At 42.5% G+C, this 57,671-nt stretch carries 50 protein-coding genes (2 of these 50 cut by a window edge); 28 read left to right on the forward strand and 22 right to left on the reverse strand.

Annotation, left to right across the window (positions count from 1 at the left end; all coding sequences use genetic code 11):
- Together lpxG and WC222_07145 are read right to left on the reverse strand one after the other, a co-directional pair.
- Positions 1–166, reverse strand: the beginning of a protein-coding gene (gene lpxG / locus WC222_07140; GenBank protein ID MFA6916154.1) for a UDP-2,3-diacylglucosamine diphosphatase LpxG. It extends 806 nt beyond the left edge of the window; only the first 166 of its 972 coding nucleotides appear in the window; its start codon is at positions 164–166; its stop codon lies off the left edge, out of view.
- A gap of 137 nt (positions 167–303) precedes the next feature.
- The gene (locus WC222_07145; GenBank protein ID MFA6916155.1) at positions 304–594 is read right to left on the reverse strand and encodes an SWIB/MDM2 domain-containing protein; all 291 of its coding nucleotides are present in this window, start codon (positions 592–594) and stop codon (positions 304–306) included.
- A gap of 523 nt (positions 595–1,117) precedes the next feature.
- Between WC222_07145 and WC222_07150 the strand changes: the two genes are divergently transcribed.
- Positions 1,118–3,268, forward strand: a complete 2,151-nt coding sequence (locus WC222_07150; protein ID MFA6916156.1) for a UTP--glucose-1-phosphate uridylyltransferase — start codon at positions 1,118–1,120, stop codon at positions 3,266–3,268.
- Positions 3,269–3,323: 55 nt separating this feature from the next.
- On the opposite strand, the gene WC222_07155 is transcribed toward WC222_07150, so the two are convergent.
- Together WC222_07155 and WC222_07160 are read right to left on the reverse strand one after the other, a co-directional pair.
- Positions 3,324–3,887, reverse strand: coding sequence for a hypothetical protein (locus WC222_07155; GenBank protein MFA6916157.1), 564 nt, complete (start codon positions 3,885–3,887; stop codon positions 3,324–3,326).
- A 53-nt stretch (positions 3,888–3,940) separates the two neighbouring features.
- The gene (locus WC222_07160; GenBank protein MFA6916158.1) at positions 3,941–5,440 is read right to left on the reverse strand and encodes a DUF2851 family protein; all 1,500 of its coding nucleotides are present in this window, start codon (positions 5,438–5,440) and stop codon (positions 3,941–3,943) included.
- 126 nt (positions 5,441–5,566) lie between these two features.
- On the opposite strand from WC222_07160, the gene prfB reads away from it, so the two are divergent.
- From prfB to proS, 9 genes are all read left to right on the forward strand, one after another.
- Positions 5,567–6,662 (forward strand): peptide chain release factor 2 gene (gene prfB / locus WC222_07165; protein ID MFA6916159.1). Its coding sequence is split into 2 segments (ribosomal slippage): positions 5,567–5,635 and positions 5,637–6,662, totalling 1,095 coding nucleotides; the frame shifts between segments, so codons are not numbered across the junction.
- Positions 6,659–7,186, forward strand: coding sequence for a GNAT family N-acetyltransferase (locus WC222_07170; GenBank protein ID MFA6916160.1), 528 nt, complete (start codon positions 6,659–6,661; stop codon positions 7,184–7,186). Before prfB ends, WC222_07170 begins: the two co-directional genes overlap by 4 nt.
- Before the next feature lie 6 nt (positions 7,187–7,192).
- Positions 7,193–7,864: a SprT-like domain-containing protein gene (locus tag WC222_07175; GenBank protein ID MFA6916161.1), complete on the forward strand. Its 672-nt coding sequence runs from the start codon at positions 7,193–7,195 to the stop codon at positions 7,862–7,864.
- A gap of 9 nt (positions 7,865–7,873) precedes the next feature.
- Positions 7,874–8,599, forward strand: a complete 726-nt coding sequence (locus tag WC222_07180; GenBank protein MFA6916162.1) for a YebC/PmpR family DNA-binding transcriptional regulator — start codon at positions 7,874–7,876, stop codon at positions 8,597–8,599.
- A 7-nt stretch (positions 8,600–8,606) separates the two neighbouring features.
- The gene (locus tag WC222_07185) at positions 8,607–9,884 is read left to right on the forward strand and encodes an anthranilate synthase component I family protein (GenBank protein ID MFA6916163.1); all 1,278 of its coding nucleotides are present in this window, start codon (positions 8,607–8,609) and stop codon (positions 9,882–9,884) included.
- Between the two features lie 50 nt (positions 9,885–9,934).
- Positions 9,935–12,166 (forward strand): hypothetical protein, encoded by a 2,232-nt coding sequence (locus WC222_07190; protein MFA6916164.1) that lies wholly within the window; start codon positions 9,935–9,937, stop codon positions 12,164–12,166.
- A gap of 1 nt (position 12,167) precedes the next feature.
- The gene (locus tag WC222_07195) at positions 12,168–14,705 is read left to right on the forward strand and encodes a hypothetical protein (protein MFA6916165.1); all 2,538 of its coding nucleotides are present in this window, start codon (positions 12,168–12,170) and stop codon (positions 14,703–14,705) included.
- Positions 14,698–15,507: an aminotransferase class IV gene (locus WC222_07200; GenBank protein ID MFA6916166.1), complete on the forward strand. Its 810-nt coding sequence runs from the start codon at positions 14,698–14,700 to the stop codon at positions 15,505–15,507. The genes WC222_07195 and WC222_07200 overlap by 8 nt, the downstream gene beginning before the upstream one ends.
- A gap of 14 nt (positions 15,508–15,521) precedes the next feature.
- Positions 15,522–17,039, forward strand: a complete 1,518-nt coding sequence (gene proS / locus WC222_07205) for a proline--tRNA ligase (protein ID MFA6916167.1) — start codon at positions 15,522–15,524, stop codon at positions 17,037–17,039.
- 328 nt (positions 17,040–17,367) lie between these two features.
- Here proS and WC222_07210 read toward each other — a convergent pair whose 3' ends face one another.
- Positions 17,368–17,685, reverse strand: a complete 318-nt coding sequence (locus tag WC222_07210) for a hypothetical protein (protein MFA6916168.1) — start codon at positions 17,683–17,685, stop codon at positions 17,368–17,370.
- A gap of 20 nt (positions 17,686–17,705) precedes the next feature.
- Positions 17,706–19,946, reverse strand: a complete 2,241-nt coding sequence (locus WC222_07215; GenBank protein MFA6916169.1) for a hypothetical protein — start codon at positions 19,944–19,946, stop codon at positions 17,706–17,708.
- Positions 19,947–20,108: 162 nt separating this feature from the next.
- Here WC222_07215 and WC222_07220 point away from each other — a divergent pair, with 162 nt between their 5' ends.
- A complete protein-coding gene (locus WC222_07220) occupies positions 20,109–21,671 on the forward strand; it encodes an SAM-dependent methyltransferase (GenBank protein ID MFA6916170.1) in 1,563 nt (520 codons plus the stop codon).
- Between the two features lie 81 nt (positions 21,672–21,752).
- Here WC222_07220 and WC222_07225 read toward each other — a convergent pair whose 3' ends face one another.
- The 4 genes from WC222_07225 to WC222_07240 form a co-directional block, all read right to left on the reverse strand.
- Complete coding sequence (locus WC222_07225) at positions 21,753–22,211, reverse strand: hypothetical protein (GenBank protein MFA6916171.1); 459 nt, start codon at positions 22,209–22,211, stop codon at positions 21,753–21,755.
- Positions 22,212–22,327: 116 nt separating this feature from the next.
- Entirely contained in the window at positions 22,328–25,282 is a 2,955-nt protein-coding gene (locus WC222_07230) for an insulinase family protein (protein ID MFA6916172.1), read from the reverse strand.
- Complete coding sequence (locus WC222_07235) at positions 25,279–26,286, reverse strand: 1-acyl-sn-glycerol-3-phosphate acyltransferase (protein MFA6916173.1); 1,008 nt, start codon at positions 26,284–26,286, stop codon at positions 25,279–25,281. The genes WC222_07230 and WC222_07235 overlap by 4 nt, the downstream gene beginning before the upstream one ends.
- A gap of 2 nt (positions 26,287–26,288) precedes the next feature.
- Entirely contained in the window at positions 26,289–27,824 is a 1,536-nt protein-coding gene (locus WC222_07240) for an Rne/Rng family ribonuclease (GenBank protein MFA6916174.1), read from the reverse strand.
- 277 nt (positions 27,825–28,101) lie between these two features.
- On the opposite strand from WC222_07240, the gene WC222_07245 reads away from it, so the two are divergent.
- From WC222_07245 to WC222_07270, 6 genes are read left to right on the forward strand one after another with little or no spacing between them, the layout of a single operon-like run.
- Entirely contained in the window at positions 28,102–28,569 is a 468-nt protein-coding gene (locus WC222_07245) for a hypothetical protein (protein ID MFA6916175.1), read from the forward strand.
- A 19-nt stretch (positions 28,570–28,588) separates the two neighbouring features.
- On the forward strand, positions 28,589–28,771 hold the full coding sequence (gene rpmF / locus WC222_07250) for a 50S ribosomal protein L32 (protein ID MFA6916176.1): 183 nt from the start codon (positions 28,589–28,591) through the stop codon (positions 28,769–28,771).
- 6 nt (positions 28,772–28,777) lie between these two features.
- Positions 28,778–29,743 carry a hypothetical protein gene (locus WC222_07255; protein MFA6916177.1) on the forward strand — a complete coding sequence of 322 codons (966 nt, stop codon included), beginning with the start codon at positions 28,778–28,780 and terminating at the stop codon, positions 29,741–29,743.
- 26 nt (positions 29,744–29,769) lie between these two features.
- Positions 29,770–31,497, forward strand: a complete 1,728-nt coding sequence (locus WC222_07260; protein MFA6916178.1) for an SET domain-containing protein-lysine N-methyltransferase — start codon at positions 29,770–29,772, stop codon at positions 31,495–31,497.
- Positions 31,498–31,515: 18 nt separating this feature from the next.
- Positions 31,516–33,273: an SET domain-containing protein-lysine N-methyltransferase gene (locus WC222_07265; protein MFA6916179.1), complete on the forward strand. Its 1,758-nt coding sequence runs from the start codon at positions 31,516–31,518 to the stop codon at positions 33,271–33,273.
- A gap of 5 nt (positions 33,274–33,278) precedes the next feature.
- Positions 33,279–34,631 (forward strand): hypothetical protein, encoded by a 1,353-nt coding sequence (locus WC222_07270; GenBank protein MFA6916180.1) that lies wholly within the window; start codon positions 33,279–33,281, stop codon positions 34,629–34,631.
- Between the two features lie 405 nt (positions 34,632–35,036).
- Here the strand turns inward: WC222_07270 and WC222_07275 are convergent, their stop codons facing one another.
- Genes WC222_07275 through sucC form a run of 3 tightly spaced genes read right to left on the reverse strand, consistent with a single transcriptional unit; the run spans position 35,037 to position 38,266 of the window.
- Entirely contained in the window at positions 35,037–36,194 is a 1,158-nt protein-coding gene (locus WC222_07275; GenBank protein ID MFA6916181.1) for a M50 family metallopeptidase, read from the reverse strand.
- Between the two features lie 8 nt (positions 36,195–36,202).
- Entirely contained in the window at positions 36,203–37,090 is an 888-nt protein-coding gene (gene sucD / locus WC222_07280) for a succinate--CoA ligase subunit alpha (protein MFA6916182.1), read from the reverse strand.
- 9 nt (positions 37,091–37,099) lie between these two features.
- Positions 37,100–38,266 (reverse strand): ADP-forming succinate--CoA ligase subunit beta, encoded by a 1,167-nt coding sequence (gene sucC, locus WC222_07285; GenBank protein MFA6916183.1) that lies wholly within the window; start codon positions 38,264–38,266, stop codon positions 37,100–37,102.
- 92 nt (positions 38,267–38,358) lie between these two features.
- Here sucC and ftsY point away from each other — a divergent pair, with 92 nt between their 5' ends.
- From ftsY to WC222_07300, 3 genes are all read left to right on the forward strand, one after another.
- On the forward strand, positions 38,359–39,288 hold the full coding sequence (gene ftsY / locus WC222_07290; GenBank protein ID MFA6916184.1) for a signal recognition particle-docking protein FtsY: 930 nt from the start codon (positions 38,359–38,361) through the stop codon (positions 39,286–39,288).
- A 161-nt stretch (positions 39,289–39,449) separates the two neighbouring features.
- Positions 39,450–39,662: a hypothetical protein gene (locus WC222_07295; GenBank protein ID MFA6916185.1), complete on the forward strand. Its 213-nt coding sequence runs from the start codon at positions 39,450–39,452 to the stop codon at positions 39,660–39,662.
- Positions 39,663–39,723: 61 nt separating this feature from the next.
- The gene (locus tag WC222_07300) at positions 39,724–40,047 is read left to right on the forward strand and encodes a hypothetical protein (protein MFA6916186.1); all 324 of its coding nucleotides are present in this window, start codon (positions 39,724–39,726) and stop codon (positions 40,045–40,047) included.
- Between the two features lie 144 nt (positions 40,048–40,191).
- Here WC222_07300 and WC222_07305 read toward each other — a convergent pair whose 3' ends face one another.
- From WC222_07305 to WC222_07315, 3 genes are all read right to left on the reverse strand, one after another.
- Positions 40,192–41,403, reverse strand: a complete 1,212-nt coding sequence (locus tag WC222_07305) for an aromatic amino acid transport family protein (GenBank protein ID MFA6916187.1) — start codon at positions 41,401–41,403, stop codon at positions 40,192–40,194.
- Positions 41,404–41,714: 311 nt separating this feature from the next.
- The gene (gene cydB / locus WC222_07310; protein ID MFA6916188.1) at positions 41,715–42,743 is read right to left on the reverse strand and encodes a cytochrome d ubiquinol oxidase subunit II; all 1,029 of its coding nucleotides are present in this window, start codon (positions 42,741–42,743) and stop codon (positions 41,715–41,717) included.
- A complete protein-coding gene (locus WC222_07315; protein ID MFA6916189.1) occupies positions 42,721–44,124 on the reverse strand; it encodes a cytochrome ubiquinol oxidase subunit I in 1,404 nt (467 codons plus the stop codon). The genes cydB and WC222_07315 overlap by 23 nt, the downstream gene beginning before the upstream one ends.
- 164 nt (positions 44,125–44,288) lie before the next feature.
- Here WC222_07315 and folP point away from each other — a divergent pair, with 164 nt between their 5' ends.
- Genes folP through WC222_07335 form a run of 4 tightly spaced genes read left to right on the forward strand, consistent with a single transcriptional unit; the run spans position 44,289 to position 47,880 of the window.
- On the forward strand, positions 44,289–45,101 hold the full coding sequence (folP, locus tag WC222_07320) for a dihydropteroate synthase (GenBank protein MFA6916190.1): 813 nt from the start codon (positions 44,289–44,291) through the stop codon (positions 45,099–45,101).
- A gap of 14 nt (positions 45,102–45,115) precedes the next feature.
- Positions 45,116–45,886: a diadenylate cyclase CdaA gene (gene cdaA, locus WC222_07325; protein MFA6916191.1), complete on the forward strand. Its 771-nt coding sequence runs from the start codon at positions 45,116–45,118 to the stop codon at positions 45,884–45,886.
- A gap of 8 nt (positions 45,887–45,894) precedes the next feature.
- Positions 45,895–47,142: a hypothetical protein gene (locus WC222_07330; protein ID MFA6916192.1), complete on the forward strand. Its 1,248-nt coding sequence runs from the start codon at positions 45,895–45,897 to the stop codon at positions 47,140–47,142.
- A 3-nt stretch (positions 47,143–47,145) separates the two neighbouring features.
- A complete protein-coding gene (locus WC222_07335; protein ID MFA6916193.1) occupies positions 47,146–47,880 on the forward strand; it encodes an RsmE family RNA methyltransferase in 735 nt (244 codons plus the stop codon).
- Here the strand turns inward: WC222_07335 and WC222_07340 are convergent.
- Positions 47,868–49,163 carry a hypothetical protein gene (locus WC222_07340; GenBank protein MFA6916194.1) on the reverse strand — a complete coding sequence of 432 codons (1,296 nt, stop codon included), beginning with the start codon at positions 49,161–49,163 and terminating at the stop codon, positions 47,868–47,870. The two genes, WC222_07335 and WC222_07340, sit on opposite strands and share 13 nt — an antisense overlap.
- Before the next feature lie 59 nt (positions 49,164–49,222).
- Between WC222_07340 and WC222_07345 the strand changes: the two genes are divergently transcribed.
- Positions 49,223–49,831 (forward strand): class I SAM-dependent methyltransferase, encoded by a 609-nt coding sequence (locus tag WC222_07345; protein MFA6916195.1) that lies wholly within the window; start codon positions 49,223–49,225, stop codon positions 49,829–49,831.
- On the opposite strand, the gene WC222_07350 is transcribed toward WC222_07345, so the two are convergent.
- Entirely contained in the window at positions 49,790–50,398 is a 609-nt protein-coding gene (locus WC222_07350; GenBank protein MFA6916196.1) for an exonuclease domain-containing protein, read from the reverse strand. The two genes, WC222_07345 and WC222_07350, sit on opposite strands and share 42 nt — an antisense overlap.
- A gap of 241 nt (positions 50,399–50,639) precedes the next feature.
- Here WC222_07350 and WC222_07355 point away from each other — a divergent pair, with 241 nt between their 5' ends.
- Positions 50,640–51,083, forward strand: coding sequence for a hypothetical protein (locus WC222_07355; GenBank protein ID MFA6916197.1), 444 nt, complete (start codon positions 50,640–50,642; stop codon positions 51,081–51,083).
- 81 nt (positions 51,084–51,164) lie between these two features.
- Here the strand turns inward: WC222_07355 and dapB are convergent, their stop codons facing one another.
- From dapB to WC222_07375, 4 genes are all read right to left on the reverse strand, one after another.
- Positions 51,165–51,860, reverse strand: a complete 696-nt coding sequence (gene dapB / locus WC222_07360) for a 4-hydroxy-tetrahydrodipicolinate reductase (protein MFA6916198.1) — start codon at positions 51,858–51,860, stop codon at positions 51,165–51,167.
- 3 nt (positions 51,861–51,863) lie between these two features.
- Complete coding sequence (locus WC222_07365) at positions 51,864–52,292, reverse strand: hypothetical protein (protein MFA6916199.1); 429 nt, start codon at positions 52,290–52,292, stop codon at positions 51,864–51,866.
- 98 nt (positions 52,293–52,390) lie between these two features.
- Positions 52,391–53,485 (reverse strand): phospholipase D-like domain-containing protein, encoded by a 1,095-nt coding sequence (locus tag WC222_07370; GenBank protein ID MFA6916200.1) that lies wholly within the window; start codon positions 53,483–53,485, stop codon positions 52,391–52,393.
- 22 nt (positions 53,486–53,507) lie between these two features.
- Positions 53,508–55,685, reverse strand: coding sequence for an ATP-dependent RecD-like DNA helicase (locus WC222_07375; protein MFA6916201.1), 2,178 nt, complete (start codon positions 55,683–55,685; stop codon positions 53,508–53,510).
- A 103-nt stretch (positions 55,686–55,788) separates the two neighbouring features.
- Here WC222_07375 and WC222_07380 point away from each other — a divergent pair, with 103 nt between their 5' ends.
- Complete coding sequence (locus tag WC222_07380) at positions 55,789–56,040, forward strand: hypothetical protein (protein ID MFA6916202.1); 252 nt, start codon at positions 55,789–55,791, stop codon at positions 56,038–56,040.
- 4 nt (positions 56,041–56,044) lie between these two features.
- A protein-coding gene (gene dnaG, locus WC222_07385; protein ID MFA6916203.1) for a DNA primase crosses the window boundary here: on the forward strand, positions 56,045–57,671 show its 5' portion. Its footprint extends 170 nt past the window's final position; the window shows 1,627 of its 1,797 coding nt (coding positions 1–1,627); its start codon is at positions 56,045–56,047; the stop codon falls past the right edge of the window.

Raw genomic sequence — 57,671 nt, forward strand, 5'->3', positions numbered from 1 at the left:
GTAAGATGCGGAGGCCGTCTAATTCAGCGGGCAAATCTTTAATTTTAAGCGTGACATAGTTGGTTGACAGGATATTGGGCTCGCAGTAGCGAGGCCATATGCCGATGATGGATGCTATGCAAAGAGCATCGAAAACTTTATGTGAGGAGGGTTCTGCTTTATTCATATAGACTAAGATATACTAATGGGATCTTTAGGACAATTGATAAATGAAGCGTAGTTGATCAGGAAATAGGCGATGATTCAGGGCAAGCAAGAAAAGGATTCTCTAGCAGAAAATATTCTGCTAGAGAATAAAAGAGCTTAGCGAGCGTGTGCTAATTCAGCATCTTTAATGTGCTTAGAAATAGCGCTTGTCAATTTGAACATATCGATTGGGCTATTTGATCCTAGCACTTTACCGAGTTTTGCATCGGGAACGATGTTACGTTTGTTTTGGGGATCTTGTAGATTGTGTTTTTTAATGTAGTCCCAGAGTTTTTTTGTCACTTCTGTGCGTGGCATTGGGCCGTGCCCGACGATTTGTGCCAAAGCTTCACTAACTTGTACAGGCTTCATGAAAGCTGAAGGTTTTTTGTCTTTTTCTCTCGTCATGATACTCTCCTTAGAGTTGAAATAACATATTCAATTGTGTTAATCCAGTGTCCTGGTGCATTTTGAGATGTTGGCGCTGGGAAAGTAACATTGCTGAAAGGATCTAAGAGAAACCTTTCTTTCCCGGTGTTTCAGTCGAAATCTTATCTTTGTACCCTTGTCAAATCGACAGGTCAGCGCTAGATTAGGCATCGAATCAACCCTAATTCGCCATACATGACACTTGTCGCTTTTTTAACTGGGGCTTGGTTAATAGTCAAAACATTTATATAAATTTTATAGGTCTGAGTGTGTGAAGGGAATCCTGAAAAAGGTATATCTCATTGAGAATAAATGAGGTAGTATAATATTCACAAATAGAATAAACATAATTAAAAGAGAATGCATCCCTTATATTTGGATTTTGTGACACCCTTTGATGCAACCCATTTTTTTTATTTATTGCATTTGTTGAGACACCCCGTTAAGCTCCTTAAATATATTTTGAACATCTAATGAGACTTTAGGGTTTGGAGAAATCAATATGAGTTTATCCCACGGAGCTTCTAAAAAATCTTCAATAGATATTAGCTCTTTAGAGAGATTGTTGGGACAATGGCATAGCGCATTGAATGCCACAGAGAAAGAAGAGCTTTTGCGGGAGCTGCCGGTCGTAAAAAAAATCTTCAATTCTTACCCTGCTTTAGTAAAAGAGATAGCTAAGTTAGAGAGCGAGCCCCGTCTAGCCGTTTTGCAAATTCTTGCCTTGGACCAATCAGAAATACTCTTTGGTGTATGCCATCAGATGGATGACAATAAAAGGAATAATTTTAGCAAGGTTGTAGAGATCTTGCGCAATACAGATCATTTTTATTCTTCCATTGGAGGGATCTTAGGATACCATCTAGCTATCTTACGTAAACTGGAAGCTAAAGATGCCAAAACGCACCACTATGAATTACCCCCGACATATGATGTTAGGGAGGATCAAAATCTGCGAAGAAGTGTTATCAGATCCGGCATAGAAGCCATGAATGCTTTGTCAGAGATCTATGTTGTGGGGGGTGCGGCAGATAGGTTGGAATTAAAAGATCCTCTAACAAATATCCCTTTGCCCGCAGCTATGCTCCCTTACTTAGGTAATACATTATTGGAAGGATTACTTAGGGATTTGCAGGCTCGTGAATATCTTTATTTCAAGCTGATCGGTCGACAAGTTGAAACGCCTTTAGTGATGATGACCTCTGAGAGTAACTCAAACCATCAGCTTATTGAGGACTATCTCAAGCAAAAAAGTTGGTACGGCAGAGATCCTGTATCATTCAAAATAGCGACACAGCCGCTAGTCCCCTTGATTTCTACGGAAGGCAACTGGTGCGTTGAAAAAGAATTCACACCCTATTTAAGACCGGGCGGACATGGTGCATTATGGAAGATAGCTTTGGACGAAGGCGTTTTTGATTGGCTGATCAAGCAAGGGAGAAAGTATACGCTCATTCGCCAGATAAATAACCCTGCTGCAGGGATAGACGGAACTCTGCTGGCATTTGCAGGAATAGGTTCTAGTCAAAAAAAGACGTTCGGATTTGCTGCCTGCGAGCGTCTTCCCGGTGCATCTGAAGGAGTAGATGTATTAGTGCCGCATGTGGAAGATTCTTTGGTACGTTATTCCATCACAAATATAGAATATACAGACTTGCCTAAAGAGCTTCAGCCTGGTCAAAAAGGCAGTCAAGTTTATCCTGCAAATACCAATATTCTTTTTGCAGATATAAAAGCAATAAAGCACGTCATCACAGCCAATCCGCTCCCTGGGTTAGTGATCAATATGAAAACAACTGTTTCGACTCCCTTAGGTGAAGTGCAAGCGGGTAGGGTTGAAAGCTTAATGCAAAATATTGCTGATTCAGTTTTATCAGCACCTTTTGCAAATGGCGTAAAACCTACAAAAGATGACTTGCCCTCTTTTGTGATGTTGAATGCACGACAAAAGACAATTTCTACAGCAAAAAAAGCATATAAAGAGGGGAGTGGATTAAATGAAACGCCTCAGGGCGCCTACTACTATCTTCTAAATGCTTATTATGAACTATTGAAAGTCCATTGTGGAGTAGAAATACAAGGTCCAGGCACTGAAGAAGAATATTTGAAAAATGATTGGGGGTTTCTAGCTTATCTACACCCTGCCCTAGGACCTCAATTTGAAATCATCTCACAGAAAATACGCGGCGGCAATTTTTCAAAACACTCTGTTTTAGAATTAGAAATTGCTGAATTAGATTTATTTAATATCGAACTAAACGGTTGTTTAAGGGTGCGTGCTGATACTCCACTAGGTGAATACTCTTTGGGAAGACTTGCCTATAGCCATAAAGGGGGGAAATGTACCCTAAGGAATGTAACGATATTGAACGAAGGCGTGGAAAGAGCGGATGCGATACCTTGGAAAAAGGAGCTAAAATATAAAGAGTGCTTAGAGATTGTTCTGCACGGAGATGCGGAATTCTATGCGCAAAATGTGACTTTTAAAGGGGCAAAGAGATATGAAGTTCCTCCCGGTTACCGTTTGAAGATATCGCAAAACGAAGAAGGTATCAGAGAAAGTTTACAGAAAATTTCCTTTCCATCCTGGTGGTGGCATTATAGCTTTGCGGCTGACGGAACGGTAGTTCTAAGGAAAATGGCCCAAGCCTAAAGATAGATGGAGTGCGAAACTAGGCCGCACTCCATGCGAGACCCGCAAGAAAGTCTTAAACCAGCAAAGCGCCGACGTAAGGAACAGTCTTAAGGAATGCAACGCCAGAAGCAACTTTTGAAAGTGCTAATGCGCTTGCAGCTTGAGGACCAATAGCGAATACAACACCAGCTGAAACAGCGCAACCTAAAGCGATGGCTTTGAAAGTCCAACGAGCATAACAGTTAGGATCTGTGACTCTACCGTTAGCAGGATTTACGGTTGGTTGAAGGCTTTTAAATTCAGTAATAGCGAATGCAAGTACAGCGCTTAGTAGGAATGTGAAGCCAGCGCCAGGGCCGGTAGCCCATGTAGCTGCCGCAGCAACTTTAGGTGAAAGGTATGCATAGCTATGACCCGCGAAAGTTTTAGCTTCTCCGGCAACATATACTATTTTAGTTCCGACTACTTTTGAACCAGCAACTACGCCTTCAGCTACAGCTTTTGAACCAGTAACTACGCCACTAGCTAAAGCTGATGTACCATTATAAATTCCGTTACCGACATAGGATCCGTACGAGACTATCCCACTTCCTACAGTACCGAATGCAGCTTTTACGCCTTCTAAACTTAAAGTCATGATTTACTCCTGTTAATATTGTTTAAGTTAAAACAACTAGCATAAATTTACAGTTATTTATTTGCAACTGAATTATTTATAATCCTCTTTTGATTAAATCTTTCAATAAAAGGACATCCAATACAACTTGTTTCGAAAAATTGACAAAAATCAAAATGTATTTGCAATGCCCCTTGAGAGGCAAAAGTATATTTCAGAATGTTTCCATTGGAGGTGTTTCCGAAAAATCTATTTTTTAAATAAGTAGTTTTATAAGTGTATTCACTTAATAAATTAGTATAAATATGACAATAGGATTCATTACTTGAATTTTCATAATTGTTATTGTAATAGATGTAAGGAAGTAGTACGTTAACCATCATTTCTTTTTTAATTTGTTCGCCTAATAGTACTAATGGTTTAATAATAATGTCATTTTTAGAGTTGTCCTCTTTATTTATTTCAAAAAAGTAATGGGTATTCCAATACTCGCAGTGATAACTCGGCAAAAGATTTTTCAATTTTTCCCCTAGTTTTTTCCAATCGCCAGGTTTTGTGCAAAGGGGGTGGCTTTCTTTCCATTCTTTGCACAACATTTCTGGAAGTGTCTTGAGAGATGTGTCTGTAAGTAAGAATGAAAGCGCTGCTATGCGCCTGATAGGGTTATGCAAGGGACGTGTTCGTTGGGGAAAAAGCTTCAATTTTGGGATGCCTAGCTCCGGTCGCTGTTCCCATAAGTGCAAAAGTGTTCTGTATTTCTGAGAATTTAGCCATTTTTCTTGATGAGAATCCTCAAAGTATCCACAAGCGCCCAATGCATACGCTTGATATTCTTCTGTTGTATACGTTCCCTGCAGCTGGGAAAGTGAAAGATAAAGCTGCAAGAAGATGCTGCTATTATGGGGAAAGCCCAGGCAGCGTGCTAGTGCTGCTGTCAGTGATTGTTCTGGATTTTCTGCCAATGACGAAATTTGTTTTCCTTTTTGATGAATTCTCCAGAATGAGGCGCTCGTCAGGAAATGTTTAATCTCATCCTGAGTAAGGGTATTGAAAACTGCTGAGGAACAATTCCCTGTTCCCAATAAAGGCTTGTAAGGATAAAGATCTATATCAATGACCTGGAGTATTTTTTGATGAGGGATATTTAGTTGATCTTCTAAATAAACACAGGGGATTGTTTTACCACTCTCTGTTGTGAGGGGGGTGATGCGGGGATGGTTCCAGAAGGAAATATGCAAAATCGTCTTATTGTAATGGGGATTAGTATGATGGGTATGGGCTTCCCATCCGGAATCTGTAAGGTGCATTTCAATATCCCCCCGATATTCGCATCCCTCTATAATTAAGTGGGCTTTAAGAAAATCAGGTCCGGAAGAGGCATTCCATTGCCCCGGTGAAAGAACAGTAATTTTCTTTCCGCAATAAGTAATTAATTCTTTAAAATAAATTTGTTCCCACCAGAGAGCTTGTATATGTCGTTCGGTAAGAGTTAAATATTTTCCTTTACTTTCTGCTGCTGAGATAGAGGCGTTTTTTACTGGGAGTTGGACGAGTTGAGGGTATAAATCTAGCATCTGAAATTCTCGCAAAATTTTAGGTTTTGATTGTTAAGGGGCGCGAGAAAATATTCAAGGAGATTTTGACTTTTAGAGGGTTCTGTGTTATGTTCTTAACCACAATAATAATTTAAGAGCTTGATCATGAATACTGAAGTGCAAGAAAGATTAGCGCAATACGATCGTAAATTAACGCATCTTTTGAGGTGTCTTTGACTTTGAAGGCAAAGAAACTAAAGTCAAAGAACTTGAAGTCCGCATGGAAGAGCCCTCGTTTTGGGATGACAATGCAACTGCCCAAAAAGTCATTAGTGAATGCAACCTCCTGAAAGAGTGGACGGTGCCCTTAAAATCGCTTAGCACACGCTATAATGATCTTGAAGACCTCCTAAAAGAGGTGAATGAAGCTTCTGACCCACAGTTTTATAGTGATCTACTAAACGAATTAGGAAGCATTGAAAAGCTTCTGGCTGACCTTGAAGTGCGCAGGATGCTTGCCGGAGAGCTGGACGGCAATAATTGCTACTTATCGATTAATTCCGGAGCCGGCGGCACAGAATCTTGCGATTGGGTTTTGATGCTTTCACGTATGTACCAACGCTGGGCCGCCCGCAAGGGGTGGGCTGTGGAAGTCGTGGATGTTCTGGACGGCGACGTTGCAGGAATCAAGAGCATTACGATGAAATTTACCGGTTCTTTTGCTTACGGGTATGCTAAAGCTGAAAAGGGAGTGCATCGCTTAGTAAGGATATCACCGTTCGATTCCAATGCACGCAGGCACACTAGCTTTGCCTCTGTAGACGTATCGCCGGAAATTACTGACGATATCCAAGTGGAAATACGTCCCGATGATGTGAGGGTAGATACTTACCGCTCTTCCGGAGCGGGTGGACAGCATGTTAACAAAACTGATTCGGCCGTACGCTTGACACATATGCCCTCAGGAATTGTTGTAGCATGCCAAAACCAGAGAAGCCAGATTCAAAACCGTGAGACCTGCTATAAGATGCTCCGTTCAAAACTCTATGAGATGGAAGTAGCGGAAAGGGAAGCTAAAATTCAAGCTTTGGGTGGCGAGAAAAAAGACAATGCATGGGGTAGCCAAATACGAAACTATGTTTTTCAACCCTACACATTAGTCAAAGATACACGTACAAAAGTTGAAAAAGGTGATATTCTTTCCGTCATGGACGGAGATATCGATGAATTTGTCAACGCCTATTTGATGGAGTCGGGATGAGCAGCATTGAACTGAAAAAGATACCGGGTTTAGAAATTCGATTAACCACGTTGGAAGACGGCGCCTATCTAAAAGAATGGCTAGGTGACCCCGCTGTTGTCCGCTGGTTTCCCATGAGCGATACTGTCGAAGTCGACGACGCAACTATGCGCTGGATAAGCTTTGCCCGTTATCATTGCAGCGTGACAGCTGTAGTCGATGGCAAGCCTGCTGGACTGGCGACGTTATATTTACAGCCATATAGAAATTTGGCGCACCAGTGTGAGTTCGGTATTATCGTTTCACCTGAGATGCGGGATAAAGGAGTAGGTTCCCATCTGTTGAATAGCCTGATGTATTTGGCGAAGGAGCGCTTTAAAATCGAGGTTCTCCATCTTCAAGTCTATGCCGATAACCCGGCAATCAGGCTCTACCGCAGGTTTGGCTTTGTAGAGTTTGGAAGACAAACGCACTGGGTTAAATCTATGCAACCTGAGGGGAACGTAGAGTATATTGGAAGAGTTTTTATGGAGCGTTTTTTGTAGGGGACTATGCAAGAGTGTTTTCAAGATTATTTACAAAGATTATTAGGTAATAAGTTAGATCTAAGAATTAATGACAACCGCAGTACCATGTTGAGCGTAAAATGGGAACCGGATAGAACTAAAGTATCTTTACACAGGATGTTTTTAGAGGCACCCCGCAATGTTATGGATGGGCTGGCATGCTATTTGAACCGCGAGGATGAAAGCATCCCCAAAGCTGTCCGGCATTATATTGAGGAAAACTTAAAAAAGTTAGACTATTCACATACCATTGACAAGTCTGATTTGTCTACGCAAGGGGCTTGCTTCAATTTGAAGATGCTTTACGATAAAGTTAATGATGAATATTTTAATAATGCTATTGACCTGTTAATCACTTGGTTTGGAAAACGCAATTCCAGAAGCAGCCAACGCTCCAAATTAACACTTGGACTTTATCATGATCAGCTTAAGCTAATTAAAATTAACAGATTCTTAGATGAACAAAATATTCCTGAATATCTAGTGAATTTTGTTATCTACCATGAAATGCTGCATTTTGTTTGCCCTTCTTATATCGATAAAAAAGGCATCCATCGCATACACTCAAAAGAATTCAAACAATTGGAAGAAAAGTTCAAACAGTTTGATGAAGTCCAGCAATGGATTCAAGAAAACCAAATGGAATTATTCGCTTAGAGGTTAAACATGGCCGGACACAGCAAATGGGCAAATATTAAGCACCGCAAAGAGCGCTCGGACGCAAAGAAAGGGAAGATCTATTCCCGCATCGCAAAAGAAATTATCAGCGCTGTAAAGGTGGGCGGGGGCCCTGATCCAAAAGGAAATCCCCGTTTAAGAGCTGCCATCATTAAGGCTCGAGAAGCTAACGTTCCCAATGATATTATCGATCGCAACATCAAAAAAGCCGCAAGCACTGATCAAGCAGATTTTGTGGAAGTAACGTATGAGCTTTATGGATACGGTGGCGTAGGGATCATCGCTGAAGGCATGACTGACAACAGAAACCGCTTTGCTTCTGAAATGCGCATTGCTACGAATAAAAGGGGCGGTTCTATTGCGACTCCAGGCTCTGTCGCATTCAATTTCGATCGCAAAGGGGTCATCCAAGTCAAAAAACATGAGGTCAATGAAGATGATCTTTTCATGGCAGCTACAGAAGCTGGTGCAGATGATTTTGAAGCGGAAGAAGAAGTTTTTGTTGTAACTACAGACCCCTCTTTGTTGTATAGTGTGAAAGATGCTTTAAATACCAAAGGGTACGTCACTCCGGAATGCGAACTTGAGATGTGGCCTAAAGCTGAAGTGGAATGCGACGAAGAAACTATGCAATCCAACCTTGCCCTCATTGAGTGGTTGGAAGGTATCGAAGATGTGGACGTCGTTTATCACAATATGAAAGCACCGGATTAGTTTATCATTGCTGCCTACGAAAGAACAAATATTAGCTTTTGTTTCAAATTTTTCAAAAGATGAAGGAGCTGCTCTATTACTTTCAGGGGGGGATTTTTCCACCTCAGAGCGCTCCTTCATCGGTCTTTTTCCAAGGAAAATCGTTTCCATTCCCGCTGAACCTGTCAAAGATCCCTGGGAAATCCTTTCTGAAAAAGTTCAAAATGGATTTTGGTTTGGCTATTTAAGTTATGAGATGGGCCATTGGTCTGTTCCTAAAATGCTATGCAGGTATAAGAGCCAGGGCGAGGATTTAGCCGCCTTTATCTTTTGCGCAGTCATTATTGTTATCCATCATCAGACTGGAACAGTGGAGGTAAGATATCAGGATAAACTATCGATATCTGAACAAACCCGTATCGCACCTTTTCTTAATGGAGACTATTCTTCATTATCTTTATCCACTCCGCAGATCAAGTTAAATTACCCCCTTACTGGTATCGAGGAATATTCAGAGCTGCTGAAACATATTCTAGATTGGATAAGGGATGGACAGGTCTATCAAGTGAACTTATCGCATTGTGTGGAATGGATAAATTACTCGGATCCATTTCAAATGTATTGTCAGCTATTTCTTGACAACCCATCTCCATTTTCCGCTTATCTCCACTTTGAGAAACGATCTATTGCTTCGCTTTCTCCTGAGAGATTTCTAAAGTTGGAGAAGGGAGTCCTTTCTTCCTATCCCATTAAAGGAACCTCAGCAAGGAGTGCTGACCCTGAAGAAGATATGTTGAATAAGCAATACTTGCTTACCTCTGAAAAGGAAAATGCTGAATTACTGATGATTACGGATCTCATGCGCAATGATCTCGGCCGCGTCTGCTTACCGGGATCTATCCAGGTCCCCAAAGTAAAGCATTGTGAATCCTATAATAATGTTTTTCATTTAAATTCGATTATTCAAGGAAGTGTGGATAAAACTAAAAATTTTTGGGAAGTCATCTATTCTTGTTTTCCTGCGGGATCTATCACGGGCTGTCCTAAAGGAAAAGCAATGGAGTTGATAAATATACTGGAAAAGTCTACTAGAGGAATTTATACCGGTTCCATTGGATATATCGATTTTTCAAACGGATTTGATTTGAATGTGGCCATTAGGACTGTTGAAATCAAAGGTATAAAATCTAAGTTAAGACTCGGCGGTGGAATAACGATAGATTCTGAAATAAACAACGAATATTGCGAAACGCTGCATAAGGGAAGATCTTTCTTAAAGTTTTTGAAACTCATTAACCCACCTTGAGCGACAAGTAAATAAACTACTCGCTTGCTCGAGAATAACAAAGGAATGTTATGAGTAGCTTAAGCAGTAGTTTAGAAGGGTTGCCTCACGTGAGGATATGGGATAGCGAACCCGAAACAATTATTAATGAACTTTCTAATAATTCCTTAGATGTGTCCTCGTGCGGGTATGATGCTTCCTGTGAATCGCTAGCGCCCAGTAATTCCAAACCTAATTTTCGTGAGTATCGCACAACAAGCGATATCACAGCTTGTAATTCTTCAAGTACCTTTTTGATTTCCATTATCAAACGTTCAGCTTCCTTACCTAGAATGAGTATTATTAGAGGAAATAAAAATCCCGAAGAATTCTGGTCCTCCAATTTAACTCCTCGTTCTGAAGGAAAAGTCAGGCTTTCAGTGGAGCATTCTCATAAAGCACGTAAGCCGTCAACTGATGAGTTGGTCTATCACAAGCTGTTGACAGATCTTTTTAACGAAGAATTAATCCCTTATTCTGAAAAAATTATCCGTACACGTATCGCAGAGATGGTTTTTAACGAGATTCAAACAAGAATAAGCGAAAATGACGCTGTAGTATCCCCACGTACTTGGTCGGCTCAAATTAGCCCCAGATCTAGGAATTCTGTAGTCGATGCTGTCATTGAAAAGTTAATGGGGGATGCGACTTTATTTTTTCCCTATAAACAAAGGTTGGAACGTTTACATACGCTTTTATCCTTCATAGACCAGTCGCAAAGTTCTAAGAGCGTGAAAGAATTACATACGATCATCCTAACTCTTAAAGATGTAAAAACTATTTCTCATCTCATGGATCAATTAAAAAAAATAAAGGGTGTAAAAGAACATAAAAAATTTCTAGTGAACGTTTTTCATGAAAATCCGGATGCAGCAAAAAAGCTCTACGAAAAATTAAAAGAATGGAGTAAATCCCCCCATAAATTAGTGGAATCGGTTGTAAGTGAATTATTTAAAGGTTTGCAAAAAACAGAGTTATTCAAAAAAGGCACGCTTGTTTGGCAAAAGGATAAAGTCCGTCCCACTTACACACCTTATGATAAAGCCCTCTGGGAAGACTGCTTCAAACGCGTATTTTATTTGCGCGGTAAGCCTGAACAGCTGAAGGTATTGAATGAGATATTCTGCATCAATGGTAAAGGTGTAGGTTTTGAAATGGATGAGAAGCTCGAAGATATCCAGCTTACTAAAGAGTGGATTAAGAAATTGGCCGTGACATTAATAGAAAACGGATTCTATTCTAATGCTTTCACGCCCTCCCTGACGGTGGAATTTGTATCAGAGTATATAGCTGAAATATTCACGGAGTTACATCCTCAAAGATTATCTACAAGCTTGTTGTTTTTGCTATCAAACAAGGCTTTGAAAAATTTGTACCATGAATACCAACTTCATAGCCAATTTGGGGAGAGAGTACACCCTCCTGTAAGTGGTTTTTTTGAAATGCTAAGAGTCTGGATGACGCATCCTAAAGAATTGAAAAGGGTATTGGTGGATAAAATAAGGTTACAAGAAAGATTTATGGTATTGAATGAGGAGAGCCTGCCTGAAGTCGCAAAAAAAACTAAGCTAGGAGGAAAAGGGATATCACTAACTCATTTTCATGCTGAAAATCTCGATAAATTAGGGAGCAAAGATGAAGGATCGTTGGTTAAATTACTTATTAGCAATGATATTTGGAAAAAAGTTCTTAATAAAACAACTCTCAGCGGAACATTTTATGATGAGCCTGTTTACCTTCAGAGAATATTATCAAATGAAGAGAGTTCCCTGCCTCTCGCAGAGAAATCACACAATCTCCTTGCATTACTAGAAAAGCTTAATATTTTTTCCGATCAGGAAATAAAGTCTTTAACTGCTTTCGCTGTTTCGTTTTTTGATCTCATCCTGATGTGTTCTAAAGCAGGCCGATTTATTGGAGAGGGCTATTATTACAACATTAACACAGAGATGCTAAAAGACTGGAGCTTTACCGCCCAACGCTCATCTCAAGTGAAGATTAAGGTTAAAAAAAATACTCTAAATGTTAAACATAAGATCAACTTCCGCAGCAATACTGTTCCCTACGCACTGAAAAGCACGTGGAATTTATCCAATACACAAAACTCTAAAGGTGAAATGGCATGGATAGGTCATCTACAGGTAAAGCCATCGCAAATATTAGACATTGACAAAGCTTCTAGCTTTATTAAATGGAGATTGGATAGCGGTCTGCTAGAGCCCAATATTCCAAGAGGACAAGATAAAATGAAGATTAGAGGATAGAATGAGCGTAACAAAAGTTTCTCTCGGTGCCGATGAAGCAGCCTCTCTATATCAACGGGGACTGGTAGGCGCATTAGCTCGTTCCTCCAGTATGAAAACTAATATGGAGGCATTTATAGAAAACTATAAATCATTAGATGTGCGTAAATCTGCTTCTACTCCTAATCATGAGCGGAAAATAACTGAAGAGAAAAAAACATATGAAAGTATTTATCCATCCAGCAGCGAAGAAGATTGCAGCCCTTTTGTACAAAAAGGGTCTTGGGTTAGCGACGTCCAACAATTCCAAGCGGAGAAAAAAAACAGACGCTTATCCCGAAGAATTGAAGAATTGTTTTTGCCTAGTAATAGCACACGTTCTACCGAAAGTTGGAATACCCACATAAAAGATTCCGTCGATGAAAAAACAAAACTTAATCATGTTTCAAGCTTAAGAACTTTATTTGCAGGAAAAAGTTTTCACACTCTTTTTAGAGAAAAGCTTAAAGATGTAAACGCTTCCCTACCACGGTTAATGACTCCCAGTACTGTGGATGATATTGTTGAAAAACATATTCTTGAAACCGTAAAAGATTATTTTTTAAAAACCCCTGAAGGGTTATCTACTAGCGTATGTTATATGTTTTCTGAGACTATTAACAATAATTTACGTTCCAGCGATCTATTAATCTACCCGCTAGTTGAAAGGGCAAAGTTCGTTGAATGCTCCATCTGCAATATTAAAGAAGATAAGAAATCAAAAAAAGAACCGCCTGCAAGCTGTATTGCGAAAATTTCTAAACTAAAAAAAGCTGTAGATTTCCTTGTAATCTGGAATCTTTCAAGGGATAAACTACGGCAATACATCCTCGAACTCACCCATCAAGACCAATTGGTAGCAAAGGCTGTTATTGAACGTATCAGCTGGTGGTTAAGCAAAGAAGGCATTTCAGAAGTTAATACAAAAGTAAAATGTTTCGTTGAAGATTATATTTCTTTAAGCAACCCCGTCCATAGACGTTATCATTGGCATGGTGCAAATTTGGAGGAATCCTACTTGCCATTGGAGAAAGTCCGGTGGGAAGATGCTCAAAGGGTTTTTCTACTCTCTTCACCTTTCGATACTCTAAAAAAAAAATATTTCGTTAATGGAGAAAGTATTTCTTTTCATAAAACGGACGAAGGGACACAAAGCTACTCATTATTTAAACAACTATTCGAAAACCTAATCCAAAAGGGCTTGGGAAGAGGTAGATTAAGTTCTTCAGCACTAGAAGAAGAAGAACATGATTTTTTTTTATCGTCTTTAATCGAGTTTTTCGCCCACATGTGCAGTACATTCCAAGAGTCAGTTTTGACGATAGAAATGTTGATACTATTAAGACCCCGACGACTTAATGAAATTCTAGAGCATTTTGAAAATAGCTTTATTTTTCTCTCTCGTGAAACAGGTCCCATCCCAAAATTTGTGGAAACGGAATATTATTTTAGTCCACGTAGATTACGCAAAGCAATAACAGCTATAGAAAATATTGTCAGATATCTAAATGTTAAGACAGAAGCTACTGCAGAGAGTATATTTCAAGAAATACAAAAAATTGATGAAATAACTTTCTTCCTAAGTAAAGAGAGGGACTCTAAGAAGCTAGCTCTGGATATCTATTTGGATCCTGTGAAATATAAGAAAATCCTAATAGAACTGCTCTCATACGCTAACTCCTTGTCAAGCTTCCATAGCGTAAAATCCATCCTGATTGGCCTTTTGTCAGACACTCACTCTTTTCTTGAAAGCATACGTCCTTTTGAGGAACTAAAAGAGCTATTAGCAAATCCAAAAGCAGTTATAGATTGTTTGAAGGAAAATACTTCCTTGAACCTAATGTTAAAAGACTCCAAAATGAGCGGCTATGTCTTTGCTAATCCTCTGCAACTTTCAAAGATGTTATTAGACCCAAACGGCTTCACGAATATTTTTCAGCAAGCTGAAAAATTCACTATGAATTTACATACAATAGCCAGCTATATGGATAAATATCCTGAACTAATCTCCGGCTTGACATCTGACCTTCTAGATGTATTTGTTATGACAACAGCTACAGGTGCATTTGCTGGCAGTTTTCTCTTTGAGGAAGAGAAACATGAGATTTTTAAGGTCTGGAGTTTTAAAACTCGAAGGCTAGAGAAATGTAATATTACAATAAAGGAGGATGGCAATTATACTGTCACTCATTTCCTGCGTTGTTCAAATGAAGATGACCCCAAAGCGAAGGAGTCCGGAAAGGCAATGGAGTTTTTTATTGTATCAGAAGTTCGGCCCACTATAACAACGACAGGGGAATGGACCTGGGAAGGGACTATTCATGTTCCCTATCTTTCAAGAGGTACCTGCAGCACAGAGGATAAAATAGCCCAATGGCAAATTGACAGAAAACTCGTCAAGAATAAGGGGACTTATAATCAAAACGGGATTCTTCCTCCAGGAGGATTAGAAGTCGTTTTAAATTCTCAACCTCTCTTCGGTGCTACATTAGACATCCTTAAGGAATATGCTCGTGTCTGAATTATTTGTCCTGATCAATGGCGAGCCTTTCAATGCAAATGACGCCTCTCTTTCTGTATTTAATCTTGGTTTTCAATACGGCTTCGGAATATTCACAACCCTGCGGATAGAAGAGGGAAAAGTCTTAAATTGGGACTGCCATACCGCCCGCATAAGAGAGCATTGCGATTTTTTTAGTTTATCAATGCCTGCCTATATAGAAACTTTGTTACCCAAACTGATCTCTCTTAATGAAGCCGAAAAAGGGGTTTGGAAAGGGAAAATTATCGTTTCTAAGAATAAGGATAGTACATCTTTATCATTAGCCACTCTTGAGCCTTATAAGAACTCTATTAACCCATGGAAGCTGGCTTCCATCCCTCTGCCTAGACAGCCTATCCTGTCAAAATATAAAACACTTTCCTACATTGAAATGATCTGGCTTGCTGAAGTAGCACTCAAAAATAATGTGGATGAAATGCTTATTTGTAATGGGGATGGCACCCTCCTTGAGACTTCTAAATCGGCTCTCTGCTGGATTCATCAAGGAAAGCTATTCTACCCGTCTTTTGACTTACCACTGCTTCGGAGTACGGCGTTGACGCAAATTATTAATTCTCATGAATTTAAATCTATTTCTACCATTGCTGCTTTGCAGGAAATACCCGCATCAGCCTCCGTATTCGCTATCAACGCCCTTCAAGGCGTCATCCCCATCCAATCCATCGACTCCTTAATGTTTAATCAAGACCCTGTTTTACATCAGCGCCTCTTGTCTTGCTTGGGGATAAATCGCTCATCAGCTATTTTATTTGTCGATTAACATATTGAGGCGCGATGAGTACAGAAAAGACGGCAATTAGCCCTACAAGGAAAGAAGACTACCCTGAATGGTACCAACAGGTTATCAAAGCCGCTAATATGGCCGAGAACTCCCATGTACGCGGCTGCATGGTGATAAAACCCTGGGGATACGGTATCTGGGAGAATATCCAACAACAACTCGACGCCAGAATCAAAGAAACAGGCCACGAAAATGCCTATTTCCCTCTATTTATACCTATCAGCTTCCTGGAAAAAGAAGCAGAACACGTTCAAGGCTTCGCCAAAGAATGTGCTGTCGTCACACACCATAGACTGGAAGAGAAAGATGGTAAACTCATTCCTACAGCTCCGCTAGAAGAACCTCTCATCGTACGCCCCACCTCCGAAACCATCATCGGCGACTCCTACTCCCGCTGGATCGAATCCTACCGCGACCTCCCACTGCTCATCAACCAATGGGCCAACGTCGTACGCTGGGAAATGCGTCCAAGAATTTTCCTTCGTACAACAGAATTTCTCTGGCAAGAAGGCCACACCGTCCACTCTACAGAAAAAGAAGCTATAGAGGAAGTCTTGATGATCCTCGAAATGTACCGCTCCTTCATGGAAGACGTTCTCGCTATCCCCGTCATCGTAGGCGAAAAATCAGCAGGTGAACGTTTCCCCGGCGCTGTCTCAACATACTGCCTCGAAGCTATGATGCAAGATAGAAAAGCCATCCAAGCCGGCACATCCCACTACCTCGGCCAGAATTTTGCTAAAGCCCAAGGCATCAAATTTACTAATAAAGACGGGGAAGTAGAATACGGCTACACCACCTCCTGGGGCGTCACAACACGCATGATCGGCGGTGTCATCATGTGCCATGGCGACGACGACGGCCTACGTCTACCTCCTAGAATTGCTACCAAACAAATCGTTATCGTCCCCTTCGTACCCAAGCCAGAACTGGAAGAAGAGGTTTTCGCCTTCGCAGAAAAAACTGCTGCCGAGCTGCGCAAAACCCTCTACCACGGCAGACCCCTCCAAGTATACGTCGATAAAAGAGACATCCGCGGTGGCGAAAAAAACTGGGAATGGATAAAAAAAGGCGTTCCTCTCCGTATCGAAATAGGCCCACGCGATATCGCCAACAATAGCGTCGTCATCGCTCGCCGCGATAAACCACACAAAGAGAAAAATAACTCCTCTGTACAAGACCTCGTCCAAAATGTCACCCATATCCTAGACGAAATTCAACAAAACTACTTCAACCAAGCCAAACAAAACCAACAAGAACACACTTTTACCGATATCAAAAATTTCGAGGAACTACAGAAATTCTTCACACCCAAAAATTCCGAAAAACCCGAAATCCATGGCGGCTTCATCCGCGCCAAATGGTGCGGTGAACCCGGAACCGAAACCTGCCTCGATGACCTCAAAGTCTCCATCCGATGCATCCCCCTCGACCAATCCAACTCCCCAGGCACCTGCATCCTCACCGGCAAACCCGCAACCCTCGACATCATCCTCGCCAAATCTTACTAGGGGCTCCGCCCCTAGGACTCGGCCAAAGGGCAAAGCCCTTTGGAAACCGCTTTACTCCCTTCGGGCTCGAAGGGAGTGTCTTGCTCGTAAGTTATTCTTCTTAACCCTTCAATAATTTAAGTGTCTTGTTCGTAAGTTATTCTTCTTAAAACGGATTATCTTTTTTATTCTAATTTAAGAAACATAACTAAGTTTTGATATTTGGAGATTACAATGGAGTTAGGAGGGGAGGGGGATTCCGAGCAAAACAAGGTTGTAGAGCCCGGAGGGATGAAGGCGGTTTCCAAAGGGCTTTGCCCTTTGGCGGGGTTCTAAGGGGCGGAGCCCCTTAGCGGATGAAGAGCCAGCGTGGGTCGACGACGCGTTCGGAGTATTTCTTTTTTGTTTCGCGTGGGTCGACGACTTTGTTTTCGATGGCTTCGAGTTTTTTGTTGTTGTGTTGAAGCATTTGTTGGAGGAGGTCCCATTCTTCTTGAGAGAAGTTTTCGGCATTTTCGAAGTGGGTATCGATGGAGTCGGGGTTAGATTTGTGGACGTTGTATAGTTCGTCGATATCGGCGGAGAGTTTTTCTAGTTGTATGCCGATTTCCTTAAGTTTTTTGTCATTAGTTTGAAGTTTTTCTTCATCAGAGGATTGAAAGAACATGTGATTTGGGTCCTTTTTTTTTATTTATTATTATTTAAGCGTAATTTTGAGTCGCGGAAAATAAGAGCGGAGCCGGCATCAGTAGGCCATCGCGAGTGTAGGACACCGCCTTTAGTATAGAGTTGTATAACTTTTTTGTCTTCAGAGATGAGGAAGCTGGGGAGTCTGGATAGGAGGAGGGAGTTTGAGGCATAGGGGGAGAGGGAGTCGGTATCGAAACCGAAGCTTAGTCCGGGAAGGCCGGTGCCTTCTATAGCGGCGGGCATAGCGGTGCGGAAGAGGCTGGATGCGACGTGTTGTTGGTAGAACCAGGCATATCTAAGGTTGGCGTGAGAGTCTATTTGGGCTTTAATGAGAAGAGGTAGGTCTGAGGGGGTTGCATTTTCATATTGGCTGAGATTTGAGATGACGACTTTCTCGTTGGCGAGGAGAGGGAAGGTGAGTTTATCTAGAGAGGTGGAGAGGGTGTCCATGTTAGAGATGATTTCGAAAGCCGTTTTATAGGCTTCTTCTTCGTTCTTGCCGTCGTTTATTAATTGAGTGATTAGGGCATCTTGCGCTTCGAGTAGGGCTTTGGCGAAGCCGGTTTCGTCTATGCCATTGGAGCTACTGATAGCGAGGGTTGTGGTGTCGCCTTGAAGTTTTGCGAAGAGGAGAGTGAGTTCTACTTCTGCAGTGCGGCTAAGTTTATTTGAAGAGCCGGTATGTTGATTTATCAGAGTGGAGAGGATGAGAAGAGATAGAGCTTTTTTTGGGTCTTTTTCAAGATAGGTCGCTTGATCCTGAAGCATTTTAGCAGTATGAGATAGGAGTTTAAGAGTTTGGGTGTTAAGGTCGGAGATTTCTTTTTCGAAGAAAGATATTTCTGGGGTAATTTCTTTCAGTTTAGCTTTAAGTTTTTCAGTATCGCTGGGGGAGGCAGATTTAAGGTTAGTTTGGATATCGATGCTTTGTTTTTTTAGGTCGTTAACTCTGGCTTGAGCTAGGGTGAGTTTAGTATAAGTTTCTTTTAGGTTAGTGAGGCCGGAAGTTAGCCAAACTTCGAGGGGGGATGTATTATTTATGAAGGCAACGAGATTATTGAATTCGCTAGTAAGTTTTTTTAATTCATTAGCGCTTTCCGTGGTGGAGGGATTTTTTTTAATCTCAGCAATTTCCGTCTGAATTTCGTATGCCCTATCCGAAGCGGCTCTAATTTGGCCGCGCAGGTCTATAACAACATTATGTGTAGAAGGCATCCATGAAGTCATGGTGACGAGTCCGGGAATGTTTTGCTCGTAGCTGTAGTTATCTTCCATACGTCCGGGCATTTGGCTGTAGCCGGCCAAACATAGATTTATGTGGGCTACACCAGAAGTTTTATCGGGATTATGGATTTGACGGTTAAGGAACTGAGCTGCTTGGTGTTGGTTATGGATGGTTTCGCTGTCGAGATATGCGGAGTCAAGTTCCAGCATAAGAATAGTTTGTGGGGGTGCGCCGTTACGGGCTTCTTTGATTGTGGAGAGAAGTTCTTTGGCTTTATCGACAGAGTCAACAGCTCCGGAAGTTACCGTTATTTGATTTCCTTTAACTTGGTAGTGTACGTTTGCCAAGTCGTTGGATGGGCTAATAGAGGATTGTAGATTAGGGGTAACTTGGTCTTGGCGTGCGGAGAATTTAAACTTTTGTTTTTCCGGGCGTGAGGCGAGCCATACACCGGTTAGGCCTTGAGTGGGAGTGGCACGCTCGTGTGATTTGTTATTTAAGGAGCATTCTTGGATTAATTTTTTATCGCATTTTTTTGAGATAACGCTATCGACATGTGATTCTACTATGAGGGTAGCGGGGAGTTCGGTCATTTGAAATTCTTGATTGATGTGGACCATAGTAAAAGCGGCTTTGTAGTTGTCAGCTTGAGAAGCGGTCCAATTTTCGGGATTAGGAATGTGAGAGACGGAGGTGTTAGGAGTTGTTTGATTGATGATGGATTCGTAGGCGTTGGAGATGATTTGCAGATTTTCCTTATGTTGTTTCAATTTTGAACTATTTTTGGATTGCAGCTGATCTAAAGTAGATTGAGCTGTGTGGGAAAGCAGATAAAGTTGGGTTGCAGCCCAGTCTCTTTTTTCGATTGTAGGATGGGGGGTAGTGACTAAGTCAACTATGGATTGAGTGACTTTCTCCAGTTTGCTGGGATCAATTTTTTTATTAGAGGCAATAGCATCTAATATATTTATTGAATCCTGAGCACTAAAACTGTTAACAGTTGGTTCAGTCATAGTATCTCTTTTAAATCCTCTTATTACCTTATTATATCTCTAGTTTATTAATAATTGGTAAATATATTTTATTGATTTGGTTAAATTTTTTACGAATGGATTTTGACATTTTTACTCTAACGGAGTATCAAGAGAATAATTCTATATCCTTGGGAGTGAAGTATGAAAATTTTAGAGCAGAGCGTACCTCTTAACAAATCAAATATTTGGAATCTTCAAACCAGTATATACTCAAAATTAGGGCTTCAGGCTTGGACTCATCGCGGAGTTCCTAGCTATATGACCAATAACCCGTATACGGCGAAGCAATATGCCCAGTTGATCGTTAGCTACCTTCGCGACGGATTAGATCCAAATTCAAAGAAACCCATCAGTTCATCGGATCCCATTTATATTTTCGATTTAGGGGCCGGAACGGGGCGTTTTGCTTATGTTTTTCTTAAGCAGTTCTTCAAGTTGATCAAAGGGATACAATATTTAGAAAGTTTAACAATACGTTATGTATTGACTGACATTGTTGATAGCAATTTAGATTTTTGCGAACACCATAATTACTTGAAATCCTTTATTGAGAAAGGGATCATTGATTTTGCACATTTTAGTTATGATCAGAAGGAGCCCTTGCAATTAAGACTAGCCAAAACGGCCCTTGATCATACCAATGTCAAAAACCCGGTTATTCTAATCGCAAACTACTTTTTCGATACGATTCCGCAAGACTTGATCCGTTATCATGGAGGTAATTGGGAAGAGGGACATATCACTATTAAAGGACCTGAAAGTACAAGCTCACTTGGACATCCTTTTGAGGATACGGAAATCTTAGAAAAACTCCATTTTGAATTCAGCTATCTCCCTATTAGTCCTGAGAAAAAAGCAAATTATGAAGGAATACCTGAGGCCCATTCGTTAATAGATGAATATAGCAATAAGTTAGATGGGGTTCCATTTACAGTGCCCCAAGGAGCTTTTAAAACAATAAGGTTTTTTGAGGAGTTATCTCAAAGTCGGCTGCTTGTTATTTCCGGAGATCAGGGATATAGTTCTATTGAGCAGTTAAAAAATTCAGGCGAACCACGTTTTGCCATTCACGGTGCATTTTCAATGGCCGTCAATTATAATGCATTGGCTAGATTCTTTGATAAGAAGCAGGGGAAAGGCTTTGTTACGACCTTATCAGATCCTGTATTTCAAGTTTTTGTAGGGTTGTTGGGCGGCAATGCGAGTGATTATCCGGAACTTTCTGTTGCACATAAGGAATATCTGGAGTCTTTTGAGCCTAAAGATTACTGGAGCCTTGCTACCTTAGTGCAGTCTGAATGGACCAATCCTTCTCTAGATACACTGTTGCTTATCCTGAAGCTAGGTTCATGGGATCCGATGAACCTTTATACTTTCTACTCAATGATTAGAGAGCAGGTGCCTACAGCAACACCAAAGCAGAAAGAAGAGCTGCGTACGGCTATCCATGAGGTATGGGAGAACTTCTACCCTATCCATGCGCTGGAAGGGGAGTTTATTATGAATCTGGGTGTGATGTTTTTCGAAATGCAATATTTTGCCGAAGCTTTAGGTTTTCTGCAGCGTTCGCTTATGATTACGGGGGACAATGCCACGACATATACGAATATGGCAGCGTGCTATCTATCCCTTTTCAATCCAGAAGCAGCGCACAAATGCTTCGAAAAGGCCAAAGCAATGCATGACGCTGTGGGTGTAGCCTAGCCACATTAGGAAGGAATAGTTCTATGGCCCTCGATTAGGCGAGGGCCATGAAACGGAAGAATGTCTATCCGCTCCTTATTATTATGTTTTTGAAAAGATAAGAAAAGAAAAAGCAGCAGATAAAGTACCGCCTAAATTCGTCCATTTAAATGGTAAGGTAATCAAGGTGTATGCACCTCCGCATACGTTTACTATTGAGCTAACTACTCCTATTGGAACTTCATACTTATTTGCATAGTGGCTCCACTTTTTGAGAAGTGAGTTATCACTATTAAAATCTTTTCCTAGTGTAAGGATACCGGCAGCGGTAAAAACGCCTAAGGCAGCGTATCCTGCGCCTCCGGAGCCTATAATTGCAAGAGCTGTACAACCGGCCAATATTGCACTTGTGCATAAAAACACTCTATCTACAATATTTTCCAACGTTGTCTTAGTACGGCCTTTTGGAAGCACTTCGAGAGCTACAGTGGAAGAAAACGCAAGGATAAAATTTATCCCTACCTTAGGAACAATACTGGTTAGTGGGGGTGCGAAAGACATATAGATCCTATTATTAATTTGGTTTGATTTACATAAGAGAAAACTACAAACTATTCATCCTTGCACTCATATGAGTGCAAGGATGAATAGTTGACTGCCTTATGGTGGGGGCAGCTCTAGTTATTCACGTTAGTGTTGAAGCGAAAGGTACCTTCATCGCGGAGGGCGCTTTTGCTGCGGACACGTTCGTATTGGAATGGGTTTTTGTCGTTGAAGACTCCTCGCAGGAGGATGCCTATTCTTTTCTTGTTGCTGTGTCCGAGAGATTCTTTAGCGTATTGGATGAAATCGGTGTAGTTGAGTTTGTAGAAGGCATCCACTCTTTGTTGAGGCCTTTGGAAATCACCGAAGTAGTTGAAGGCGAGTTCGTATAGCAGTTCGGTCATGCTGTCCATATCGCGTGGAGGTTGAGCCATTTGTTCGGCCAGAGCATGTTGAATGATGGAGTATTTCTCAGGGGTGATTTGTTTTGTTTCGATTTCACGAAGGTAGTCTTCGAGGAATTGTTCGAAGCGGGCTAGGAGGTCACGGCTGTCGTGGGTGTTGGATTGCACGCCGAAGTAGTCGAGAGTTTGTCCTTCCAGTTCTTCGCCGCCGCTGAAGACGAGGTAGCCGGTTTGTTGCTGTGTGCGGAGAACAGTGTAGAAGGCTTCAGAAAGGGCTTGCATCAGGATTTGCTGGGCAGCGCGGTTCTTATATGTTGCGTTACCGGCTTCTATAGCTAGTAGGGCAGCGTTACCTTGAACGGTGATATTATCTTCGATGTAGTAGGGGCCGGAGTTTTCAGGCAGGATCAGTATTTCTTTGCGGTAGTGTTGAGTGGGAGGGTAGGGGATTGTCCCTACAGCTTGTTGAAGTCTTTTTACGATCTTTTGAGCATCGGATTCGGATAGGTTGCCGTAGATGATACCTTCGATGTAGTTGGTTTGGAAAAGCCTTTGCACGAAGTCGGTATAATCTTTCAGTGTGATTTTCTTAATGGCATTTTCTTTTTCTTTAGGGGTGGAGTAGTCCTTAAAGAGGATATTGCGCAGGGCTTCAATGGATTGTTCGATGGGGGATTCGAGTCCTTTGTCGGCGTAGCTGCGTAGGAGGAGGTCACGATAGCGATTGAATTTCACTTCATCGCAGTTAGGATGAATTAAATTACCTATGATGGTGTCAAAGAACTGGGGAGCTTTGTCGCTGTAGCCGTGTACATCCAGTTTGATTCCGTTACCATTATCGGCTACTTTTACGCTGAATTTTAGTCCTCCTAGTTTTGCATTGTATGATGCGTCATCCAGGGATTCTTGAAGGCATTTTGCGTAGAGTTCGCTAAGGGCCATAGAGCGGGAGTGTGCCGGGGAGATTTCAGGAGTGCGGATGGTCAATACAAAATCGATGAGAGGAACGCCATAGAGGTTATCTTGAGCGTAATATACTTTGCCGAATTCATTATCCAAGATAGGTTTTGGGGTAGGTACACCTCTATTTTGGAGGAAGAAACCGGTAGAAATCGGATTTTCTGCAGAGTGGAGGACAAGTAGGTTGGTAGGGAGATAAGGGTTGGGATCGGGAAGGGTGATGGCTTGATGGGGAGTTGCTTGTACCCATTTAGCAAATTGATTTCTGGTGATAGGTTTAAGGGCAAAATGTACACCGAGCCAAGGTTCTTTTTCTGTCAGTTTTACGCGTGTTTCGGAATAGGGAGCGATGAGGATGACTTGGCTTTTTTGCGGTGTAAGAAGTTGTAAGAGGGCGTTTGTAGCGAGGGGGTCGTATTTGATTAACAGTTCAGAGCGTTCAGGATAGGTTTCTAGATCTTCAGCCGCGATGCGGAGTGAATGGTAAGTTGCTTCCTTGTAGGCGGCGCGTTGGGATTGGAATTGGTAGTCGAGAAGTTCTTGTTTTTGAGCTTCATCAAAGATGGATTGCGGGACGCCGGATTTTTGCAGGAGGGCGATAGTTTGGAAAAGTCTTTCGATGACGATTCCATATTTTTTCAGTCCTTCTTCAGTAAGCTCAATTTCTACATAAAGGAATTGGGTATCTCTGGATTCAGGAAGGGAGCCGCAGGATAGGCCTGTCGCTAGGTTTTCCCTTTTAAGTTCTGCTAGCAGGCTTGTTTTTCCTTCATGACCGAGGATATGGCAGACGAGTTTTTCGGGATGGGATTCGTTCATATGGGCGAATTTTGCAGGCAGTTCCCAACGGACATAGAGTTTCCGTTCATGTTGGAAGGGTTCGATATAGATGACCTGGCCGTAGGCGCTATCGGCGGACATTGGTCCGGGGATATTCATGGGAGGTCTATTGTTATTGGGGATATCTTTGAAGTTATCTATCACCATTTCTTTTATGTCGTCGAGGGGAAGGGAGGAGTAGACGACTAATTTCATGATATTCGCGCTATAGTACTTTGAGAACCAGTCCTTAAGATCTGCCGGGGTTGTATTGGCCAAGGATAGGCTATTGCCCATATTGAAGCGGCTTTGGGGATGTTCTTTCCTTGTCAGGGTTTTAATGACGTGGTCGATGCGGAAGGCGTCATTTTCGATATTTTTGGCGTATTCTTGGTCGATGGCGTTAAGTTCGCGTTTGACACCGGACGGATTGAAAAGAGGTTCTTTAAAGAAATAGGCGAAGCGGTGAAGGGCGCCGTCTAGAGCGTCGTTGTTGACGCTGAATAGGTAGGCTGTTTGGTCATTCATGGTGAAGGCGTTATTTTGGCCGCCGTGCTGTGTGATGTATTGGTGGTATTCGGCTTCATCGGGGTAGGCGGAGGTGCCTAGGAAAAGCATATGTTCAAGAAAGTGGGCGAGGCCGGGATGTTCATTAGGTTCTTCCCAGCTTCCCGTTTCTACGACCATAGCGGCGGAGGATTGTTCGGCCCTGGGGTCAGAAATAAGGAGGACTTGTAAACCGTTATTGAGTTGGAGTTTTAGGGATTTGCGGTCTTTAAGCGCGGGGGAGAGTATGGGAACGTTCGCTTTTTCTTGGATGACATTGTATGAAGTGGATAATTCTGCTTTAAGGTTAGGTGTGCAGAGAAGAGAGAGAAAAAAAAACAGTTTTAGCAGATGTTTCATCGGTAGACCTTTCTATAAAGATTTTTAACTTCATCCATAATATAAGCGGTTCTTTTTTCGCGTTGTTCTCTGTGGTCGCCGCTATTGAATTTTTCGTAGAGGGGGGGGATGGGTATTTCAGCACCGATGTAAATGTGTGCGGGGTGAAATTTAGCGTAGCGTGGTTCGCCTAGTTCTTTCAGAATTTTTTGAGGCGGGGGCAGAAGTTCGAAAGTAGCCAGGGCCATAGGGAAAATGTGGGTGGGCTTTTTTGCTAGTCGTGCTAGAAGCAGGAACATTTCCACAGCTGCCGGATCGAAGGGGGCCACGTCGACATGGCCATTTTCATCGGATCTATCTCTGCCGCCACTGGGGGCAACATAGATACTTTTGCCGCCTTCGTCGAGGAGTCTTTGAAGCGCTTTCATTGAGCGTTGGTTGTGGCTCTGTTTGTCCGCTTTTTTTTCTGGAGGCGTATCAATATGTCGTTTGGACCAGATAGTTAGGAGGTTGCATCCTAAGCTGAAGGGGATGGCCATAGGATCGGTTGTTACGCGGTGGCCTGCGACGTAGATGAGTTCTTGTGAGAGTTTGGGATGTTTTTCTTCTAGAAGGATATTGATGAAGGTGGCATCCGGTTCCGTTTGGTGGTTGGCGAAGAAGATGACATTTTCGCCCTTTTGGAGAAGATCTTCTACCTCATTGAGAGGGGTGTCGCTTTGCACTGTGGAGTGTTTCATGTCGATGAGGGGGCGCATGAAGTCCATACTGAATTTATAGTAGTCGTAGGGTTCCCTTACGGCTTGGTGGACAGTAGGGAAGGAGTGGGGGTTAGAGGCCTGTTCGCTGACCATATCCAGATAGAGATGGAGGAGTTCATCATGGCTTTGGGAAGTATTATGGCTATTTTTATGTACAGTTGTATAGGAGAGGGAAAAAGCTTGCAGCATCTCAAATAGCGGCAAAGATATTTTGCCGCTATCGAGATAAGCTTTGAGAGTGGTTTGAAAATCTCTTTTGACCACTATCAAACCTCTAATTTTTTGTTGGATACATTGGAGATGAATTGATAATCGTTAAGATGCAAGGAGTCATCTTTCTCAAAAATCAATGAAGCGTTCATCGATTCGGCGGTTCTAGCAAGGTGTTGTTTATCAATGACTTGCAAGTATTTATCTAATTCAGGGTGGACACAAAGCTTCAATGAGAAGCACTGATGGTTTGTGATAGCCTTTTTTAGACCGCGTTCAATCTCGATAGAGACGCTTTCGTGGGATTTGATCATGCCGCCGCCGGTACAGTAGGGACAGGGGGTGTAGAGTGTTTGCAGAAGGGAACCGCGGTTACGCTGGCGGGTCATTTCTGCTAATCCGAATTCGCTCATCCCTAAAATGGTGCATTTAGCGGAGTCGTCTTTCATACATTCTTTTAGCTTATCGAGGACACGTCTTTGGTTTTTACGGTAGCGCATGTCGATAAAGTCGCAGATGATGAGTCCGCCTACGTTTCGGATGCGCAGTTGGCGTGCAATTTCTTCAGCGGCTTCAAGGTTGATGCGGACGAGGGATTCTTCCACGTCGGAATTTTCATTGGAGCTGCGGCCTGAGTTGACGTCGATAGTGTGCATTGCTTCGGTGCGATCGAAAAATAGGTAGCCGCCGCTAGGAAGCCAAATTTTTCTACGGAGAGCTTTCTCTATTTCTTTTTCTACATTGAAACGCTCGAACATAGGTGTTTTGTCGCGATAGTATTCAATGCGGAGGGGGTGTTCGCTAGCATAGCGGCTATAGAGGCGCTTGCAAGTTTGGTAGGTGTTATAGTCATCTACTAACAGGCGATCAAAGCGTTTATCTATTGCGGTGACAACGGCGCGTTTGATGATATCGGATTCTTCGTAGAGGAGCCTTGCATCGTCGGCTTGCTTGAAGTTATCCATGATTTGCTGCCAAGTATGGAATAAATCATTGGCTTCGTTGATCAGCATTTCCTGTGAGGCGTGTCCGCTGGCGGTACGGCAGATCAGTCCCATATCTTGCGGCATTTCAAAAGCGCGGATCAGCTTTTTTAGGCGTTCGCGTGCTTGACGGTCTTCGATTTTCCTAGAGACTCCGCGGTGGGAAGAATTGGGAAGGAGGACGAGGTAACGGCCGGCGATAGAGACGTTAGAAGTTAGGCGTGCGCCTTTAGTACCGATAGGTTCTTTGACGACTTGGACTAATACGGGCTGGTTAATTTTCAAAAGCTGCGAGATATCTTGGTTTTGCTTTTGCGGTTCGACGGCTTTAATGTCGTAATCTAGGTCAAAATCCATATCGTAGACTTGCTCGAATTTCTTAGTGTTTTCGAGGATGTCGGATATATGGATAAATCCATTGTCCCCTTCATTAATATCGATGAAGGCTGACTGGATGTTATGCAAAATATTCGTGACGCGGCCGCGATAAATGTTCCCTGTGAGTTGACGTTCTTTCTTCCGTTCAATGATCAAATCTACAAGGATTCCATTCCGTAAATGGGCGTAACGGATTTCTTTGCTTTCTATATTAAGAAGGATTTCCTGCATGCGGTCTCCCAACTACAAACGATTAGGGACTTAGCATAGGGGAAAAGCTGCAACTTTTCCACCAAATTCGTGGCGATTTATTCGTCGGAGTGTTAAATTATACACTAGTGAACTCAAAAATGGGTATTTTGACCGCAGATGCTTGGGTATTACGGTCTTTAACATGCATAATAGATGTATGTTAGGAAAGATCTTAAATCTCAGAGCTTTGAAAGGGCAAAGTGTTTTTCTTTGAGTTCACTTGTATTTAGAGTAACTTTGTTAATATAGTATGGCGATGTCAGCAAATAAAGACCAATTTAAGATATATGTAGACCAGCTAAAAAGTGGTCATGTCGAGCACGTAAAAGAAGAATTCGATCCTTCTTTTTTGGAAGTTAACGAACCGGACCTGCAATTCAAGGGCCCGGTACACGTAGAAGGCGATGCATACGTCGCGGGGCATGAACTTATTTTGCATTTTGTCATCAAAGCGCTGTCAGTTGTGCCATGTAAGGTTTGTAATAAATCCTTGGAAATTGAAATTTCTTTGCCTAATTTTTACGAAGCTATCCCTCTTAGCGATGTGCCGCATGGAATTTTTTCGATGCAAGAAACACTGCGAGAAGCCATACTATTAAACATTACAGCATTCGCCGAATGTGAAGGCAACTGCCCTCGTCGGCAAGAAATAGCCCCTTTTTTAAAAAAGACATCCAGCGCATCGCCGTTTGATCAGTTGAGCGCGGATGATTTCAAAAGTTAACATGATTTGGAGATAAGCCATGGCAGTACCACGTAATAGGCATTCAACCGCACGCAAGAATTCTAAGCGTTCGCACCATGCCAAAAAACCAGTACACACAAGCAAGTGCACAAACTGTGGAGCAGAGCATAGACCCCACAGAATTTGCCCTTCTTGCGGTACATATAAAGGCAGCGTAGTAGTTCAAAAAGCTGAGAGCTAATACACTTTGCGCATAGGTGTTGATATTGAGGGGGGCGATGCCTCCCCTGAAACCCTATGGAAAGGCGTTGTCGCGGCTTGTGAAATACTGCCGCACAACGTAGAACTGCTTGTTTTTGCATCTCAGAGCTTCTGTTCATCCCAAAGTACCGTTCCACATATTCAATTAGTCCCTTGTAAAGATGTCATCACTATGTCTGATGAGCCTTTGTATGCCATTAGAAGCAAAAAAGATGCTACGATGACCCGCGCTCTGCGCTTGCATCAGGAAGGGGGGCTGGAAGCTATTGTTTCTTGCGGCAATACAGGTGCTTTATTTGCAGGAAGTTATTTATTCTTATCCGATCCTAGAGTGTCATTGCGTCCTGCTTTACTCGCTAATATCCCCACATCCTTTGGTCAGGTGACATTGTTAGATGTAGGCGGGACTATTGAATGTTCCGAGGAGCAGCTCTTTCAGTTCGCCATACTGGGTGCAGCTTATTGCAAGGCTGTAAAAGGTACTCCTAAGCCTAAGATCGGATTGTTGAATATCGGCCGAGAAGAGAGCAAGGGGGCAGCCCTTCACCGTAATGTATATGAAAGGCTTAGCCTAGCTTCTTCAGAAGACTACGACTTTATCGGCAATATCGAAGGACGCGATTTATTCCATTCCGATATCGATGCGGTTGTGTGCGATGGTTTTTCAGGAAATGTCCTATTAAAAACCGCTGAAGGTTTAGGACTGTTTCTAATCGACCATATAAGCCAAAACCTGCAGGATCAAATCTCACCCGGCAAATTGAATGAGCTGCAAAGATTGTTCGACTATATAGAACATCCTGGCGGCTACATTTGCGGGATTAGAGGCAATGTTGTCAAATGTCACGGGGCGGCAACGTCCACAGCCCTTGCTAATAGCATTTTGTATGCAGCCAAGTTAGCGCAATCTCATGCAGCGGAGAAAATCATCACCCTGCTTTACCCCTCATAAAATAAAACAAGTTTCAAGGATGAAAAATGACTAGGTCGAATATTATTTCTGCTACCTCCTGGAAAGAGCAATACCCCTTACAAGCCTATCAAAAAATGCAGGGCAGGGTGGCAGAAGTTCGTAAGCTCGCTGAGAGTGAAGGGCGTAAACCCGTTACTGTAAAGCTTACAAGAGAAGAAGAAAAAGTCGCTAAGCGAGTGGCTTTTTATTTTATTGTGAATATTCAGGAAGATGAAAAATGTCTTGCTTCAATAAAAAATATTTCGATTGAAAAGTTAACTTACACTGATAAAAAATTTCACTTTTTCACTCCTTTGCATGTGGCAGTCCTCTTGGACAAGGTAAAAGTTGTGAGGCATCTTTTAGATAAAGGGTGTTCTCTTCAGGCTAAAGATGAAAATGGATTTACAGCTGTTCTGTTAAGTGCGTTTGTGGGAGGGGATATCTATAAAGAGATATCCTTAAGAGTCCGTCCGGAAAGTCATCGTTCGCCCCATCATGCAAACCTACTTCAACTACGTGAACTCCTGACAACACAGGGGAATACTACGGGTATTGAAGCACTTTCATGGGTCAATAATGAAGGTCAAAGAGTACCTATGAATTCGGAAAAGTACTTAGAAATAACTCATAGGCAATACACAGGAACATATCTTATTAGAGATCAGTGCTTTATTTGGAAGCCTTCTTATAAAGGATTTCCGACAAGACTGTGTTTACTCGATGTGCATACAGTTTTGATGACACAAGCATACAAAGAATTTAAAGAAAGACCCCCTAAGTTAGTTGTTAAGCCTACGGAATGGAATGAGGAATCTAATGAAAACTTAGGCCTATTTGCAGGAAGAAAAATAACCGAAGGAACGATAGTCCGTGAATATACGGGGGAGGCAGAACCGACACAATATTTTAGCAACGAAGAAATCTTACATCAAATTCAATCTGGTAACATCAATGCATACCAACTATCTGTCGTCAATGCTAAAGACTATGGAGGCGGTGCTGAACTTATCAATGATGGATTCCCTACCAGTATATATGCATCCGTGAAAGATGAAGCAGGGATATATTCTAGATCGACTGTGATAATGTTATGCGATGTTGAAGATGGGGAGGAATTATTCGTCAACTATGGTCAAAACTTTATACAGGTTAAGAATGCCATCATCTACAAAATGGATCCTTCTAACCGAGAAAGAATGCACCGGTTCTTTAAAGCTTCTTCACTAGAATCTATTTTCAGTGAACTGGAAAATCCCTCCACACCAGAATATTTGTTGGAAGAGGTAATTACCTCTCCCGAGTTTAGTAAAAAAGCATTTTACCGTAATCTTCATGTTCAAGAAGCCTTAAGATATATCTTATCTACTCCTTCTGCGCTGTTTGATTTAATTATCTCAGATGTACTTGATGCTGAAGCCCTGCTAAAACTGGTGCGTAGCAGTAAATACAAAGACATTGCTAGTTGGGATAGTTGCTTTGGATTTTTGGTAGATATTGCATGTCTAATGCGTCAAGTGAAGGAATGTTCAGAACAGGATCAATGTGAAATAAAAAAAACTCTCCTACAAATTAGCCGGGAGGTGAAAACATTTCAATGGAGGGAGCTGATATTTTTAATGAGCCATTCCAAAATGCCGTGGAAGCGTGATTATAATGATTTTATAAAGGTTTTTAAATTCTATAAACCGCTTTTATTAGAGCTTACTTTAGATATGCCTTCTTTAAGTTGGCAAAGAACCATAATAATATAATTAGGATAAGTTAGAAGAATGCCTAGCACGCCTCTTATTTCCATCGGTGAATGGAAAAAACAATACCCAATAGAAGCCTATCAAAATGTACAAAAAAAAGCAGAAGAAAGTCGTAATACGACTAAGAAAGAAGGAGCTAAGTTAACGACCGTTAAGCTTACACCTCAGGAAAATATAATAGCTAACCGCGTAGCTTTTTATTTCATCGTTAATGTTCAAGATGATGCAAAGTGTGAGGCGTCCATTCGGACCATTGCACGTCAAAAACTGTGCTATTCGGATACAGAATTCCACCAGTTTACTCCGTTGCATGCCGCTGTACTTTTAGACAAAGTCAAGGTGGTTCAATTCTTATGCAGCATAGTAAATTTGCTAGGTGCAAAAGATGAAAAAGGATTTACACCCTATGCTCTATCCGCCTTGGTGAACGGCGAAGTTTACAAAACCTTTGCTGCTTCAGTGAATCTTGAAGATCATTTTACGCCTTCAGGAGGGAAAGTGAGCGAGCTTCACCAATTAATAACTAGTCAAGGAAACAGTAACAATATCGATACGCTTTTATGGAAGGGTCCTAAGGGTTTTGAATCGATGAGTCCGGAAAAATTCCATGAAGTGACCGGAAGGAAATATACCGGTGAGAATATCATTAGAGATCCCTCAATGCTTTGGAAGCCGGTATTTGACCAGAACAAGCAAACAATCAATGTCCACCTGGCATTTGCAAACTACTGCTATGAGCAGTTCTTAAGAAAGCAGCCTAAACTTTTTGTGAAAGATAAAGAAAATTGGAAAAGTTCAGAGCGGAAATTCCTGGGGTTATATGCTGCTGAAAATATTAGAAAAGGAACTATGCTCCGTGAATACACCGGAGAAATTCAGCCGGTTCCGGATATTCCATTAGATTTGAATAGTTTTGAGACCGATACTGTAAATCCTTATCGCCTTGGAGACGTAGATGCAGAGAATTATGGAAACGGATCAGAACTAATTAACGAAGGATTTCCGGTTTGCCAATTCTCTACCGTAAAAGACAGAGGTAACATCCCCTCCAGGGGAACTGTAAATTTATTAGCTGATGTAGAGGCAGGAGAGGAAATTTATTCTGACTATGGTCCCTCGCATTCCATGATAAAATTTATGGTTGTCTATAAAATGGAAGGATTCAATCGACAAAGGATGCATGAATTTTTCAAGAAGCATACAGTACATTCCATCTTGCATGAAAGTTACTCAAGATCGCTTTTTGAAGAGATCCCGCATGGAATGATGGGATCATCGCAAATGGATCTCTCAGAATTTATTGACTATAAACATCGTAGAGTTGCTTTAGCCTATCTTTATAGCACCCCTTACGCCGTTTATGATCTTGTCCTTTCTGGGATCATCGATGTAAAAGAACTCCTGAAAGAAATGGAAGGTCTCTATTATAGGGATTTCACCGATGCAATGATGCCTTCAAGCTATCATAAGAAGAAGGGTATTAAGCCTTTCCTCCAAGATTTAGCTAAAGTGATGGATTTCATTAAAAATTTTCCCGCTAAGGATCAGAAGAATATCATCCAATTATTCCTTGAGGTATCTAAAGAGCAAAAAGTTTTCCAATGGGTGGAGTTATGCCATATAATAGCGAGCATAGATCTGACAATTGTAGAAAAAGAAATAATAAAACTTCCCACATTTACCTCTTTTTTTGAACAAATAAAAGACATAACATCCAAATTAACTCCTGATGATATGAGATTAAGTTGGTTATTTTTTTACTCTAACAATACGTAAAGCATATGAACGTTATTATCCTCACCTCTAATTCTGAAAAGCATGGGGTCTTTTGGCAGTCTAAGCTTGCCGCTATCTATCCTGCTTCATTGGTAATTAATGTGTTTGAGGACTGGCCGCAAGGTGCCGGGAATTGGTTAGGGACTCTCAATGCGTGGAAGCAGGCTCAAATAATTGCTTGGGAAAAATATGGGCGCAAATTAGAGCAGGAAATGGAGGAGGGCGCTTCTGTCGCCCTTTACCATACTGCAGGCAAGGGCCAGCGGATGTATCCTTTGACTGCAGTAGAAAAATTCAATAAGTCCGCTATTAAGCTTCCTTGTGGTGTAACGGAACCACAGACCTTGTTAGAGAGCGTAATCAAGCAGACGAGTTTACTTTCAGAATACCGTAAAGGGCGCTTGTCCGTATTCTGGACAGACCAATTATTCCTTACGGACAATAAGCCAGATATTTCAAAAGCCTCTGTGCGAGTGATGTGCCAAAAGCGTCCTTTCCCTTCAATAGAACAGTGGGAAAGTGGCCTTTGGAGCCAATATGGTGTCATCGGTATCGGAGAGGACGGATGCTTGCGGCATCTTGAGAAAGTGGACTACCAGACTGCAAAGCATTATTCACTATCGGGGATTGCATTGAGCTTAGGGGATTTTTCCATTTCAAGTACATTTTTGAAGCAACTTATGGCAGAGTTTGCGGCGGAGTTAGAGTCTAAACAAACACAGATGGATGTGGAATCTTTTTTGCTGATGCCTGCAACACTTAGTATTGAGGACTACAGAAGCCTGAGAGCTCAGAAAGGTGTTTCACCGCAAGAATCAGATGCGCATTTTGGCAGGATTCAGAGACTGCTCCAAAAGTATGGAAATTTTTCTTATGCCCTGGAAGATATTGGAAGTAAGGGAAAATGGTGGGATTTTGGAAGTGTTGAAAACTATTATCATTCTCTAATGAGTATGTGCAACCAAAAAGAATTGAGAGAATTTCTTTATCCAAAAATGCCCAAGCAGCCTACACATTTAGATTTAGATGAAGCCTCTATCCTTGTCAATTGCTCTATACATAGCGGAAAAGTCAGAAATAGCATTTTGTATAACGTTCAAGCAAATAGGGTGGATTGCAACGAAGTGCTGGCGATTGATGTTGAAGCACCCACATTATACGGAGACCACGCTTTGGTCTATGAAGTGCAGAGTGGGGACCCCCTTATTTTGGAAAAAGATGGCTTGAGGGCAGACCTCACTGTAGATGATAGAAAAATCGTCATGTACACGCATATTGATAAGGATCCCCGTGCCGATTGGAATCGTAAAATAGAAGGGAATCCCTATTGCTATCGTGAACTTGCAGAACAAGAGTAAATGTATAATCACAGTTTTTTTGGCGGTAAAGAGGAAGTTAAATATATTCGGACCTGAATTACAGTCTCCGGAAAGAAAGCGAAACAAGAAACATTCTAAGACAGAGAATGCACCCCGCCATTTTGCTAGGATATTATGAATGCACCAACGGTAATTTTTTGAAAGGGGGTTGAGCATATAGCTTACTTCCCGAGTCCAACCTTCCACACAGTTGTGGCCAATAGCAGAGAATTCCCTTACTAAGCTTTAAAAGTAAATAAGTGGTTTTAGATGTAGTTGATTATATTTTTTATTAGGGATTTTAGGGATAAATATACATAGAACTCCTAGGTTTTCATAAGAGGTTTCCATTTTGATCTTTACCCGTGGGTGATGTGAAGCAATATTATAAGTCCCAGGTTAGGTTTAGGAGGGTGGGAGATGGTTTTTAATTAGGAAATTTTTCCAATTTTCATTTGTTCTTAGAAGATCAAAATCAGGGGAGTGCAAAACATCTTTGATATTTGGAATGCCATCGCGCATTGCGCATTGGATCCACCCAACAGCAGGTGTAGCTTGGTTCAGGCGAGCATAACATTTAGCGTTGGCCAATGCAGTAGCATACGAAGGAAGTTCTTGATAGGCTCGATTGCCATACTGAGTGATCAAATCTAGTTCATTGGCGTGTAAGGCACTTTGAATCAATAGAGCAAGGCTTTGTCCATCCAGTTTATCTGCAAATGGTTTTAATAGGGATAGTGTGGATTGGTAGCGGCCCTGTTTGAAGTAGAGGTTAGAAAGGTTAATGATTGCCGTATCGTGGATTACACCCTTCTCTGTAGTTATCGTTAAACCCTCCAAAATTTTTTCTGCTCCATGAATATCACCTTCTTTTATTAGGGAGTCGGCAAGGCGTATTTGCTGCTGATATGCGGGGTTTTCATCGGTCGGTGTCATTGAACTAGCAGAACGCCAATGGCGATAGCTTTCCATTGTCAGCATGATAAAAATTATTCCCGGAAGCAGTGCTGAGATGGCGAAGAAGGTTACTCCTGCAACGAGGGCGATGATAGTGCTGAAGAGGAGCGCAATTTTCAACCCTCTTAGCCCGAAAATTCCCTGCATGGAGATGACTAATAACTGGCCCCCATCTAAAGGAAAAACAGGCAACAGATTAAGGATGGTCCAGAAGGTGTTAATATAGAATGTTACTGTTAAAGCATAAACTGAGATGGCATTTAAATGTGGTCCTAAGTTTTTTAATAGGATGTAAGCTAGCGCGCCCAATAGCGCACCGAATAAGGGACCGTTAAATACGATGATGAATTCTTGCCATTTGCTTAAGGGTTTGCCGCTTCGTCGGGTAACGCCGCCATACATGACAAGTTCAATGGTAGCTCTCTGTTTAAATGCCACGGCAGTTAAGGCATGTCCATATTCATGGATTAATATAGATAGGATGATAACTCCGACCCAGATGAAAATTTCAAGCAGACCGGTAGCATTCATCCAGGCTATAAGGGCAGCCAGGAGCCAGAAAGTAGGTTGGATGTGTACCGGAATTTTTGTAAGGGCTGTGAACACGCGCTAACTCATATTTTAACAAAATTATTTAAGGCCATTTGCATTGTGGATCCCATTTCGGCGGGTGTAGGGGCTAATATTGCTCCGGCTGATTTAAGTGCCTTCACTTTTTCTTCAGCAGTGCCTTTCCCCCCGGAGATGATAGCGCCGGCATGTCCCATGCGTCTTCCTGGAGGTGCCGTTGCCCCGGCAATAAATGCAGCTACAGGTTTACTGCAATGCCGCTTCATCCATTCAGCAGCTTGTTCTTCTGCATCACCGCCAATTTCACCAATCATCAATATTCCGTGTGTATCGGGATCTTTTTCGAACAGTTCTAGGATATCGATAAAGTTTGTTCCGTTCAATGGGTCTCCACCAATTCCTACGCAGGTAGATTGTCCGAGGCTTAATTGGGTTGTCTGCCAGACAGCTTCATAGGTGAGTGTTCCGGACCGGGAAACAATTCCGATATTACCGGGTTTATGGATATATCCTGGCATAATGCCAATTTTGCATTGTCCCGGTGTGATGACACCGGGGCAGTTGGGTCCGATAAGACGGCTTGTTTTACTGTGGCGCATGACTTGGGCTACTTCTATCATATCTTTGACCGGGATTCCTTCAGTAATGCAAATAATGAGGGGAATACGCGCTTCTTCTGCTTCTAATATAGCTTCTGCGGCATAAGGAGCAGGAACAAAGATGATGGATGCATCGCAATCTGTTTCAAGTTTTGCTTCCAGTACAGTATCAAAAACGGGCAATCCAAGAATCTCCTGCCCCCCTTTACCGGGAGTGACGCCTCCGACAAAGTGACTGCCATAGGCGATGCATTGTTCTGTATGGAATTTCCCCGCTTTCCCTGTGATGCCTTGGGTGATGACGCGGGTATTTTTATTGACGAGTATTGCCATGTCTTTTTCTCACGCTTTTGCTGCTGCTACGGCTTTTTGCGCAGCATCGGTTAAGTTTTGGGCGATAGTGATAGGCAGTCCTGAGTCTTTCAAGAGTGCTCTTCCTTGCTCGACATTCGTTCCTTCCATACGGACAATAAGTGGTTTGCCGATGCCGATTTTCTGGGCTGCTTCAATGATGCCTTGGGCAAGTGTTTCACAGTTCATGATGCCGCCGAAAATATTGACGAGGATGGCTTTAACATGTTTATCTTGGACGAGGATAGTGAAGCCGGCAGCGACTTTTTCAGCGGAGGCCCCTCCGCCAACGTCTAAGAAATTGGCAGGTTTACCGCCGTAGTATTTGATGATATCCATGGTGGCCATTGCAAGGCCGGCGCCGTTGACCATGCAGCCGATGTTGCCATCTAGGGCAATATAGGCGAGTTCGTGCTTTTGTGCTTCGACTTCTGTTGCAGGGAGCTGTGTCGGATCGAAAAAAGCCTCCAGATCGGGATGCCGGAAGAGTGCATTGTCGTCAATGCTAAGTTTAGCGTCCAGTGCCCAAAGGGCTCCATCGGGTGTTTTGACTAAAGGGTTGATTTCTAGGAGGGAAGCGTCATTTTCTAGGAAGGCTTTCACTAGGTTGTTAGCTAAAGCTTGCCCTTCTGTAGCGGTGCGGCCCTCCCAACCCATAAATTTAGAGAGTTGAAGAAGTTGATACCCTCTAAGTTTTCCAGAGGAGTGAATAGGAAGGGTCAAGATTTTCTCGGGTGTTTTATGGGCTATCTCTTCAATATCCATTCCACCTTCCGGCGAAGCAATAAGAGTCGGACGTGCGTTGGCCCTATCAATGATGACAGCCACATAGTATTCTTGCTCATAATTTATAAGGGGGGAAAGAAGTACTTTGCTTGCTAGAACACCTTCAGGACCGGTTTGATTATTGACTAGGCGCATGCCTAGGAGGTCATTGGCATATTTGTGTATATCGCTTTTTGTTTTAGCGATTTTGACTCCGCCCCCTTTACCCCTTCCGCCCGCATGGACTTGGATCTTAAGAACTGCTTCTTCTTTTCCGTTTAAGATGGAAAGACTTTTTTCGATGTCGTCGGCAATTTCAATGACAGCGTAAGGGGGGACAGATATCCCGTAGTGTTTTAGTAACGTTTTAGCTTCAAATTCGTGTGTATTCATAAAGCGGCCCTTTTAGGGAAAGCATACTATTTGCTATTGTATTGCATACGTTAACGGTGAAGCTCATTTGCATCAAGGGACTAAGAGGTGTCATGATTTTTAATGCTTTAAAAGCGGGCTATGCCCGAGTAGCTAGTGCTTTTTCCAGAACAGGGTCGCTGTTAGGAAGCACGATTCTTTCACTTTTCAAAGGGAAAGTGGATGAAGATACAATAGATAAGTTAGAGCAAATATTTTATGAGGCAGACCTAGGAGCTTCTCTAGCAAGTGATTTGGCTGAAAAGGTCAGGCTTGCCTTGAAGAAGCAGCCGGATTTATCGGCGGAACAGATATTGGATTTGATCCGGTCCGATCTATCGGATGAGCTGAAATCTTCCCAGAGCGAACTTCGCTTTGCAGCTCCCGGAACAGGTCCTACTGTCATTGCGATTGTCGGGGTAAATGGTAATGGAAAAACGACCAGCATAGCTAAAATTGCAAAGAAGCTTAAAGACGAGGGTAAATCTGTCCTTATTGCAGCAGGCGATACCTTCAGAGCTGCTGCTATCGACCAATTAGAAATATGGGCCCAAAGATTGGATGTCCCCCTTGTAAAAGGACAGCCTAATAGTGACCCGGCTGCAGTAGTTTTTGATGCTTTAACAGCAGCTAAATCTAGGGAAATTGATATTGTTCTCATTGATACAGCCGGCAGATTACAGACCAAGATCCCCCTAATGCAGGAATTAGAAAAACTGCGCCGGATCTGTAAAAAAGTTTGTCCCGATGCTCCGCATGAAACTCTATTAGTTATTGATGCTAACCAAGGGCAGAATGGAGTAGACCAAGCGTTATCATTTCATAAATTCATCCCTCTGACCGGTTTGATTGTCACCAAGCTAGATGGTAAAGCGAAGGGGGGGATCGTCATTCAAATTCAACGGACGTTAGGTATTCCCGTGAAATTTATCGGAGTGGGCGAGAGTGCTGAAGATCTACAGCCTTTTAATGCTGAGGCATATTGTCAGGCGATGCTGCAGTAGGTAATTCCTTCACGGCAAATCTTGCCGTTTTCACGTTTTTTGCATCCCTTTTGTCCATTCTCCTAGGGCAATATTGGCATGCCGTTTGCAACTATAAGGATGGGTTGAATAATAGAAAGCTTTAAGGTGAAGCTTTCAAAGACCCATTTTAGGAGGTTGCCATGTCTTGGATTACACGCATAGGATTAATATTTATATTGGCAATTGTTCCCATGGTAGGTTCTTTGAATGCTGCCCAAATCCAAAATACGGCTAATTCTTCTGCTAAAACAGGTGAAGACGTCGCTTGGTGGAGATATTGGGGCGGCCCCCGCCACGGTGGGTACTATTATCATGGACCATATTACCACTACCGTCATTACTATTACTGGTAAGAAGGTAGTCCTGCGCGAGAATGCCGGAAGGCAGCAATTAAATGTTATCTAGGAGGTCATTATGAAGCTCGGAAACATTAACAAGCTGTTAGTTGGACTATTAGCGTTAGGCTTATTCTGGATAGCTGAGCCAATGAAGGCTAGTGTTTCCTCTTCTACCGGGGATAAAGAGTTAGTAGCTGATGGATGGAGAGGCGGCCACAGAAGCTACAGGTCTTGGAACAATAACTATAACGGCGGTGGCTTTTATTATAGACCATATTATTACAATAGTGGTTACTATAATAATTACTATACTCCATATAATAGTTATTATTCTCCATACTATTATAACTCGTATCCCTACGGTGGATCAGGAGGCTTATACTTCGGAATTGGTTTATAGTAAGTAAGGACGGCTCTCCCTTTTAAATGTCCACAAAGTTGTGGTTTCGTCCCTAAGAGGGTGGTAAATCCACCGATTTCAGTTCATTTGAACTAAGGACGAAGGGGAGAGCCGCCCCTTTTTTTTGAAAATTATCTGTGGGTTTTATCCCCCAATGTCAATACCAAATACCCCTAAATTAATCATGATTTGGATTGCAACTTCGAATGCAACAAATGCACCCAGTAAAATCAATATCATTTTACCACCGGGCAATTGGTTCTGTTCATTGAGCTGCATATGATACCTTCCTCTCCAAACCATTATTACAGGTAGAAGCCCGAGTAATAATGAACAACCGTATCCCCCGGCTAAATCCAACGCTTCCAGGAACAGATTGGATTTCCAAAGAGAGATTAGGAAAGGCGGAAGGAAGACGAGCAAGCTGAGAATCCATTTGCCAGAACCTGATTTTTTTATTTTAAGACCGTCTGAAAGGAAATCAACAAGTCCTAATGTCACTCCAAAAAATGAAGTCAATAAAGCGATAAAGGCAAATAAACCACTGACTAGGATAAGCCAAGGATTTTGAATGAAATACTTTAAAGGTTGGACAGCGTTTTCGCCTTCATTTAAGGCATTCAAAAGTCCTTCATTTCCGAATGTGGGTACTATACCCAAAATGACGGTCTGCCAGATGATGTAGGTGACTAAAGGAATAAAGCTACCGATAATAATGGCTAAACGTATACGTCTTACGTCGTAATTCAGGTAATTTACTAATGTAGGCACTGTTCCTTGGTATGCGAATGCTGTAAATGAAACCGGGAGTGATAGGAGGGAAAGATTCCAATCTCTACGTACAAGGTGTTCAAAATTGATGTGGGGAATTCCCATGAAAATTATGCTGAAAAAAAGCGTGATCATTATCCCGACGAGGACTCCATTAACGGCGCTAACTAAACGGGTACCCATGATGACCAGGGTTCCAAAAATCCCAATAAATAGAGCAGTACCGATATAAGCATGTCCTTGTATGCCTAAAATTTCTCTAATATAATCCCCGCAGCCTACGATATAAGCCAATGATAAGCAGTAGAAAAGAAAAATGTATAATAGCCATGCAAAGGCCTTTCCCCATTTTCCGAGGGTCGATTCTGCCATAGAAACAATATTAGCATCCCTATGCAGCCATAGAGAGACTTCGAGAAATAGCAAACCTGTAGCAGTCATAAATAGCCAGCAGAGGGTATAGATGACAAGGGAAGGCAAAAAGCCCCCTAAACAGGTTAATACGGGCAGGGCCAGCATACCGCCACCGATGGTGGTACCGGCGATAAGCAAAGTCCCACCTAAAAGGGATCCATGTTTTTCCATAAAATTCTTATAAGATATTGGGTTTGGGCGGCTTAGACTTGAAGCAAGCATTAGACTTCTTTCGAAAATCCATTTGATTGTTAAAATTGCCATTTTTAGCATCTTTATCGGCAAATTTTTCGACCATATGATTACATATTCTCTTAAAATTTGACGAAAAATCTGCTCAAAAATCGTCAATTTTCTCAATCAAAGCGAGTTTCGAAAGAAGTCTATTGGATAACCGGCTAATGTATTTGCCACGCATCCACTGCTTTTGCTTTATGTTCATTTCCGCAACAAAAAGATTTTGCAGAAATTAGTATTCTAATTCAATAACTATTCTGATCAATACGGACTTTGCCATTGAAAATCCAATAGATCATAAAAGTATAAGAAAGAACGAGTGGAATACCTATAAAGGCAATGATTAAGAGGATCTTCAGGGTTAAATCAGAGGACGCGGCGTTATAAATAGTAAGGCTGTACTCAGGATTATTGATTGCCCGCACCATTTGTGGGAAAGATCCGATGCCATAAAGAATCATTAGAAAAATGATATTCGCGCAGGAAGAGGCAAAAGCCCGATGGTCCCGGTTCTTATGGATTTCCCTGGGGATGTTAGCAATAGCTAGCATGTTTAATACCCCAATAATGAAAAAGAAGGGGCGCTCACGGAAAGCTTCTACCATATGTGGCTGGTAGATAAGGGTTGCCATAGTACAGGTGGCGTATAATATGATGTAGTTGATGATCAGTGGATTAATCCATGACCGGATTTTATCGTGCAGTTCGCCTTCTGTCTTCATCAACACATAGATCGCCCCATGCATTGCAACTAAGGAAACTGTTAGAAAGCTGACCAATATTGCATAAGGGTTAAGCAAGGAGAGAAAATCGCCTATGAACTCTTTTTCGTCATTCAGAGGAATGCCGCGGACGAGGTTGCCTAGAACAATACCAAGCCCAAAGGTAATGATAAAGCTTGCAACGGAAAAAAGAACGTCCCAGGTCCATCTCCACCAAGCTTGGGGTTGTTTGCTGCGAAATTCAATCGCTACAGCCCTGAATATTATCCCTGTCAGCAATATCATGACGGGAATATAAAAAGCAGAACAGAGAGTTGCGTAAGCATCCGGAAAACCGGCAAAAAGCGCACCGCCGGCTGTGACAAGCCAAACTTCGTTTCCATCCCATACAGGTCCTATGGAGTTCAACATGATCCGGCGTTCATCATCCTTTTTAGAAAAAAGATGGACAATTCCTACGCCTAAGTCAAAGCCGTCCAGTATTGCGTAGCCTGTGATAAGGATAACAAAAATTATAAACCAAATTAGGTTAAGGCTGGGCAGGTTTTCCATGAGCGTCCTTTGAGGGTGTCTTGAAGGGTGTGGAAAGTTGGTGGTAAAGATTGGCGGTATCGAAGTTTTCCGGTCCGTGCTGGATCTTTTCATTCAGAAGATAGATAAAGAGGATGAACAAAAAGGTGTAGACAACTCCGAATAGAATGATGGATCCTAAAACGTGTTCTGCTGCAACAGCTTTAGAAAGACCCTCAGAGATGCGAAGATGTCCATAGACAAGCCAAGGGTAGCGGCCCGTCTCTGCGCAGAACCATCCCATTTGGTTGCCTATCTGAGGGAAAAGGACGGAGAAGGCAAGTAAACGCAAAAGCCACGGTGTTGTGGTTAACTTTCCACGCCACCAATAGACAATACTTAAAAGGCAGCATAGGAACATAGCCCCCCACATAGCTAACATGAGGTGGTAGCTATAGAAGGTGAAGTACACATTGGGCCAATCTTTTTTCGGAAATTCATTTAGACCTTTGATCTCTGCGTCGGGGTTATCAAAAGCTAAGTAGCTCAATAATTTGGGAATGGCGATCTGATAGTCGACCCGTTCTTCGGCTGTGTTTGGAATACCGAATAATGAAAGGGGGGCTCCTTTTTCAGTGTGGTATATTCCTTCTAGAGCTGCGAGTTTTGCCGGTTGATTGACTGCAACGCCTTTAGCTGAACTATGTCCGCTGACAGTTTGCAATAGGACTGCAACTGTGGCTAATCCCAAGCCCACTTTCATGGATATTTTGGCAAAATCAATGAATTTCCTTTTCAAGAGATAGTAGGCGCTGACGCTTATGACAAGAAAAGCCCCGGCCAGCCATGCTCCGATAACAGTATGGGCTAATCTGTCCATAGAGGAGGGGTTGAATACCATCGCCCAGAAATCTGTTATCTCAGCCCTAGCTGTCATTCCTTCTCCCACAATATGATAACCGGCGGGAGTTTGCATCCAGGAGTTTGCCACGACGATCCAGATAGCACTGAAATGAGCTCCTAAACATACCATCAGGGTAGAAAAGAAATGCAGTTTAGGGCTTATCCTGTTCCAGCCAAAAAGAAGCAGTGCGAGGAAGCCGGATTCAAGAAAAAAGGCAAAAACCCCTTCAGCAGCGAGGGCACTGCCGAAGACGTCGCCGACATAACGCGAGTAGGTAGCCCAATTAGTGCCGAATTCGAATTCCATCACGATACCGGTGGCGACGCCGATAGCGAATGTCAAGGCAAAGATTTTAGTCCAAAACTGTGCCGCTGATTTATAGAGAGGGTTTCCTGTTTTTATGTAGGCCCCTTCGATAAACACCATCACTAGTCCCAATCCAATACTCAAGGGAGGGTATATGTAATGAAACATGATAGTTAGAGCAAACTGAATTCGGGCTAAGATCTCTACGTCCATAATATTTTTTTCCAAATGATATAGCACCAGGCTAAGCAATCTTTTGATAAAGAACAAATAATTTTACAAAAAATAATTATGAGGTTGCTACATCACAAGTGCAGAAATACTCTCCAAAATATAAAGTCCACGTGTTATCATCTTCCCAAAATATGAGTGGAATTATGCATACAAAGCTTATGGGTATTTTGAACGCCACTCCTGATTCAAGTTTAGACAAGGGAAAGCATTTCAGTTTTGAAAAGGCGATACAACGCGCTCATGAAATCTATCAGCAAGGTGCAGACATTATTGATATAGGCGGAGAATCCACCCGCCCCGGCGCAGCACCTGTTAGCCTAGAAGAAGAAATTCAACGTGTCATACCTCTAATCAAGGAGGTGCGACAGTCCATTCCTCTTCCAATCTCGATAGATACAATAAAATGGCAAGTTGCAGCGGCGGCTGTTAATGCGGGCGCAACATTTATCAATGACGTCAGTGGATTTAGGGATCCGGAAATGCGGCGTGTAGGGGTAGAATCGGAAGCAACATTATTTGTAATGCATATGCAGGGTGAGCCGCGGACAATGCAAAAAGATCCTTCCTATTCTCAAGGAGTGATAAAGGAAATTTCGACATGGCTGATGGAAAGAGTGGGCGAACTTCTGGAACAGGGGGCGCACAAGGACAAAATCTATTTAGACCCTGGGATTGGCTTTGGAAAAACTGTTGCTCATAATTTAGAAATTGTACACAATTTTGCCGAACTAAAAAAGCTGGGATTTCCTTTGCTCTTAGGTTTATCGCGTAAGTCTTTTATGGGAAAAATTAATAATAAATCATATGAAGAACTTCTTCCCGAGAGCTTAGCAATGCATACTATTGCATGTATGAATGGTATAGACATTCTACGAGTTCACGATGTAAAAGAAAGTCGCGACATTATTAATTTGTTAAAAGCGTATAGCGAACACATCCCTGAAAAACGGGCATAAATCGAGGTGCAGGAGTGCTTGACTTCCTGGTTCCCACAGTAGAAGTAACTGTTATCTCTGTGATAGTTTATTACTTCCTCTCCTTCTTCTGGAATACCCGGGCTATGGACGTTGTCTTAGGCCTAATTGCGGTATTGATCCTCTACGCCCTTGTAAATTGGCTGCACCTTCCCGTTATCCAAAAGCTAATGCTGTATTTTGTCAACGTAGCCGTTATTGCCTTGTTGATTATCTTTCAGCCCGAAGTGCGTTTGACGCTTTCACGTTTGAGCCTTAAGGGGAAACGGTATAGGGAGCTTACTGAATTCGATAAATTTTTAGATAATATTGCCCAGTCTATCTACAAACTTGCCGATAGACGTATAGGGGCTATTGTTGTTTTTGAAAACCAAGATTCGTTGGATGAGTTCGCTAATAAAGCTGTCTTGCTCAACGCTTATTTTTCTTCAGAACTTTTAGAATCTGTTTTTACTACCACCACCCCGCTGCACGACGGCGCTATTATTATGCGGGGGACGACGATATTATCAGCAGCCACTATCCTTCCTCTTGCCGATGATAGCACCCAATTGTCAAAATCTATGGGAACCCGCCACCGTGCAGGACTGGGAATCAGCCAATTAACGGATGCTCTCGTTGTGGTTGTCTCCGAAGAGACGGGCAAGGTCTCCATCGCTCGTGATGGGATTATTACACGCGGCGTAAAGGTAGATCGGTTTAAGGGGATTATGCGCAGTATTTTTACACCGACTAAAGGGCGCATGGCCTCAGCCTTCACTCATTAAGGAACAGCATGACAGAATCACGTCTCTACCGCTTCTTTTTCGATCATTGGCAACGTAAAGTTGTTGCTTTGTTTTCTGCTGTTATTTTGTGGCTATTTGTGAACCATTCTATTACGGATACTAAGACCCTTCCCAACATACCCATTAAAATCATTAACCTGCCTGCAGATAAAACTGTGGTGGGGCTGCTCCCTAACGGTACGTTAAGTAAAAGAATTACCCTGACTTTAAGCGGCACTAAAGACGTCATCCAAGATATAGAACCCTCCGATGTGGAAGTTGTATTAGATGCTTCTTCAGTAGATACCAATGAATGGATCGTAGATATCACAAAGAAGAATTTAGTCAGCCTTAATCCCGATATCAATTTAGCAAGCCATATTACACAAGTCGAACATCCCGATTTTGTCATCCACTTCAGTAGGCTGATCACAGCGCGCGTCCCCATTCATATTCTTCCGCCCATTGGAGAAGCTCCCTATGGCTATGAATATATGGACATTTGGCCTACGCGTCTTTTCCAGACCATTACCGGTTCTGAAGAAGAAATCGCTGAGATACAAGCCAAGAAGATCCAATTGGAAATTGACCTTAGCTTAATCTCAAAAGCAGATTTGGAAGGGCTGAAAAATAACGTTGTCAGCGGAGTGGAGATTAATGAGGTTAGCTTTTATATCCCTCCTAAGTTGCGCAAAATATTTATTCCCTATAGGGAAGGGCTAGAAGAGGATATAAACGACCCTGAAGCAAAAAATCTTCATATTACCTTCCTTATTAAGCAGTGGCTGCCCATAGCCGGGCCCTTGCCTATCCGTGTATTCTATCCCTTGAACCTGGCCGAGACCTTAAATCCTGATAGCCATCCTTTGGCTTTAAACGAAAAAATTGCAAAGATCAAAGGGATCAACGTCATTAAACAATCCTTCTATCTATATGGCGTAAATAAACTTTTCTTAGACGTCGTTAAGGATAGCTTGGAGATTGCTATTATCGCAGCGCCGCGTGAAGAAAGGGAAGTCTTGGAGTGGGGACTGAATATTGTTGATGCACATGAGCTTGAGAACACATTTGTCGCCCTGCTGCTTGCCAATGACCAGCCCGTAAAAAATCTAGGTGGTGGTGGATTAAGACGTAGAGAACTACTCCTAAGGCAGCGCTTCAGAAACTTTATGCACAACTTGGCTTTATACTTACGTCCTGAACATAAACTAGTCTTAGACGCAGTTGTCGAAAAAGATTCTATCATAGTCAAGTAACACATGCCTCATTACCGGTTTTATACACCAGATAACCTTAACCTCCATGAGAATGTAACTTTAGAGGAAGAGGAAGCACGTCATCTTATTCGCGTCATGCGCGCTTCTGAAGGGGATCATGTAGAATTGATCAACGGCAGAGGAATCCTGGCTCATGCACACGTGAAAGAGATCAAGAAAAACTCCTGTATCCTTGTTGTCGATAAGCTGCATAAAGAAGTTCCCTCTCCCCATTCCCTGGTCTTATTGCAAGGTCTTCCAAAAATCAATCGACTAGATACTATTTTGGAAAAAGCCACTGAACTAGGAGTGAATGAGATCCTTCTATTCCCGGGGGAACGCAGTGAAAAAGAAGGACTATCGGTACAGCAGACTTTGCGTGCCCACGCAATCCTTATCGCAGCCACTAAGCAATCGGGAAGGCTTTTTCTCCCTAAAATCAGTCTTCTTCCGGAGATAGGTAGCTGGCCGAAAATGCAGGGAGCCTTGTTTTATGGCGATGTGCGCCCACAGGCTACTCGGCTGTGGGACGCTTTGCAAAAAACTCGCGAACCAAATATTCATTTCTGCATTGGTCCTGAAGCGGGACTTAGCGAGCATGAAATAATGCTGTTAGAGGAAAAAGGATTTCTTGGTGTTTCCCTTCATTACAATATTTTACGCACTGATACCGCTCCGATCGCTGCCTTAGCGATCATCTCCCATTATTTGCAATCTTCGACGGGCTATCTATCATAGATTTGCCGTACCTCCTCATTTCCGAAAAAGAGCTGTTTTGGTTCATAACCTAAGCGCGCGCATAAAAGATTATAGTTAATAATTCTATTGTTACTATCTCTATGGGTTTCAATCATTTCGATGGACTCTCCACGACTGCCTTCATCCATATCCTCGTCGCTGTGCCGTGTGGGGAGCTCAATTGTTTCGTAAACTATTCCGTCGGCAATATTTTTATCTTTTCTTTCTGCTTCTGTCACTGTGACTGCACTTGAAAACTGCAATTTCTTTCGGATAGGGTTAGGCGTAATGGGGACACTCTTAGAAAATACAGTAGGCCGCTTCATGCTTTGTGATGGAGATGCGGTAATAGAATTATCAAAAACTCCTTGCAAGCTTTGTAGTAAGGGATTGTCTTTGGGTAATTTTTGTATAACTCTCTTGCATACAACTTTGTTTCTGATTTCGTCTAGATGCTCCATTTCTTCTTTTATGTGTTTTAGTCTATCTTGCAGAGCTTCTACCTCCTCCTTGAATTGCGGGTTTCCTATTTTCTCTTCAATGAGCTCCTGTATCTCTGCAGCTTCCGGATATTGCTCTAAATCAATATCGCGAAAGATAGCCAGCGACTCTTCTAAATGTGAATCTAATACCGCTTTGCCTTTCTCCTGATCTTCATGAGTTTCAGCCGCTTTTTGACCTGATATAAACTTCAGCTCACCATCCGCAATGGTCTTAAGTATTTCTACTTGATGGGGGGATAAGGCGTTCATGTCGGCAATAGCTTGATCGATCTTCTGACATGCATACCACGTTCCGCCCGTTGCTCCAGCTAGTGCAGTAGAGCTAATTCCTCCAATGGCCACAATAAGGTTCCAACCTGAAGATGTCGCAGCGCTTATAGCACCCAAGACCACTGTACTCAGAAATGAGACTCCTGTGGTTACTTCAAAAGTTCTTAATAGAAATTTTCCTGAGGATCCTGCAAACGGACTTGTTTGTACAGCAACACTAGCGATATGCGTGTCCTCAGCTTTGTCTGTCATTTTTTTGATTTGCTTTTTGATTTTGCGCTCTCTCAGAGCTTTTTTCAAATCAATGACAACATGGGGGGACTCAAGCGTGTCTGTCGAGGATACCATGAGGTTGGTGTCGAGCCCCGGAATAGAATCAGCTCCCTCTTCTTCTGAGAGCAGAAGCTTAGTTTTTTCAATTTCTGCTCTGAGTTCTCTGGCTTTGGTAGACCCAACAGGTTCTTCGTAATACCAATTTTTTAATGCTTGAACACCCGGAATAAAACTCATATGATACCTTCGATTACGAAAAGAAGAATAAAATTCTAATTAACACCAAACGAGTAGCAATGCAATATCAATTTCCTTTATTTCATCGACACATAGATCTAGTGCACTTTTGGTGTGAAAAAATTTTAGAAAAAGGTGATGTTGTTATAGATGCAACTTGTGGGAATGGCAACGATACATTGTTTTTAGCCCAAAGGGTGCTAGATGAAAACGCGGGAATGATTTGGGCTTTTGATCTGCAGGAAATAGCCTTAAAGAATACCAAAGAAAAGTTACAACAGCATTTTCCTTTAGAGTGGTTGGAACGTGTGCATTTTGTTCATGGTTCGCATGACCGGTTACCCGCAGCTCTTCTTGAAAAGAGGGTTAAATTAGCGGTCTATAACTTAGGGTATCTCCCGGGGAGTGATAAATCTGTTACGACATTACCTTTGTCGACGATAGCAAGTCTGAAAGGTGTATCAGAGATTATTGCAGAAGGGGGAGTGCTTTGCGTTACTTGCTATTCAGGACATCCGGGGGGAAAAGAGGAACAAGAACGAGTTGTAGAGTGGGCATCGACATTACCGAAGGAACAATGGAATGTATGCTTTCATCAATGGATAAATATGCGGACGGCCCCTGCCTTACTGCTTATTCAGAGGGGTACCGGTAAAGACCACTCCTAATACCGCTTCGTAGCATTTAATGAGGTGATTTACCCCTTGCATAGCATTATGCGGTTCCTTTTCAGGAGGGAGATTGTATTTTGCAGCGATATCGTTTTTTGAAAGGGAGATCTCAGACACAAAGGGTTGGTTAATGGATTGCAACTCCTTCACTTTCAAGGCCCAATACATAGAAGCCATGTCGAGCCAATGGTAAGGCCAGTTTAGGGCTTCTTGTGTGTAAACATCGATGATGAGGGAGAAGAATGCGCGGTCGAAGGTAGGGTTCTGACAGATGAAAACTGCATGTCCACGTTTGATTCCTTGTGCTTGAAAGCATGCAATAATCTCTTGTGAAACTGTTTTCATCGATTTGCCGGCGCGGGCTTTATCCCAGGAAAAGCCATTGATAAGTAAACTACGGGGATCTGTATATCCCCAGGCATCTTCCTCAAGGCTGATAACGCTCTGATAACTTACAAGATTTTTGTTTTCAGTGACATCCATGATAGTAAAGGCGATCTCTATAGGAGAATGCTTACGTGCATCAAGTCCATTAGTCTCTATGTCTAAAAAAATTGCCAGCATCTTGGATGGGGGATTGTGTTAATTATTTGAAGTTTAACACAGGAAACCTATGAAGGTAAATGGCTTCTTTAGCAGAAAAAAATATTTGCATATTTTTGTTGAGTTCCATTATGTTTACAACCATAAGTAATTCAAAACACAACATACGCTGATTACTGCTTAGTCCAAGGTCGATTGATTAAGTAGATTCTTCTTCGCAACGAAGGGGATAGGCATTAAAAAACATAACGAAGGTTCTTGCATGAGCAAGATTGATTTGTTAAAGCCGCTTAAGCGTCTTATAACCCGGTGGCGGTATCCGGTGTGTTGTCCCGAGGACATATCTCAAGCCCTCGGACTGAGGCTGAGCAATCAGCTTACCTTTGATGAACTCATTAATCAACTTACTTCTCCCCATTGTTCCATTAACAGCTTATATAAGTATATGAACCGCTCGGCAGCTGAAGCTTCCTTTGGAAATGCTTTACGTGTTGAACGTTTTTTGCATACGACCTTGGTCTCGTATTTCTTTAGTGAAGGATGGATGGAATTTAACCTTCATTTTGATGATGACGGGAAATTGCGCCGCTTATATTTACAGCACCACTGCATTCCATCTAATATTGGAGTGGAAATTGCGCTGAGAAATCCGGATACGATATTTAAGTCTGTAGGCAGTAGGTATGCCACTGCTTGCAATCATTAAGTTAAGATATGCAAAGCTTGTCTTAGTATAGGAGTACGGCGACTTGTCGCAGCACATCAGTACCAGGGCGGGTTTGGCCTGTTATTGCACATTTCCATGGCTTTCTACAAGCTCTTGAAAAGTAAAAATCCCTTGCTTGCCGATAATCCACTTTGCAGCAATCAGAGCGCCTTCGGCAAATCCGGAGCGGTTACGGGCGTGGTGAGTAAGTTCAATGGTATCGCAAGGGCTATCTAAAAAGATGGTGTGTGTACCGGGAATACTTCCGCACCGAGTAGATGAAAAGGGAATAGATTTTCGCCCCGTTTCTTTCTTCAGAATATCCTCTAAAATCACCGCAGTCCCTGAAGGAGCATCCACTTTATGGCGGTGATGTATCTCATGTCCGGCAATATCATATTGTTCAAAATATTTCATTAAACGGGCTGCAGATTGGATAATTTGTTGGAACAAAATCATGCCTAAAGAAAAATTACCATAGATGCATGCTGTGCCGTGAGTTCTTATACAATCTTCTACTTGATCGATCTTTTCATACCAGCCTGTTGTACCTACAACGATAGGTTTTTTTGCTTCAGCAGCCATTTTTATGTGTTCAATGGCAACTGAGGGGACGCTAAAGTCGATGCAGACATCCGCGAGGGATATCTGCTCTTGCTTTTTCTCTTTGGGAGTGTGGGAGTTGATGCAGGCGATAATGGAATGTCCTTGCCCCTGGGCCAAGTCTTCAATAAGGCGGCCGAGTTTTCCGTATCCTAAGAGAGCAATCTTTAACATTGGTTATTCCACGGTGAATTCAAGTGTTGCAGGCACAAGTGACTTGCGAACAGGTTTAGGATTATCGTCGGAGTCAACGATGATGTCGAACTTGCCGGAGCCTTCTTTTTTGAACATCTTTTCGTTAAAAGGCTCAGAGACAATGATGATACAGCTTTCTGAACAGCTTATTTTGCCTGTGTAAGCAAAAATCTTTGTTTTGATAACGATCTTTGGGGCTTGAATTTTGCCTTTCCCTACTAATGCCTCGCAAGAAAGGTTGATTGAAGTGCGTCCGATGATTTCGCCATTATTATCCAGCGTACCGCCTACGTTTAAGCGTACGGCATCGGATAGGAAACGGCCGTTATTAATAAAGCTAGCTTCTAGGTTGATAGCAAAGCATGTTGCGAGTACAATAAGGCAACAGGTAAATAAATTTTTTAGTTTCATTTTGTAACTCCCATGGAAAAAGCAAAGTTTAATAAAAAATCATAAAGGATGATGCATAAAAAATGAAATTTATAACACTTTTCTAAATACACGGTGTTTTATGCTGCATCCACTTCGTCACATGTGAAAATTCCGCAGGAACGATCTAGGTTGTCCCACAGTTCCTTCAACCGTCCGCTTTGAGGTGGCGTTAGGTTTTCTATGATTAGGAAGCAGTCGTCGTTATTGTTAAAAGCATTTTTTGTCCAGTTTGCCGAACCTGTCACAAATGTAGATTCATCGATCACCATGAATTTATGATGTAATAGGGGAGAACCCTGACTGATTTTTAAAGGGACTCTTTGGAGAAAAAGAAGCGTAGCAATATGATGACCGGCACCTTTAGACATGCCTGCATCCAGGATGATTCGTACATCTACTCCGCGACGTTTCGCCCTTAACAACGCATAAACCATATCGTAGCGTGTAAATGTGAACATTGCCACTTGTATGCTTTCTTTTGCATTGTCGATGAGTTTGACTAGCTTCTTACAGGCGGCTGTGTTCCCCGGGAGCATCCAAAATTCAATGGGTTGGTTGCCGATCGTAAATTTTCTTTCCGGGAAATCGGCCCCTGTTTGGTTATTGGAGCGGTTAAGATGTTCCGATAAACTGATCAGGTGCATTGCAAGATTAGGGCTGTTGAAGACGCACACGTTATTGTGGTGCATAACTAAGGACTCAGTAGTGAGGTTGGCAGATCCGATCAGAACTTTTTGTTCATCAATAACCATGATTTTGAGGTGCATGAATCCTTCATTTTGCCTGGAGATAACCTGCACTTTCTTTCCGACGAGTTTCTTAGTTTTGGCTGCGCCGTCCTTATCGCAGATCAGGGTCACTTTGATTCCCTGCTCTGTTTTTTCCTTGAGCTTCGCTGCAATCACAGGGTCTGTAAAAGAGTAGATATAGAGGAAAATGTTCTTTTCAGCGGAATCGATAGCATCTCTGTATAGTTTTTTTATGTCGTGATGTGTGTCTGAAGAATAGATGGCGACAGGTTCCCCATCATTCGGAAAGGTTAAGGGGTGAAGTAAATCGTCGTAGGATGAAAGCAGATAGGCGATAAGCAGGATAGGAAACAAACAGATGGCTTGCTTTAAGGTGATTTTTTTTGGCTTGCGCAGTGATTTCAAGCTCTTTTTCTTTGGCATGGATTTTTCCTAAAGGGGATAACTAAATGGGTAATTTTATACAGAGAGCTTCCATGGCCTGCCTTAAGCCTGTGTAGCGGCGGTGGACTTCATCGTTGAGCACCGAAATGAACATAGCTTTCTTGTTGCCTACAATGACGACTAACTTTTTTCCGCGGGTAACGGCAGTATAGAGTAGATTGCGGTCCAGCATCTTAAAATGGCTAGTATGCACAGGAACAACGATGCAGGGACATTCGCTTCCTTGGTATTTATGTATAGAAACAGCATAGGCTAGAGTCAATTCATCCAATTCATTGAATTCATATTCTACAACGTGTCCATCAAAGTCTACATAGAGATGTTGGGCATAGGTGTTAATTTCTGTAATAATGCCGACATCGCCATTAAAGACTTCTTTCTTATAGTTATTGCGGATCTGCATCACTTTGTCGCTGCGCTTGAACTGTCTTCCCATGCGCTCAAGTGGAGTTCCTTCGGGATTGAGCAATTTTTGCAGCTCGATATTCAAGTTTTCGATGCCGAAGAGTCCGCGTTTCATAGGGGAAAGAACCTGTATGTCGTGGAAAGGATCGAACCCGTACTTACGAGGCAGGCGTTCACAAACCAGGGTCGTGATGTTTTTTAGGACGTCTTCCGGTTCAGGTGAATCAATAAAATAGAAATCGCTGTCAGCTGTTGCAGTGAGCTCGGGCACTTTTCCTTGATTGATGCGGTGGGCACTGACGATGATGCGGGAGTTAGCAGCTTGCCTGAAGATTTCTGTCAGGGAGGATACTGTAAGCGTACGCGAGGCGATCATGTCTTTAAGGACGTTGCCTGGCCCTACGCTGGGAAGCTGGTTGACATCACCTACAAAGATGACTCTTGCATGGTCAGGAATAGCTTTGAGCAAACTATACATCAGCGAAGTGTCAATCATACTTGCTTCATCGATGATGATGAGGTCTGCTTCGAGCGGGTTTTGGCGGTTCCGTTTGAAGCCGCTTACGCGGAAATCCCACTCAAGCAAGCTATGGATAGTCTTAGCTTGTTTGCCGGTGATTTCAGTCATCCTTTTAGCTGCCCTTCCGGTAGGAGCTGCCAGAACGATGTGGGATGTTAGTTGAGAGCTTATGGTCAATATGGCGCGAGTGATAGTGCTTTTACCTGTACCCGGCCCGCCTGTGATCACTTGGAGCTTGTCTTGCATGGCTTTGGCAACAGCTTCTGCTTGGTTAATGGCTAGCTGCAGTTTCAGCTCATTTTGCACCCAGGCGACAGCTTTCTCTACCGCAACTTCCCTTAGTGCGCAGTACGCTTTGCCTATACGGAGAAGTTCGCGTGCTATGCCTGTTTCGGCAAGAAAGAGCCGCTTAAGCCAGATGAAGGGACGCGGCCCGGCGCCGTTGACAATAGGCATCAAGACAATGCGCTCTTCTGCTTCCAGAAAGGAGATCCTTTCTTCTACCAAACGCACTTCCACCATCAGCATCTCGCTGGCGATGGGCAGGAATTCTTCGATCGGATAGCAGACATGTCCATCGCTTGTCAGCTGGTTTAATACATATTCAATTCCAGCATCTATCCGCAGCGGGGAGTCTTGAGCGATTCCTAATTGCTTGGCAATTTGGTCTGCGGTTTTAAATCCGACGCCATAGATATCTCTGGCTAAGGCGTAAGGATTTTCTTTCAGCTGTTGGATGCTTTTGTTGCCATAGACTTTGAAGATTTTCTGTGCATACGTATTGCTTACACCATGTCCTTGCAAAAAGATCATCACATCGCGGATGCTTTTCTGCTCTTGCCAGCAGTTGATGATTGTCTCCACTTTCTTTTTGCCCAGACCTTTCACATCTATGAGTTTTTCTGGGTGGCTATCTAAGATATCGAATGTGGAGGCTCCAAAATGGTCGACGATTTTTTGGGCATAAGAGGGGCCAATCCCTTTAATTAAGCCTGATCCTAAGTATTTTTTGATTCCTTCCACATCGGCAGGGATTTCGCTTTTGAATTGGCTAACTTCGAATTGGGAACCGTAGACTAAGTGTTTTTTCCACGTACCCCAGCAGCGGACAAATTCGCCGGGCTGTACACCCATCATAGTACCTACGATACAGATAGTATCTGATCGGTCTGTAGATTGAAGATGTGCTACGGTGTAGCCATTTTCTTGACTTTGAAAAGTAATTCTCTCTACGCTTCCGCTAATGCATTCCATGATTCGGTGTCTTAAACTAGAGTAAATAGTATATCTTACCTAAAATCTAGGAATGATGCTATGCAAGAAATTTGATTTCATAAAATAGTGACAGGAGGCAAACATGAAATATTTACTGATGGCCCTTTTGGCTTTTTCACCTTTAGGCGCCCAAGGCGGAGCCGAATATTGTCCTGAAGATGAAATCTGCGAAGACGAAGGTCTTGAAATAGAAGAACAATCTGTGGAATACTATCCGGGAAGACAGCATGGCTATTATTGGCGCCATCACGAATACACCCCACCGAAAGAAGAAGTTGGTAACGATTGGCCAGGCAAAATGCATGACCCTTTATTTGATGCTTTGACAAGATAGCTTTATGGCCCTTTTTACTAAAGAATCGCTGGAATCACTGAAGCAGAAAGTCGATATTGTCGACGTGATTTCCGGCCATATGGATTTGAAACGCGCAGGCACCTCTTACAAGGGACTCTGTCCGTTTCATGATGAGAAGTCGCCTTCCTTTAACGTGAATAAAAGCCAAGGTTTTTACCATTGTTTTGGATGCGGCGCTCATGGCGATGCGATCACCTTTATGATGCAGCATGCACGTTTGTCTTTTACCGATGCGGTAGAAGCGCTTGCTCAGCGCTATAATGTTTACCTGGAAAGGGTTGAGTTTAATGACAGCAAAGAGAAGATCAATAAGCCTGCGCTTAAACTCGCTCTAGAAAAAGCTTCTGAACTTTACCACACATTGCTTCTTCACTCCGAAGAAGGTCATGCCGCCTGTAAATACCTTTTTGACCGCGGCATTGACCTAGATTTTATCCAACGCTTCCGTATCGGATATTCCCCCCAGCAGAAAGACTTCGTACGCAAAATTCTGATCAACATGGGAATACCGGAGAAACATCTTATCGACACAGGCATTTTGGTCGAGACTCAGTACGGTACTTTGCGTGATCCCTTTAGCGATAGGATCACCTTTCCCATCCGCGATAGTTCCGGGTCCGTGGTTGGTTTTTCAGCACGTCGTTTTAAAGAAGGGACATTTGGTGGTAAATACGTCAATACTTCCGAAACACCTCTCTTCAAAAAGAGCCGCATACTTTTTGGTCTGGACCAATCCCGCCGCACAATCGCTAAGGAACGCCGCGTTGTCATCGTCGAAGGGCAGCTTGATGCATTGCGCTTACTCTATCATGGTCTTGATATCACTGTAGCATCCCAAGGCACTGCTTTTGGTGAAGGCCACCTCAAGGAATTGACAAATTTAGGCGCTCAAGAAGTTCTTCTTGCATTTGATAACGATAAAGCAGGAAGAGAGGCGGCCTTTAAGGTGGGCAATCTGTGTGCAAAAGCCGGTATGGATGTTAAAATCATTCGTCTTCCGGAAGGATCCGATCCGGACAGTTTAGTCCAAGAGCAGGGGATCGAAGCTTTTATTGAACTTATTAATAAACCGCAGGATTTCATCTCATTCCTTGTGGATCATCTGTCTCTTCAGTTTGACCTGGGATCTCCGGCCGGCAAAAACGCTTTGGCCCACCATGCAATCAAACAGATACATGCCTGGGAAGAACCGATTATTGTTCATGAGAGTTTAAGACGTTTATCGCAGCTTCTGCAGTTGCCGCAAGAGTTTATTCAAGCTCCTTCCACACATGTATATATGCCTAAGAATTCGATGGCCGGCATGATGGAGATAAACCCGGATAAAGTGTTGGAATCAGATTTACTGCGTTGGCTAATTGTGACAGGCCCCCTTAAACCCCATTTTGTCCCTTTGGCTTTGAACAATATCTCTCCCGATCATTTTATCGATGCAACGTGCAGGCATGTTTTTGAAGCATTTGTCCACCACCATTCTTCGTCGGGATCATGCGACTTGCTAACGCTTGCTAGTTCTTTTGAGGATCCGCAAGCCCACCAACTTATCCACGAAATCGTCGAACGCAGGGTCAACCTGGATAAAGCGGATGATCTATTTCATATCACTGTCC

Source organism: Parachlamydiales bacterium (genome assembly GCA_041671045.1).
In the GTDB taxonomy this organism is placed as follows: Bacteria; Chlamydiota; Chlamydiia; order Chlamydiales; family JABDDJ01; genus JABDDJ01.

What these genes read in the sequence shown, in the direction of transcription:
- WC222_07145 (MFA6916155.1), bottom strand. Translation starts at nt 594, where the DNA reads ATGACGAGAGAAAAAGACAAAAAACCTTCAGCTTTCATGAAGCCTGTA.
- WC222_07150 (MFA6916156.1), top strand. Translation starts at nt 1,118, where the DNA reads ATGAGTTTATCCCACGGAGCTTCTAAAAAATCTTCAATAGATATTAGC.
- WC222_07155 (MFA6916157.1), bottom strand. Translation starts at nt 3,887, where the DNA reads ATGACTTTAAGTTTAGAAGGCGTAAAAGCTGCATTCGGTACTGTAGGA.
- WC222_07160 (MFA6916158.1), bottom strand. Translation starts at nt 5,440, where the DNA reads ATGCTAGATTTATACCCTCAACTCGTCCAACTCCCAGTAAAAAACGCC.
- WC222_07170 (MFA6916160.1), top strand. Translation starts at nt 6,659, where the DNA reads ATGAGCAGCATTGAACTGAAAAAGATACCGGGTTTAGAAATTCGATTA.
- WC222_07175 (MFA6916161.1), top strand. Translation starts at nt 7,193, where the DNA reads ATGCAAGAGTGTTTTCAAGATTATTTACAAAGATTATTAGGTAATAAG.
- WC222_07180 (MFA6916162.1), top strand. Translation starts at nt 7,874, where the DNA reads ATGGCCGGACACAGCAAATGGGCAAATATTAAGCACCGCAAAGAGCGC.
- WC222_07190 (MFA6916164.1), top strand. Translation starts at nt 9,935, where the DNA reads ATGAGTAGCTTAAGCAGTAGTTTAGAAGGGTTGCCTCACGTGAGGATA.
- WC222_07195 (MFA6916165.1), top strand. Translation starts at nt 12,168, where the DNA reads ATGAGCGTAACAAAAGTTTCTCTCGGTGCCGATGAAGCAGCCTCTCTA.
- proS (MFA6916167.1), top strand. Translation starts at nt 15,522, where the DNA reads ATGAGTACAGAAAAGACGGCAATTAGCCCTACAAGGAAAGAAGACTAC.
- WC222_07210 (MFA6916168.1), bottom strand. Translation starts at nt 17,685, where the DNA reads ATGTTCTTTCAATCCTCTGATGAAGAAAAACTTCAAACTAATGACAAA.
- WC222_07215 (MFA6916169.1), bottom strand. Translation starts at nt 19,946, where the DNA reads ATGACTGAACCAACTGTTAACAGTTTTAGTGCTCAGGATTCAATAAAT.
- WC222_07220 (MFA6916170.1), top strand. Translation starts at nt 20,109, where the DNA reads ATGAAAATTTTAGAGCAGAGCGTACCTCTTAACAAATCAAATATTTGG.
- WC222_07225 (MFA6916171.1), bottom strand. Translation starts at nt 22,211, where the DNA reads ATGTCTTTCGCACCCCCACTAACCAGTATTGTTCCTAAGGTAGGGATA.
- WC222_07230 (MFA6916172.1), bottom strand. Translation starts at nt 25,282, where the DNA reads ATGAAACATCTGCTAAAACTGTTTTTTTTTCTCTCTCTTCTCTGCACA.
- WC222_07240 (MFA6916174.1), bottom strand. Translation starts at nt 27,824, where the DNA reads ATGCAGGAAATCCTTCTTAATATAGAAAGCAAAGAAATCCGTTACGCC.
- WC222_07245 (MFA6916175.1), top strand. Translation starts at nt 28,102, where the DNA reads ATGTCAGCAAATAAAGACCAATTTAAGATATATGTAGACCAGCTAAAA.
- rpmF (MFA6916176.1), top strand. Translation starts at nt 28,589, where the DNA reads ATGGCAGTACCACGTAATAGGCATTCAACCGCACGCAAGAATTCTAAG.
- WC222_07260 (MFA6916178.1), top strand. Translation starts at nt 29,770, where the DNA reads ATGACTAGGTCGAATATTATTTCTGCTACCTCCTGGAAAGAGCAATAC.
- WC222_07265 (MFA6916179.1), top strand. Translation starts at nt 31,516, where the DNA reads ATGCCTAGCACGCCTCTTATTTCCATCGGTGAATGGAAAAAACAATAC.
- WC222_07270 (MFA6916180.1), top strand. Translation starts at nt 33,279, where the DNA reads ATGAACGTTATTATCCTCACCTCTAATTCTGAAAAGCATGGGGTCTTT.
- sucD (MFA6916182.1), bottom strand. Translation starts at nt 37,090, where the DNA reads ATGGCAATACTCGTCAATAAAAATACCCGCGTCATCACCCAAGGCATC.
- sucC (MFA6916183.1), bottom strand. Translation starts at nt 38,266, where the DNA reads ATGAATACACACGAATTTGAAGCTAAAACGTTACTAAAACACTACGGG.
- ftsY (MFA6916184.1), top strand. Translation starts at nt 38,359, where the DNA reads ATGATTTTTAATGCTTTAAAAGCGGGCTATGCCCGAGTAGCTAGTGCT.
- WC222_07295 (MFA6916185.1), top strand. Translation starts at nt 39,450, where the DNA reads ATGTCTTGGATTACACGCATAGGATTAATATTTATATTGGCAATTGTT.
- WC222_07300 (MFA6916186.1), top strand. Translation starts at nt 39,724, where the DNA reads ATGAAGCTCGGAAACATTAACAAGCTGTTAGTTGGACTATTAGCGTTA.
- WC222_07305 (MFA6916187.1), bottom strand. Translation starts at nt 41,403, where the DNA reads ATGGAAAAACATGGATCCCTTTTAGGTGGGACTTTGCTTATCGCCGGT.
- cydB (MFA6916188.1), bottom strand. Translation starts at nt 42,743, where the DNA reads ATGGAAAACCTGCCCAGCCTTAACCTAATTTGGTTTATAATTTTTGTT.
- WC222_07315 (MFA6916189.1), bottom strand. Translation starts at nt 44,124, where the DNA reads ATGGACGTAGAGATCTTAGCCCGAATTCAGTTTGCTCTAACTATCATG.
- folP (MFA6916190.1), top strand. Translation starts at nt 44,289, where the DNA reads ATGCATACAAAGCTTATGGGTATTTTGAACGCCACTCCTGATTCAAGT.
- WC222_07330 (MFA6916192.1), top strand. Translation starts at nt 45,895, where the DNA reads ATGACAGAATCACGTCTCTACCGCTTCTTTTTCGATCATTGGCAACGT.
- WC222_07335 (MFA6916193.1), top strand. Translation starts at nt 47,146, where the DNA reads ATGCCTCATTACCGGTTTTATACACCAGATAACCTTAACCTCCATGAG.
- WC222_07340 (MFA6916194.1), bottom strand. Translation starts at nt 49,163, where the DNA reads ATGAGTTTTATTCCGGGTGTTCAAGCATTAAAAAATTGGTATTACGAA.
- WC222_07345 (MFA6916195.1), top strand. Translation starts at nt 49,223, where the DNA reads ATGCAATATCAATTTCCTTTATTTCATCGACACATAGATCTAGTGCAC.
- WC222_07350 (MFA6916196.1), bottom strand. Translation starts at nt 50,398, where the DNA reads ATGCTGGCAATTTTTTTAGACATAGAGACTAATGGACTTGATGCACGT.
- WC222_07355 (MFA6916197.1), top strand. Translation starts at nt 50,640, where the DNA reads ATGAGCAAGATTGATTTGTTAAAGCCGCTTAAGCGTCTTATAACCCGG.
- dapB (MFA6916198.1), bottom strand. Translation starts at nt 51,860, where the DNA reads ATGTTAAAGATTGCTCTCTTAGGATACGGAAAACTCGGCCGCCTTATT.
- WC222_07365 (MFA6916199.1), bottom strand. Translation starts at nt 52,292, where the DNA reads ATGAAACTAAAAAATTTATTTACCTGTTGCCTTATTGTACTCGCAACA.
- WC222_07370 (MFA6916200.1), bottom strand. Translation starts at nt 53,485, where the DNA reads ATGCCAAAGAAAAAGAGCTTGAAATCACTGCGCAAGCCAAAAAAAATC.
- WC222_07375 (MFA6916201.1), bottom strand. Translation starts at nt 55,685, where the DNA reads ATGGAATGCATTAGCGGAAGCGTAGAGAGAATTACTTTTCAAAGTCAA.
- WC222_07380 (MFA6916202.1), top strand. Translation starts at nt 55,789, where the DNA reads ATGAAATATTTACTGATGGCCCTTTTGGCTTTTTCACCTTTAGGCGCC.